This window comes from Pseudomonas sp. GW460-LB5, from assembly GCF_059423245.1.
This window is the reverse complement of sequence record NZ_JBWKXT010000057.1, coordinates 1-41,023: the sequence shown is the minus strand read 5'-3', so window position 1 is coordinate 41,023 and position 41,023 is coordinate 1. Positions and strand designations below refer to the sequence as shown.

General features: G+C 63.7%; 35 protein-coding genes and 2 pseudogenes. 28 read left to right on the top strand and 9 right to left on the bottom strand.

Annotated elements, in window-relative coordinates:
* The first annotated feature begins 65 nt into the window (after nt 1–65).
* A complete protein-coding gene (gene cytX / locus AC07XM_RS25530; protein WP_016489470.1) occupies nt 66–1,349 on the top strand; it encodes a putative hydroxymethylpyrimidine transporter CytX in 1,284 nt (427 codons plus the stop codon).
* Here the strand turns inward: cytX and AC07XM_RS25525 are convergent.
* Entirely contained in the window at nt 1,318–2,064 is a 747-nt protein-coding gene (locus AC07XM_RS25525) for an RsiV family protein (RefSeq protein WP_016489469.1), read from the bottom strand. The genes cytX and AC07XM_RS25525 overlap by 32 nt on opposite strands.
* Before the next feature lie 184 nt (nt 2,065–2,248).
* Here AC07XM_RS25525 and AC07XM_RS25520 point away from each other — a divergent pair, with 184 nt between their 5' ends.
* From AC07XM_RS25520 to AC07XM_RS25480, 9 genes are all read left to right on the top strand, one after another.
* On the top strand, nt 2,249–2,866 hold the full coding sequence (locus AC07XM_RS25520; RefSeq protein ID WP_016489468.1) for an NUDIX domain-containing protein: 618 nt from the start codon (nt 2,249–2,251) through the stop codon (nt 2,864–2,866).
* Entirely contained in the window at nt 2,857–3,309 is a 453-nt protein-coding gene (locus AC07XM_RS25515; RefSeq protein WP_016501905.1) for a DUF1249 domain-containing protein, read from the top strand. Before AC07XM_RS25520 ends, AC07XM_RS25515 begins: the two co-directional genes overlap by 10 nt.
* Nucleotide 3,310: 1 nt before the next feature.
* Entirely contained in the window at nt 3,311–4,108 is a 798-nt protein-coding gene (gene cpdA, locus AC07XM_RS25510) for a 3',5'-cyclic-AMP phosphodiesterase (RefSeq protein WP_023047362.1), read from the top strand.
* Between the two features lie 240 nt (nt 4,109–4,348).
* Nucleotides 4,349–4,957 (top strand): YqiA/YcfP family alpha/beta fold hydrolase, encoded by a 609-nt coding sequence (locus AC07XM_RS25505; RefSeq protein WP_016489466.1) that lies wholly within the window; start codon nt 4,349–4,351, stop codon nt 4,955–4,957.
* A 35-nt stretch (nt 4,958–4,992) separates the two neighbouring features.
* Nucleotides 4,993–6,897: a DNA topoisomerase IV subunit B gene (gene parE / locus AC07XM_RS25500; RefSeq protein WP_016489465.1), complete on the top strand. Its 1,905-nt coding sequence runs from the start codon at nt 4,993–4,995 to the stop codon at nt 6,895–6,897.
* The gene (locus AC07XM_RS25495) at nt 6,894–7,880 is read left to right on the top strand and encodes an esterase-like activity of phytase family protein (RefSeq protein ID WP_016489464.1); all 987 of its coding nucleotides are present in this window, start codon (nt 6,894–6,896) and stop codon (nt 7,878–7,880) included. Before parE ends, AC07XM_RS25495 begins: the two co-directional genes overlap by 4 nt.
* Nucleotides 7,877–8,395 carry a retropepsin-like aspartic protease family protein gene (locus AC07XM_RS25490; protein WP_102689376.1) on the top strand — a complete coding sequence of 173 codons (519 nt, stop codon included), beginning with the start codon at nt 7,877–7,879 and terminating at the stop codon, nt 8,393–8,395. Before AC07XM_RS25495 ends, AC07XM_RS25490 begins: the two co-directional genes overlap by 4 nt.
* Nucleotides 8,396–8,405: 10 nt before the next feature.
* Nucleotides 8,406–10,664 carry a DNA topoisomerase IV subunit A gene (gene parC, locus AC07XM_RS25485; RefSeq protein WP_102689375.1) on the top strand — a complete coding sequence of 753 codons (2,259 nt, stop codon included), beginning with the start codon at nt 8,406–8,408 and terminating at the stop codon, nt 10,662–10,664.
* 171 nt (nt 10,665–10,835) lie between these two features.
* On the top strand, nt 10,836–11,546 hold the full coding sequence (locus tag AC07XM_RS25480) for a PqiC family protein (protein WP_016489461.1): 711 nt from the start codon (nt 10,836–10,838) through the stop codon (nt 11,544–11,546).
* A 110-nt stretch (nt 11,547–11,656) separates the two neighbouring features.
* Here the strand turns inward: AC07XM_RS25480 and AC07XM_RS25475 are convergent, their stop codons facing one another.
* Nucleotides 11,657–13,111 (bottom strand): AhpA/YtjB family protein, encoded by a 1,455-nt coding sequence (locus AC07XM_RS25475; RefSeq protein ID WP_016489460.1) that lies wholly within the window; start codon nt 13,109–13,111, stop codon nt 11,657–11,659.
* Nucleotides 13,112–13,245: 134 nt separating this feature from the next.
* On the opposite strand from AC07XM_RS25475, the gene serB reads away from it, so the two are divergent.
* The gene (serB, locus tag AC07XM_RS25470; protein ID WP_060516846.1) at nt 13,246–14,460 is read left to right on the top strand and encodes a phosphoserine phosphatase SerB; all 1,215 of its coding nucleotides are present in this window, start codon (nt 13,246–13,248) and stop codon (nt 14,458–14,460) included.
* A 108-nt stretch (nt 14,461–14,568) separates the two neighbouring features.
* On the opposite strand, the gene asd is transcribed toward serB, so the two are convergent.
* From asd to AC07XM_RS25455, 3 genes are read right to left on the bottom strand one after another with little or no spacing between them, the layout of a single operon-like run.
* Complete coding sequence (gene asd, locus AC07XM_RS25465; protein WP_102689374.1) at nt 14,569–15,432, bottom strand: archaetidylserine decarboxylase; 864 nt, start codon at nt 15,430–15,432, stop codon at nt 14,569–14,571.
* Between the two features lie 9 nt (nt 15,433–15,441).
* On the bottom strand, nt 15,442–16,251 hold the full coding sequence (locus AC07XM_RS25460; protein ID WP_016489457.1) for a rhodanese-like domain-containing protein: 810 nt from the start codon (nt 16,249–16,251) through the stop codon (nt 15,442–15,444).
* Nucleotides 16,252–16,295: 44 nt separating this feature from the next.
* A complete protein-coding gene (locus AC07XM_RS25455; protein WP_023048988.1) occupies nt 16,296–17,831 on the bottom strand; it encodes an HDOD domain-containing protein in 1,536 nt (511 codons plus the stop codon).
* A 130-nt stretch (nt 17,832–17,961) separates the two neighbouring features.
* Here AC07XM_RS25455 and motA point away from each other — a divergent pair, with 130 nt between their 5' ends.
* Together motA and motB are read left to right on the top strand one after the other, a co-directional pair.
* A complete protein-coding gene (gene motA / locus AC07XM_RS25450) occupies nt 17,962–18,813 on the top strand; it encodes a flagellar motor stator protein MotA (protein WP_016489455.1) in 852 nt (283 codons plus the stop codon).
* Between the two features lie 3 nt (nt 18,814–18,816).
* Nucleotides 18,817–19,851 (top strand): flagellar motor protein MotB, encoded by a 1,035-nt coding sequence (gene motB, locus AC07XM_RS25445; protein ID WP_016489454.1) that lies wholly within the window; start codon nt 18,817–18,819, stop codon nt 19,849–19,851.
* 175 nt (nt 19,852–20,026) lie between these two features.
* Here the strand turns inward: motB and rsgA are convergent, their stop codons facing one another.
* Entirely contained in the window at nt 20,027–21,058 is a 1,032-nt protein-coding gene (rsgA, locus tag AC07XM_RS25440; protein ID WP_016489453.1) for a small ribosomal subunit biogenesis GTPase RsgA, read from the bottom strand.
* 152 nt (nt 21,059–21,210) lie between these two features.
* On the opposite strand from rsgA, the gene orn reads away from it, so the two are divergent.
* Both orn and AC07XM_RS25430 read left to right on the top strand, forming a co-directional pair.
* On the top strand, nt 21,211–21,753 hold the full coding sequence (orn, locus tag AC07XM_RS25435; protein ID WP_016489452.1) for an oligoribonuclease: 543 nt from the start codon (nt 21,211–21,213) through the stop codon (nt 21,751–21,753).
* 91 nt (nt 21,754–21,844) lie between these two features.
* Complete coding sequence (locus AC07XM_RS25430; RefSeq protein ID WP_003249516.1) at nt 21,845–22,456, top strand: trimeric intracellular cation channel family protein; 612 nt, start codon at nt 21,845–21,847, stop codon at nt 22,454–22,456.
* A 40-nt stretch (nt 22,457–22,496) separates the two neighbouring features.
* Here AC07XM_RS25430 and queG read toward each other — a convergent pair whose 3' ends face one another.
* Complete coding sequence (gene queG, locus AC07XM_RS25425; protein ID WP_016489451.1) at nt 22,497–23,561, bottom strand: tRNA epoxyqueuosine(34) reductase QueG; 1,065 nt, start codon at nt 23,559–23,561, stop codon at nt 22,497–22,499.
* Nucleotides 23,562–23,626: 65 nt separating this feature from the next.
* On the opposite strand from queG, the gene AC07XM_RS25420 reads away from it, so the two are divergent.
* From AC07XM_RS25420 to AC07XM_RS25360, 13 genes and pseudogenes are all read left to right on the top strand, one after another.
* The gene (locus AC07XM_RS25420) at nt 23,627–24,487 is read left to right on the top strand and encodes an NAD(P)H-hydrate dehydratase (protein ID WP_024717362.1); all 861 of its coding nucleotides are present in this window, start codon (nt 23,627–23,629) and stop codon (nt 24,485–24,487) included.
* A complete protein-coding gene (gene tsaE / locus AC07XM_RS25415) occupies nt 24,475–24,948 on the top strand; it encodes a tRNA (adenosine(37)-N6)-threonylcarbamoyltransferase complex ATPase subunit type 1 TsaE (protein ID WP_102689373.1) in 474 nt (157 codons plus the stop codon). The genes AC07XM_RS25420 and tsaE overlap by 13 nt, the downstream gene beginning before the upstream one ends.
* Before the next feature lie 11 nt (nt 24,949–24,959).
* On the top strand, nt 24,960–26,390 hold the full coding sequence (locus tag AC07XM_RS25410; protein ID WP_016489448.1) for an N-acetylmuramoyl-L-alanine amidase: 1,431 nt from the start codon (nt 24,960–24,962) through the stop codon (nt 26,388–26,390).
* Nucleotides 26,387–28,285: a DNA mismatch repair endonuclease MutL gene (mutL, locus tag AC07XM_RS25405; protein ID WP_060516842.1), complete on the top strand. Its 1,899-nt coding sequence runs from the start codon at nt 26,387–26,389 to the stop codon at nt 28,283–28,285. Before AC07XM_RS25410 ends, mutL begins: the two co-directional genes overlap by 4 nt.
* 1 nt (nt 28,286) lies before the next feature.
* A complete protein-coding gene (gene miaA, locus AC07XM_RS25400; protein WP_102689372.1) occupies nt 28,287–29,258 on the top strand; it encodes a tRNA (adenosine(37)-N6)-dimethylallyltransferase MiaA in 972 nt (323 codons plus the stop codon).
* Nucleotides 29,259–29,352: 94 nt separating this feature from the next.
* The gene (hfq, locus tag AC07XM_RS25395) at nt 29,353–29,613 is read left to right on the top strand and encodes an RNA chaperone Hfq (RefSeq protein WP_016489445.1); all 261 of its coding nucleotides are present in this window, start codon (nt 29,353–29,355) and stop codon (nt 29,611–29,613) included.
* Between the two features lie 12 nt (nt 29,614–29,625).
* On the top strand, nt 29,626–30,927 hold the full coding sequence (gene hflX / locus AC07XM_RS25390) for a ribosome rescue GTPase HflX (RefSeq protein ID WP_016489444.1): 1,302 nt from the start codon (nt 29,626–29,628) through the stop codon (nt 30,925–30,927).
* 96 nt (nt 30,928–31,023) lie between these two features.
* Nucleotides 31,024–32,205, top strand: a complete 1,182-nt coding sequence (hflK, locus tag AC07XM_RS25385) for an FtsH protease activity modulator HflK (protein ID WP_016489443.1) — start codon at nt 31,024–31,026, stop codon at nt 32,203–32,205.
* Nucleotides 32,205–33,074 carry a protease modulator HflC gene (hflC, locus tag AC07XM_RS25380; RefSeq protein ID WP_012274454.1) on the top strand — a complete coding sequence of 290 codons (870 nt, stop codon included), beginning with the start codon at nt 32,205–32,207 and terminating at the stop codon, nt 33,072–33,074. The genes hflK and hflC overlap by 1 nt, the downstream gene beginning before the upstream one ends.
* Nucleotides 33,075–33,375: 301 nt before the next feature.
* Nucleotides 33,376–34,563: an ATP phosphoribosyltransferase regulatory subunit gene (locus tag AC07XM_RS25375; RefSeq protein WP_016489442.1), complete on the top strand. Its 1,188-nt coding sequence runs from the start codon at nt 33,376–33,378 to the stop codon at nt 34,561–34,563.
* Between the two features lie 56 nt (nt 34,564–34,619).
* Nucleotides 34,620–35,912: an adenylosuccinate synthase gene (locus AC07XM_RS25370; protein ID WP_016489441.1), complete on the top strand. Its 1,293-nt coding sequence runs from the start codon at nt 34,620–34,622 to the stop codon at nt 35,910–35,912.
* Nucleotides 35,913–36,507: 595 nt separating this feature from the next.
* Nucleotides 36,508–37,248 (top strand): annotated as a pseudogene (locus AC07XM_RS25365) (HAMP domain-containing protein); the annotation flags it as partial.
* 342 nt (nt 37,249–37,590) lie between these two features.
* Nucleotides 37,591–38,106: pseudogene (locus AC07XM_RS25360) on the top strand (methyl-accepting chemotaxis protein); the annotation flags it as partial.
* Nucleotides 38,107–38,203: 97 nt separating this feature from the next.
* Here the strand turns inward: AC07XM_RS25360 and AC07XM_RS25355 are convergent.
* Both AC07XM_RS25355 and AC07XM_RS25350 read right to left on the bottom strand, forming a co-directional pair.
* On the bottom strand, nt 38,204–39,769 hold the full coding sequence (locus AC07XM_RS25355) for an ABC transporter permease (protein WP_016489439.1): 1,566 nt from the start codon (nt 39,767–39,769) through the stop codon (nt 38,204–38,206).
* The gene (locus tag AC07XM_RS25350) at nt 39,769–40,782 is read right to left on the bottom strand and encodes an extracellular solute-binding protein (RefSeq protein WP_016489438.1); all 1,014 of its coding nucleotides are present in this window, start codon (nt 40,780–40,782) and stop codon (nt 39,769–39,771) included. The genes AC07XM_RS25355 and AC07XM_RS25350 overlap by 1 nt, the downstream gene beginning before the upstream one ends.
* Nucleotides 40,783–41,023: the final 241 nt, after the last annotated feature.

Below are 41,023 nucleotides of genomic sequence, written 5' to 3'. Positions count from 1 at the left end.
CCCCCCCCCCCCCGCTCCCACAATGGCTCGGCGAAGCCCCATCCATTCCTCTGGCGAACATGACAATGACCACCCCCAGCCAATTCTCCCCCGACCACCCGGTCCCCACCCACCAGCGCATCTTCGGCGCCCGCGACCTGTTCTCGCTGTGGTTCTCCCTCGGCATCGGCCTGATGGTGCTGCAAGTCGGCGCCATGCTCGCCCCAGGCCTTGGCCTTGCCAGCGCGGTGCTGGCCATCGCCCTGGGCACCGGCGTGGGTGTGCTGTTGCTGGGCGCCGCCGGTGTCATCGGCAGCGACACCGGCCTTTCTGCCATGGGCACCCTGAAACTCAGCCTGGGCAGCCATGGCGCGCGCTTGCCGGCTGTGCTCAACCTGCTGCAACTGGTAGGTTGGGGCGCATTTGAGATCATTGTCATGCGCGATGCCGCCAGCCTGCTGGGCGCGCGGGCGTTCGGCGAAGGCAGTGCCTGGAACAGCCCGATGCTCTGGACCCTGTGTTTCGGCGCTCTGGCCACCCTGCTGGCCGTCAGCGGGCCGCTGGCCTTCGTGCGCAAGGTGCTGCGCGCCTGGGGTATCTGGGTGTTGCTGGGCGCCTGTCTGTGGCTGACCTGGAACCTGTTCGCCAAGGCCGACCTGGCTGAACTGTGGGGCCGCGCCGGTGACGGTTCGATGTCGCTGGCCGTGGGCTTTGACATCGTCATCGCCATGCCGCTGTCCTGGTTGCCGCTGATCGCCGACTACTCGCGCTTCGCCCGCAACGGCAAGCACGTGTTCGGCGGCACGGTACTTGGCTATTTCATCGGCAACACCTGGCTGATGAGCCTGGGCGTGGCCTACACCCTGGCCTTTGCCGCCAGTGGCGAAGTCAATGCCTTGCTGCTGGCCCTGGCGGGCGCAGGCATGGGTATTCCGCTGCTGCTCATTCTGCTGGACGAGTCGGAAAAGGCCTTTGCCGACATCCACTCGGCGGCTGTTTCCACCGGCGTGCTCGTACCTGTGAAGGTTGAGCACCTGGCGCTGGGCATTGGCGTACTGTGCACCCTGATCGCCCTGCTGGCCCCGCTGGCCCAGTACGAAAACTTCCTGCTGCTGATTGGTTCGGTGTTCGCGCCGCTGTTTGGCGTGGTGCTGATGGACCACTACGTGATCCGTCGTCGTCGCCTGCCGGCGCAGGTGGGTGGCTTGCACTGGCAGGCACTGGTGGCCTGGTTTGCGGGGGTGGCGGCCTATCACCTGATTGCCGCCAACGCTCCAGAGCTGGGGGCTACCCTGCCAGCACTGTTACTGGCAGGTGTGCTGCACGGGCTGCTGAGCTTCAGCCGCGGCCGGGAAACAGTTCAGGCTTGAGTACGCCATTCAGGCGCGGGTAGGGGATCTTCAGTTCCACGTGGCCCATGGAATAGGGCGCGATGGCGTAGACCTCGTACTTGACCACTACCGCGCCGTACGTCAGGGCGATGTGCGGCGACTTCTTGAACGGCCAGGTCTTGACGAACTCGGCGTCCTTGTCCATGCCCACGCTCATCAGCCAGGCCCGGTGCGACTCCTCGACGGTTTTCCAGAAGGTCTCCTCCTGGCCTGGCACAAGCATGTCCTGCAGGGTCAGCACCTTGTCCAGCTTGCGCGAGTAGTTGATGAAGCCGCGCCCGGGCATGCCATGCGCGCCACCACTGTCCAGGTAGCTGGACAATTCGATGATCACCAGCCCGTCATGCTGCTCGCGTACCTTGGCTTGCAAATAACTGCTGTTACGTTTGTCGGCACTGGCCAGGTATTGCTGTTCGTAGGCCTGCAAGGTGCTGGGCGCGGTGCCATGCTGATTGTCTTCGGTCAGTTGCAGCAGGCGCTTTTCGACGATGCCGTCGAGCGCGGGCAGGGCCGGGAAGTGGACCGTGTCGATGTTCACCAGCGGGCAGTCGCTTTCGCTGCAGCCGGGTTTGACATGCTCCCAGGCGTCGCGCTTGACCTCGAGCGGGGCCCGGTAGTTGGGCGTGAACAGGCTCTGGCAGGCGCCTAGAGCCAGTGCCAGCACAGCCACGGAAGTCAGTTTGACAAGTGTCATGGTGATCCTTGCAGAACAGGGAAAGTCGGCCTTTGACCGTCTGCGCGGCCTTCAGTTCGCCACTAAGCTAACAGAGTGAAGACGCGCTGTCCCGAGTGTGCGAACGGTTGCCGGAAAGGGGTGAAACGGGCAAGCGTGCAGAGTAGGATGGCGCGATGCGGTAATTGAGGTAACGAGGATTTCCATGTCAGACACGTTGAATTCGGTGCCCAAGGCGGTCGAGATCGTCAAGCGGGACAATTGCTTCCAGGGCTTCTACAAGCTCGACAAGGTGCACCTGCGCCACGAGCTGTTTGCCGGTGGCATGGGCCGCGAGATCAGCCGCGAACTGTTTGTGCGCCACGATGCAGTGTGTGTGCTGCCTTACGACCCGTTGCGTGATGAAGTGGTGCTGATCGAGCAGTTCCGCGTCGGCGCACTGGACAAGGTCGGTAACCCCTGGCTGATCGAGATGGTTGCCGGGCTGATCGACAAGGATGAAGAACCCGAGGAAGTCGCCCATCGCGAAGCCGAGGAAGAGGCTGGCCTGACGTTCAGTGCCTTGTGGCCGATGACCCGCTACTTCCCGTCGCCCGGCGGCAGTGACGAATACGTTCACCTGTTCCTTGGCCGTTGCAGCAGCGAAGGCGCGGGAGGGCTGCATGGTCTGGAAGAAGAGGGCGAAGACATCCGCGTGCGCGTGTGGTCGTTCGAGGATGCCTTGCAGGCGGTACGCGATGGGCGCATCTGCAACGCGGCGACTATTATCGGCTTGCAATGGCTGGCGCTGAACCGTGACGAAGTACGAGGTATGTGGAAGTGAACCTGCTGCGCGAGCGCTATCGAGTCGACCTGGTCGGGCTGCAGGCCGCCTGCGAGGCCAACTACGCCCGGCTGATGCGCCTGTTGCCCGACATGCGCACCACCCAGAGCTCGCGCCGCATCGGCATGACCCAGGGCGACCAGATGCTCGGCGTGCTGGTGCTGGACGTGGTGCTGGCCTGCCCGTACACCACCACCTTGCATGTGCGTCAGGAGCACAGCCTGCCGTGGCTGCCGGTGCCGCACCTGGAAGTGCAGGTGTACCACGATGCACGCATGGCCGAAGTGGTCAGCGCCGAACACACCCGGCGCCTGCGCAGTATCTACCCGTATCCGAACGAGGCCATGCACCAGCCGGACGAAAAGGCCCAGCTCAACCTGTTCCTGGGTGAATGGCTGAGCCACTGCCTGGCCTGCGGCCACGAACTGGCAAGCGTTCGCTGACATGCATCCAGACCAGACGCGCCCTGTACATGTGCTGCAACTGACCGACGCCCATCTTTTCGCCGATCCGGCCGGCAGCATGCTGGGGCTCAATACCCGTGACAGCCTGCGCCATGTGGTGGCCCAGGTGCGGCGCGAGCAACCGCTTATCGACCTGCTGTTGTGTACAGGTGATCTGTCCCAGGACGCTAGCGTTGCCTCTTATGAGGCGTTCCGGGAGCTGACGGCGCCGTTAGCCGTGCCCACCCGCTGGTTGCCGGGTAACCACGACGAGGCCCGGATAATGGCTGAAGTGGCCCCGGAACTGGTGCAAGCGGTAACTGATGTTGGGGCCTGGCGTATTGTCATGCTCAACACTGCGGTGCAGGGGGCGACACACGGTCTGCTGGAGAGCGACCAGCTGGCGGTGCTGGAGGCCGCCTTGAACGAGGCGGGCGAGCGGCATTGCCTGGTGTGCTTCCACCATCAGCCGGTAGACATCGGCTGCGCCTGGATCGCGCCGATCGGCTTGCGCAATGCCCAGGCTCTGTTCGATATCGTCGAGGCTTATCCACAGGTGCGGGCGTTGCTGTGGGGGCATGTGCATCAGGAATGGGATGAGGTGCGCGACGGGCGGCGCCTGCTGGCCACGCCTTCAACCTGTATTCAGTTCGCGGCGCGCAGCGAAGACTTCAAGGTGAGCGAGGAGCAGCCCGGGTACCGCTGGTTGCGCCTGCACGCCGACGGGCGGCTGGAAACCGGGGTGGAGCGGGCCACGGATTTTGCGGTGAAACTCGACTTTGATAGCCCGGGGTATTGAGGATCTTGGGGCTGCTGCGCAGCCCATTCGCGGCACAAGGCCGCTCCCACAGGAGACCGGGAATCCCTGTGGGAGCGGCCTTGTGCCGCGAATGGGCGCAGAGCGCCCCCGGTACTTTCAAGTCTGTTGAAGAATTTGTTGCTAAAACCACGGTGCGGCGCCAAAACCCGGCGAACGCGCTACACTGCGCGTCCCTGCGCCCACATCATCAGGCGCGAAGCCACAGATTTCGGGGGCAGCATGTCGGGTTCCATCCTCTATATCCATGGCTTCAACAGCTCGCCGCTGTCGACCAAGGCGCGCCAGCTCGACGCCGTGATGCAGCAACTGGGCCTGTCGGCCCAGCTACGTGTGCCCGCCTTGCATCACCACCCGCGGCAGGCCATCGCCCAGCTTGAAGCGGCCATCGCCGAACTGGGTGCGCCACTGCTGGTGGGCAGTTCGCTCGGCGGCTACTATGCCACCCATCTGGCCGAGCGCCATGGCCTCAAGGCCCTGCTGGTCAACCCTGCGGTAACGCCGCACAAGCATTTCGACGGGTACCTGGGCACTCAGCGCAATCACTACAGCGGTGAAACCTGGGAGCTGACCCACGATCACGTACAGGCCCTGGCCGAGCTGGAAGTGCCGGCCCCGGTGGATGCCGGCCGCTATCAAGTGTGGCTGCAGACCGCCGATGAGACCCTGGACTATCGCCATGCCGAGCGTTATTACCGTGCATGCGCCCTGCGTATCCAGGCCGGTGGCGATCACAGCTTCCAGGGCTTTGCCGAGCGCCTGCCGGCTCTGCTGGCGTTTGCCGGCATTGCTCGCGGGCACTACGCGGCGCTCGATTTTTCTGTATTTTGACCTTTTTGCATTCACCAGACTGACGACGAGACCCTATGGCCAATCCCAGCGCTAGCGCCTATAACGCAGACGCCATCGAAGTCCTCTCGGGCCTTGACCCGGTCCGCAAGCGGCCGGGCATGTACACCGATACCAGCCGCCCCAACCACCTGGCCCAGGAAGTCATCGACAACAGTGTTGACGAAGCCCTGGCTGGCCACGCCCGTTCTGTGCAGGTCATCCTGCATGCCGACCATTCGCTGGAGGTCAGCGACGATGGCCGCGGCATGCCGGTGGACATCCACCCGGAAGAGGGCGTGTCCGGTGTCGAGCTGATCCTTACCAAGCTGCATGCCGGCGGCAAGTTCTCCAACAAGAACTACCAGTTCTCCGGGGGGTTGCACGGTGTGGGTATCTCGGTGGTCAACGCCCTGTCGACCCAGGTACGTGTGCGCGTCAAGCGCGACGGCAACGAATACCAGATGACCTTCGCCGATGGCTTCAAGGCCAGCGAGCTGGAAGTGGTCGGCTCGGTCGGCAAGCGCAACACCGGTACCAGCGTCTACTTCAGTCCAGACCCGAAGTACTTCGACTCACCCAAGTTCTCCATCAGCCGCCTCAAGCATGTGCTCAAGGCCAAGGCCGTGCTGTGCCCGGGGCTGCTGGTAAGCTTTGAAGACAAAGCCAGCGGCGAGAAGGTCGAGTGGCACTATGAAGACGGCCTGCGTTCTTACCTGGTCGATGCGGTCAGCGAGTTCCAGCGCCTGCCTGACGAGCCGTTCTGCGGCAGCCTGGCGGGCAACAAGGAAGCCGCAGACTGGGCGTTGCTGTGGTTGCCAGAAGGCGGCGACAGCGTCCAGGAAAGCTACGTCAACCTGATCCCCACTGCGCAGGGCGGCACCCATGTCAACGGCCTGCGTCAGGGCCTGCTGGATGCCATGCGCGAGTTCTGCGAGTTCCGCAATCTGCTGCCGCGTGGGGTGAAGCTGGCGCCGGAGGACGTGTGGGAGCGCATCTCTTTCGTGCTCTCGATGAAAATGCAGGAGCCGCAGTTCTCCGGGCAGACCAAAGAGCGCCTGTCGTCGCGCGAGGCGGCTGCCTTTGTCTCCGGCGTGGTCAAGGACGCCTTCAGCCTGTGGCTCAACGCCCACCCCGAGCTGGGCATGCAACTGGCAGAACTGGCCATCAGCAACGCCGGGCGCCGCCTGAAGGCCAGCAAGAAGGTCGAGCGCAAGCGCATCACCCAGGGCCCGGCTTTGCCGGGCAAGCTGGCCGATTGCGCCGGCCAGGACCCGATGCGTGCCGAACTGTTCCTGGTCGAGGGTGACTCGGCGGGTGGCTCGGCCAAGCAGGCACGGGACAAGGAATACCAGGCGATCCTGCCGCTGCGCGGCAAGATCCTCAACACCTGGGAAGTGGACGGTGGCGAAGTTCTGGCCAGCCAGGAAGTGCACAACATCGCCGTGGCCATCGGTGTTGACCCGGGTGCCACAGACCTGGCGCAACTGCGTTACGGCAAAGTCTGCATCCTCGCCGACGCCGACTCTGACGGCCTGCACATCGCCACGCTGCTGTGTGCGCTGTTCGTCCAGCACTTCCGTGCGCTGGTGGAGGCGGGGCATGTGTACGTGGCCATGCCACCGCTGTATCGCATCGACCTGGGCAAGGAAATCTACTACGCCCTCGACGAAGCCGAGCGTGACGGCATCCTCGACCGCCTGGTGGCCGAGAAGAAGCGCGGTAAACCGCAGGTTACCCGCTTCAAGGGCCTGGGTGAGATGAACCCGCCGCAACTGCGTGAAACCACCATGGACCCGAACACCCGGCGCCTGGTGCAGCTGACCCTGGATGACGTCGAGGCCACCTGCGAGCTGATGGACAAGCTGCTAGCCAAGAAGCGCGCAGGTGACCGCAAGAGCTGGCTGGAAACCAAAGGCAACCTGGCCGAGGTCATGGTTTGATTCGGCACGTTCTTGCCGTTTGCGTTGCGTTGGTTGCCTTGCCTGCCCTGGCGGGTAACTGGCCCGAGCTGAAGCTCACTGCCGAGTACCCGATTGACGGCATGCGCGGTGGCAACTTGTCCGGCCTGGCGCAATGCCGGGGCGGGCTGTGGGGCGTGTCCGACCGCGACGACGACCGCATCTACCGCTTCGACCAGCAGAACCCGACGTGGCGCGCGCAACCGCTAACCTTTACCCCGCCATCGCCTCCGGAAAGCGGCCTGCCATGGGGCCTGAAATCGCGTAATTGGGCGGCCTCGTACATTCGCGGGGGCGAGCTGGATTTCGAAGGTATCACCTGTGACCAGGCGGGTAACCTGTACCTGGCCAGTGAAGCCCATGCCGCCGTATTGCAGTTACCGGTACAAGGCGAGCCGGACTGGTTGAAGATCGACCCGGCCATGGTGCGCCAGGCCCGCGCCAGCGGCATGCTGCTGAACTTCAATGCCTTGTTCGAAGGCCTGGCGATCAACCCGGCGGGCGACCGCCTGTGGCTGGCCGCCGAACGCGAGCGCCGTGGCCTGGTGGCCATCGAGCGCCAGCAATCGGTGTGGACCTGCGGACGCAGCTGTGTGCTGCTGAGCGAGGCCGGAGTCGAGATGCAGCCTGCACAAATGCCCAATGCCAGGGCGCTGTCGCGCGATTTTGCCGACCTGGCCTGGTTCGAGGGCAAGCTCTTCACCCTCGAACGCAATGCTTACCGGGTCTGCCGGCGTGATACCGACAGCGGTCAGGTCGAGCGCTGCTGGTCGTTTGCGGCCGACGCCCTGGCCGAGGCGCGCCGATACCCGCAACCATTCGGCCTGGCCGAAGCCCTTGTGATTGATGCCAAGGGCGCATGGATCGGCCTGGACAACAACAACGGCGCCCGGGCCGATGGCGAGACGCGTCCGATTGTCTGGCGCTTCGCTGCACCGGAAGGTGGCTGGAGCGCCAAACCATGAGCCAGGCGCCGGGCAAGCGGGCGGGCAGGGTACTGATGATCGTCGCCTGGGCGGCGGCACTGTTCCTCGCCACGCGCTTTTTCGGCCAGTGGGAAGACAGCCAGCGCAACCCTAATGCCCAGGTGCAGTCCGAGCACGGCGAAGGCTTTGTCGAAGTGCGCCTGCTGGGCAACGGCCAGGGCCACTTCATGGTGGATGGCGCGATCAACGGCCAGGCGGTGCATTTCCTGCTCGACACCGGTGCCACCGATGTGGCGATCCCCGAGGCGCTGGCCCGTGACCTGAACCTTGAGCGCGGCAGCCCGGTGTTGCTCAGCACCGCCAATGGCCGCACCGAAGGCTACCGCACACGCCTGGTCAGCCTGCAACTGGGCGATATCCGCCTGCAGGATGTGCGCGCCATCGTGGTGCCGGGGCTGGACGGGCAAACCGTACTGCTGGGCATGAGTGCCCTGAAACAACTTGAATTTACCCAGCGCGGCGGCACCATGCTGCTACGCCAGAACCTGAAATGACGAGGCCCGCATGAGCGACTCACTGGAACTCAGCCTGGACGGTGTCGAACGCCGCTCGCTGGCTGACTTCACCGAACAGGCCTACCTCAACTATTCCATGTACGTGATCATGGACCGCGCCTTGCCGCACATCGGCGATGGCCTGAAGCCGGTGCAGCGACGCATCGTCTATGCCATGAGCGAGTTGGGGCTCGATGCCGATGCCAAGCACAAGAAGTCGGCGCGCACCGTCGGTGACGTGCTCGGCAAGTTCCACCCCCACGGCGACTCGGCCTGCTACGAGGCCATGGTGCTGATGGCGCAACCGTTCAGCTACCGCTACACCCTGGTCGACGGCCAGGGTAACTGGGGTGCGCCGGACGATCCGAAGTCGTTCGCCGCCATGCGTTATACCGAGGCGCGGTTGTCACGCTACGCCGAAGTGCTGCTCAGCGAAGTTGGCCAAGGCACCGTGGATTGGGTACCGAACTTTGACGGCACCCTGCAGGAGCCGGCCGTGCTGCCGGCGCGCCTGCCCAACATCCTGCTCAACGGTACCACCGGTATCGCCGTGGGCATGGCCACCGACGTGCCGCCGCACAACCTGCGTGAGGTGGCCAGCGCCTGCGTGCGCCTGCTCGACGAGCCCAAGGCCACCATCGAGCAGCTGTGCGAGCACATTCAGGGGCCGGACTACCCCACCGAGGCGGAAATCATCACGCCGCGGGCAGAAATCCTCAAGATGTACGAAAGCGGCCGCGGCTCGATCCGCATGCGTGCCGTTTACCGCGTCGAGGATGGCGATATCGTTGTGACTGCACTGCCACACCAGGTCTCCGGGGCCAAGGTGCTGGAGCAGATCGCCGCACAGATGCAGGCCAAGAAACTGCCGATGGTGGCGGACCTGCGTGACGAATCCGACCACGAGAACCCGTGCCGCATCGTCATCATCCCGCGCTCCAACCGTGTGGATGCCGACGAACTGATGCAGCACCTGTTCGCCACCACCGACCTGGAGAGCAGCTACCGGGTCAACGTCAATATCATTGGCCTGGACGGCCGCCCGCAGTTGAAGAACCTGCGTGCAATATTGGTGGAATGGCTGGAGTTCCGCACCAACACTGTTCGCCGGCGGCTGCAGCATCGCCTGGACAAGGTGGAAAGGCGCCTGCACCTGTTGGACGGTTTGCTCACCGCATTCCTCAACCTGGATGAAGTGATTCACATCATTCGTACCGAGGAGCACCCCAAGCAGGCGCTGATTGCCCGATTCGAGCTGAGCGAAATCCAGGCTGAGTACATCCTCGAGACCCGCCTGCGTCAGCTGGCGCGCCTGGAAGAGATGAAAATCCGCGGCGAGCAGGACGAACTGCTCAAGGAACAGGCCAAGCTGCAGGCGCTGCTGGGCAGCGAGGCCAAGCTGCGCAAGCTGGTGCGCAGCGAACTGATCAAGGATGCCGAAACCTACGGCGATGCGCGCCGTTCGCCCATCGTCGAGCGCGTCGAAGCCAAGGCCCTTTCGGAAAACGAACTGATGCCGACCGAGCCGGTCACCGTGGTGCTCTCGGAGAAGGGCTGGGTGCGTTGCGCCAAAGGCCACGACATCGACGCCACCGGCTTGTCGTACAAGGCCGGCGATGGCTTCAAGGCCGCTGCGGCCGGGCGTTCCAACCAGTTTGCCGTGCTCATCGACTCTACGGGCCGCAGCTACTCGGTGGCTGCTCACAGCTTGCCGTCGGCACGTGGTCAGGGCGAGCCGCTGACCGGCCGCCTGACGCCACCGCCGGGGGCCACCTTCGAGTGCGTGCTGTTGCCGGACGACGACGCGCTGTACGTGGTGGCCTCGGATGCGGGCTACGGCTTTGTGGTCAAGGGTGAAGACTTGCAGGCCAAGAACAAGGCCGGCAAGGGTTTGCTCAGCTTGCCCAACGGTGCCAAGGTCATGACCCCGCGCCTGGTGGCCAATCGCGAGCAGGACTGGCTGGCAGCCGTGACCACCGAAGGTCGCTTGCTGGTGTTCAAGGTCAGCGACTTGCCGCAGCTGGGCAAGGGCAAGGGCAACAAGATCATTGGCGTGCCGGGCGACCGGGTGGCCAGTCGTGAAGAATATGTCACCGATCTGGCCGTTATTGCCGAAGGTGCGACCCTTGTATTGCAAGCCGGCAAGCGTACCCTTTCTCTGAAAGCGGACGACCTGGAGCATTACAAGGGTGAGCGCGGACGGCGAGGCAGCAAGCTGCCACGCGGCTTCCAGCGCGTCGATGGGTTGCAGGTGGAAGTGCCGGCGTAACGTGCAGAAATGTCTGGAACGGCAATTTCAGCGCCGTTCCGGGCAGAAATGCTGGAGTCGGACGGTTATTTCGCGGATGATATGGCCCTTGCGGTGCCGACGTAGTCGTGTGCCCGTTTGAATCTATATGTATCACTGCGGTGGCCTATAGGCGACCGCCTGGATGGGATGATGAAACTTCTGCGCCTTCCATTTGCGCTGTTGATGACTGGCCTGCTGGGCCTTGGCGGGTGCACCATGCATCAGCCGGTTGCCTTGTACCAGCTCGACAGTGGTGATCCTGGCCAGCCTTCGCAGAGTGCAGGCATGGCCGTGGTGCTCGGCCCGGTATCGGTAGCCGATTACCTGCAGCGTGAGACGTTCCTGCAGCGTCAAGCCGATGGCAGCTTGAGCGCGGCGACTGACGGCCGTTGGGCGGGTAGCCTTTCGTCGGATATCGACCAGTTGCTGGTGCGTCAACTGGCCTGGCGCCTGGACAGCCAGCGCGTTGTGCTGGCGCCGGCGACCGCTGGCTTCAGCCCGGACGTGCAGGTACTGTTGTCGATCACGCGCCTGGACTCGGGCAAAAACCAGCCGGCCATCCTGGATGCCCAGTGGCGTCTGCTGGACCGCCGGGGCCATGTGCGTGACAACCGTATCGTTCACCTCGAGCAGCAGCATGAGGGTAGCGAGTCGTCGCAGGTACAGGCTCAGGGCCAACTGCTGCAGAAGCTGGCTGAACAGCTGAGCACCGCAGTCAAGCCACTGGCCAACCAGCCGGCGATTGCCGAAGAAGCCCCGAAAAAGCCCGCTGCACCGGTGCAGGTGAAGAAGGGGCCGGAGAAGTCCAAGATTCCGATGGCCTCGCCGATTCGCACCGACATGGAAGTTTATCGGTTCTGATTCAACAGCCATCCACAAAAAAGCCCGCATAGGTTGCGGGCTTTTTTGTATCTAAAGGATAGATGCGGACTTTGTGGGAGCGGGCGTGCCCGCTCCCACAGGGGAAACTGTCAGGCGCGGCGTTCGTGCATGCGGGCCAGCTGGCGCTCCAGCATCGACGGGTAAGGCTCCATCAAGCGCTCCACACAGCAGGCGCCTTCTGGGCTGGCAATCGGGCGAATGCGGGCGCGCTGGCGAATCAGCGCGTCATCGCTGATCTGCCGCTCCACCAGCAACAGGTTGCGGCTGTGCTGTGACAGCGCCAGGGCATCCTGGGCCTTTTCGGTCATCAGCAGGTCCACCAGCTCCAGCCCTTGCAGGTCGTTGCCCAGGACCAGGCCCAGCTGCAGCTGAAGGGTGATGCCGCTGTCAGCCACTTCGATCTGCAGGGCATGACCCAAGGCGCGCAACAGCTCACCGCAGCAGATGGCGTTGGTCAGGTAGTCCTCGCCACAGTCGCGGCTGTGGAACAGCACCAGGGTGCTGCCGTCGTTGAGCGTGTGGGTTTCACCGTCATAGAGCGAGGCTGCATGCTCCAGGCAATCGCGGTAGCGTTCGGTCAGCTCGGTCAGGCGTGTGCGGGGCAAGCGGCGCAGTTGTTCCTGCGAGCCCAGTTGCACGGCAAGTACGGCGCTGTACTGCGGCTCGTCAGACTCGACCGGGGCGGCTTTGGGCGCACTGTCGTCGTCCAGCAGGCCGGCAAAGGCGTCGTCATCTTCCTCAGCCAATGCGGCAACCCTGGGACGCGACGCAGCCGTGGAGGCCGGTGCTGTGTCGTGGAAGTCGTCGAAATGCTCGTCGTCCTCCTCCTCAAGCTCTGGCTCCGGCGGTGGCGGCGGGGCCAGGCGCGCATGCAGCTGGCGCGCGATGTCGCCGATCTCGTCCTGGCGGTCTGTGGCCGGGGTATAGGGTTGCGGGTCACGCAGCCACACCCGCAACTGCAGCAGCGGCAGGGTGATGAAACGGCCCTGTCGCAGGCTCAGGCTGAGGGCCAGGGCCAACAGGATGGCCGCCATGATCCCCATGCTCTGCAGGCTGATCAGCATCGGTTGCTGGAACTGGCTCATGTCCAGGCTGATGCGCAGTTGCCCGGCTGTCACGTCCTGGAAGGTGATCTTGGTCTGGTACAGGCCCTCCGCCTCGCCCAGCAGGCTATTGCGCGGGCGCTGGCCGGCTTCGGCGAGGATACGGTTGTCCACGCTATAGATAGCCGCGTGGGCCACCAGCGGGTTTTTCACCAGGTTGCCCAGCAGCACATTGAGACTGAGGATGTCGTTGGACACCAGCAGCTCGGTCGCCGAGGTGGCGGTCTGGGTGGTCAGGCTCTGGCCAAGGGCATCGGCCTGCTCGTGCATGGCCTGCTTGAACTGCAGGCCCATCACGCAGGCATAGATCACCAACGCCAGCGCGACCAGGAAGATGTTGGTGCAGGCGATGCGCAATGCCAGCGGCACGCGGCGTTGACTCAGGGCACGATAGATCATCAGGAAGAAATTGTCTGGTTTGACGGGCGTGGGCCGGTTCACTGAGCTCGGCTCTTAATGGCAGAAAGTGTGGGGCAGTATAGCGACCCCGGTTTTGTCGGCAAAGTATCGTTGGCGCCCGATGGTCACGGAAAATCGGTAGAATGCGCATTTTTCATCGAAGTCGGAGCCAGGTTGTGCGCGAAATCGTCCTGATCAACATCACCGGTGAGGACCGTCCCGGTCTCACTGCGGCAATCACCGGCGTCCTGCTGCAGGGCGGTGTGAGCATCCTCGACATAGGCCTGGCAGTCATGCACGGCACTTTGTCGTTCGGTATCCTGGTCGACATCCCCGACAACGAAGTGGCTACCGCCCTGCTGCAAAGCGTACAGGCCAAGGCCCACGAACTGAACCTGCAGGCCCGCTACACGCCTATTTCCGAGGCCGACTACCAGCACTGGGCTGACGGCCAAGGTGAAGCGCGCCACATCGTCACCCTGCTCAGCCGCAAGATCACCCCCGAGCAACTGCAGCGGGTGAGTGCGGTGATCAGCCAGTACGGGCTCACCATCGAGCGCATCGAGCGTTTGTCTGCGCGCGTGGCGCTGGATGCCGAAACCGAAAAAGGCAAGGCGGCCATCGAGATCTCCGTGCGTGGCGCACCGAGCGATGCCCAGGCCCTGCGTGCCGACTTCTTTGCCCTGGCCGAAGCGCTGAGCGTCGATATCGCCTTCCAGAAGGACGACCTGTTCCGCCGTAACCGCCGCCTGGCGGTGTTCGACATGGACTCGACGCTGATCGAAGCCGAAGTCATCGACGAACTGGCCAAGGCGGCCGGCGTGGGTGAGCAGGTGGCGGCCATCACTGAGCGGGCCATGCGCGGTGAGCTGGACTTCCGCGCCAGCTTCAAGGAGCGCATGGCGCTGCTCAAGGGCCTGGATGTGGGTGTGCTGGACGAAATCGGTGCCTCGCTGCGCCTGACCGAGGGTGCCGAAAACCTGTTCGCCGAGCTCAAGCGCCTGGGTTATAAGACCGCGATCCTGTCCGGTGGCTTTACCTACTTCGCTCGCCAGGTGCAGGCGCGCCTGGGCATCGACTATGTGTTTGCCAACGAGCTGGAAGTGGTCGACGGTAAAGTGACCGGCGTAGCTGTCGAGCCGATCGTCGATGCCCAGCGCAAGGCCGAGCTGCTGCAAAAGCTGGCCCACGAAGAAGGCTTGCAGCTGGAGCAGACCATTGCCGTGGGCGATGGCGCCAATGACCTGCCGATGCTGTCGCTGGCCGGCCTGGGCGTAGCGTTCCGCGCCAAGCCGCTGGTGCGCCAGTCTGCCAAGCAGGCGATTTCCACCCTGGGGCTGGATGGCGTGCTGTACCTGCTGGGCCTGCGCGACCGCGACGCCCGCGGCTAGTTTGCCGTTTAATCTTCAGCGCCTGTGAGATCGAGCGCCGCCCGCGCGGCGCTCGATCTCACAGGCGCTGGAGAACCCGCGCCAATCACCTCGAAGCAGAAACCACGGTCAAGCCTGTGCAGGCGCCGCCAACAGCTGCCCCATGCGCACTGCAGAACCAGCGCCCAGGTTCTCAGCCCACTTCACCTGCTCCGGCCCGAACAGCACAATGGCGGTCGAGCCCAGCTTGAAGCGGCCCACCTCGGCACCTTTCTCCAGGTGGATCGGCGCACGGCTGGCTTCGTCGTAACGGAAGGTCTTCAGCTCACGCTTGGGCGGCGTCACCAATCCAGCCCACACGGTTTCGATCGAGGCGACGATCATCGCACCCACCAGCACCACGGCCATCGGCCCGCGCTCGGTGTCGAACAGGCAGACCACGCGTTCGTTGCGGGCAAACAGCTCGGGAACGTTCTCTGCGGTGGTCTGGTTGACCGAGAACAGACGGCCCGGCACATAGACCATTTCGCGCAGGGTGCCGGCCAGCGGCATGTGCACGCGGTGGTAGTCCTTGGGCGAGAGGTAGATCGTGGCAAACTCGCCGCCCATGAACGGCGCTGCCATGGCCGGATCGCCGCCCAGCAGCTCTTGCGCGCTGAAACCGTGGCCCTTGGCCTGGAAGATGCGACCGTGTTCGATCGGGCCGAGCTGGCTGACGGCACCGTCGGCCGGGCACAGAATGGCGCCTGGGGTTTCGTCCAGCGGGCGGGCGCCCGGCTTCAGGGCGCGGGTGAAGAACGCATTGAAGTGCTCATAAGCGCTCAAGTCCTCGACCAGGGCTTCAGACATGTTGACCTGATAGCGCTTGGCGAACCAGGCGGTAAAGGCATTCTTGAACCAGCGCACGCGGCACTCGGCAATGCAGCCGGCCAGCCGCGACAGCAGGTGGTGCGGCAGCAGGTACTGGCTGATGATGAACAAACGGGATTTCATGCAGGTTCCTTAAACTTCTACAGGCGTGTCCGGGTGGTTGCCCCATTCGCTCCACGAGCCGGCGTAGGCCTTGACGCGTGGGTAGCCGAGGGCCTTGGCCACCAGATAAGTGAAGCCGGAGCGGCGGTGGGTCTGGCAGTGGGTGATCACTTCCTTGTCAGGAGTGATGCCCAGTTGCGCGAGGACTTGTTTGATGTCCTGGCGAATGCGCAGGTTGTCGTTGAGGTCCATGCCGGCTGTCCACTCGAAGTTGATAGCGCCGGGGATGTGACCGCCCTTGGCTGCCAGTACCTTCTCGCCGTTGAATTCCTGCGGGCCGCGAGCGTCCCAGATGACCAGGTCATCGGCGCCCAGGCGGCTTTGCAGGTACTCGCGGGTGGCGGTGGGCGCGTTGTCGATACGCAGGTGCACCGGGCTGTTGCTGCTGGCGGGCACTTCGGTGGACAGCGTGTCTGCCGGCCAGGCCTGGATACCGCCATTGAGGTAGTGATACGCCTTGTGGCCAATCACGTCGAGCAGCCAGATGAAGCGCCCGGCCCAGCCACCGCCTTCATCGTCGTACACCACATAGACGGCGTCGTCGCGGTGGCCGAGTTCACTGAACAGTTTTTCCAGCTCGCCCTGCGGCGGCAGCAGGCCGGGGGCAGGAGGCTGGCCAAGCTGGGTACGCTTGCCTTCGACAAAGCGTGCGCCGGGGATGTGCCCGCTGACATAGCGGTTGGCACTGCTCAGGTCGACCAGGATCAGCTGTGGCGAACCCAGGCGTGGCAGCAGGTCAGCCGCTTCGATCACCAGGGGCAGGCCGGAAAAGTCAGTCATCCACGGTCTCCAGTGTGGAAAGAGGGGCGATTGTAGCGCAAGGCTCAGCCCTTGCGGTTGGCAAACACCGACAGTGCCCGCTCGGTGCATTGCGCGGTCTTGCCGAAGGCCTGCACGCTGATGTCGGCCAAAGGCCGGCAGCCTTGGTCGGCCACCATCAGCATAAGAACCTGGTCATTCACCGCCAGCGAGCGCAGCAGCACGTGCTCGCTGCGGAACAGGGCACGCAGCGGGGCTGGCAGCAAGGCCGAGAACTGGCTGTGGTTTTCCGGAGTGATGCGCAGTTGCCCGGCCTGGGCCATCAGCTTTTGCAGCAGTTTGTTTTGTGACACCGGCAAGGCCAAGGCACCTGCCTCGTTGGGTAGCCCCGCAATCTGCTGCACGCGCAGGCTGTCGCTGGCCTTGTCCAGGCTCAGCAGCATGATGCGTTGCATGCCGCAGGCCAGCAGGGCTTCGCGGGCCTGGGTAGCCAGGTGCACGGTGTTGGTGAACGGGCTGGGCTGTGCCAACAAGTCCTGGCACAGCTTGCGCCAGCGCGCCAGGTCGTCGCTGCTGGGCGGTGGCGGCGCCAGCATGTCCGGGTGCGGGCGGCGCTGGTGCCAGGGCCAGATCAGCGCCTCAGCCGGGTGGAACAGGGCATGCCTGGCGTGGCGGCGGGCGCTGGCGGCAGCCTGCTGGTGTACTTGCTGCTGCACGTCTTCCAGCGAAGTTTGCAGGTACAGCGCAGTCAGCAGCTGCCAGCGCAGCAGGTGCGGGTTGTCCCAGCCCACTTGCGCCGCCAGCGCAAGGTTGTTGGCCAGCAGCACGGTGTTGGCCGGCTGGTTGAACCAGCGGCGCAGGCCAGGCTCGGCGTCCAGGCGGTGTTGCTGGCTGAGCAGATCTTCGTCGCGGGCGATGTTGAGCACCAGGGCCAGTTGATCGCGTTCTTCCAGCAGCAGGCGGTAACCTTGTGTCACCCACTGCGGCAGGCGCCAGTACTCCGCCATGGTCTGGCACAGCGCCATGATGCGCACGCCAAACAGCTCATCCTCTACCAGGGCGGCGTCCTCGCCCTTGTGGATAACCCGAAGCTCCCAGGTGTCAAGCAGCTTGGGGTAGGCCAGTGCCAGCGGCCACAGTGGAGACAGGAAAAGCAGGCTTCCCCAGTGAATTTCCTGCCACAGGCGTGCCAGGCGGCTGGCAAACAGGCCGCTGGCCTGCTGCGAAGCGTGTTGGCTGATCAGCTGGAACTGGCTCAGTACGGGCGGTATTTCTTCGACGGGCAGCGCGGGCAGGCGCTTGAGCAGTTGCTCGCTGCGCTCCAGCCCCAGGCGATTCAGGGCCACCTCCAGGCTTTCGGCGGGCTCGGCCTGGCTGGCGTTGGTGGGATGGTTTGCTTCGCGCATCACCGAAAGCACCAGCGCCGGGCTATCTTGCATCAGTTCGGCAATATCGCGCAGCGAGCGGCGGCTGTCGTGAATGGCAGCCATGACCCGGTCGTAGCTGTGCTTCGGCACGGGGATGCGAACACTCTCTAGCAGCTTTACCCAGGCCTCTAGCGTACGCGGGGCCTGAGCGGGCACCTTGGTTTCGATTGGCATTTTGACATCAGTCCGAACTGGCTTTTCGCATTGAGTGGCTATAGTCTGGCGCAGTTCTGCCGATAAGTAGAAGAAGAGTTTTAAAGCTCCCGTCTCTTCCCCTGACCACGACAGCAAGTGCTTTGAACCTATGGCTAAAATTATCGGCATCATCGTCGTATTCGCGAGCGTGCTCGGCGGCTACGTGCTCTCCCACGGCAAGATCGCGGCGCTGATCCAGCCGTTCGAAGTTCTGATCATCGGCGGTGCCGCCTTTGGTGCATTCCTGCAGGCCAACCCTGGCCACATGACCATGCACGTCATCAAGAAGTCGATGAAGATGTTCGGCTCGCGCTTCACCCACGCCTACTACCTGGAGGTACTGGGCCTGGTGTACGAGATCCTCAACAAGAGCCGTCGCGAAGGCATGATGGCCATCGAGGCCGACATCGAGGACGCCGCCGCCAGCCCGATCTTCGCCAAGTACCCGACAGTACTGGCCGATGAGCGCATGACCGCGTTTGTCTGCGACTACCTGCGCATCATGTCCACCGGCAACATGGCCCCGCACGAACTCGAGGGCCTGTTCGACATGGAGCTGCTGAGCATGAAGGAAGAGCTGGAGCACCCGTCCCATGCGGTGACCGGCATCGCTGACGGCATGCCCGGTTTCGGTATTGTCGCGGCGGTACTGGGTATCGTGGTGACCATGGCCTCGCTGGGCGAGGGCGACCAGGCGGCCATCGGCATGCACGTGGGTGCGGCGCTGGTCGGTACCTTCTTCGGTATCCTGGCTGCCTATGGCTTCTTCGGCCCGTTGGCCAAGTGCCTGGAGCACGATGCCAAGGAGGAGCTGAACCTCTACGAATCGATCAAGGCTTCGCTGGTCGCCTCGGCCTCGGGCATGCCGCCTTCGCTGGCCGTCGAGTTCGGGCGCAAGGTGCTGTACCCCATGCACCGCCCAAGTTTCGCCGAGCTGGAACAAGCGGTTCGCGGTCGCTGAGTCATGGAAAACAACCAGCCCATCATCGTCAAGCGCGTCAAACGCTTTGGCGGCGGCCACCACGGCGGCGCCTGGAAAATCGCCTTTGCCGACTTTGCTACGGCAATGATGGCGTTCTTCCTGGTGCTGTGGTTGATGTCCACAGCCACCCCGGAGCAGAAAATCGCCATTGCCGGCTACTTCAAGGACCCGATCGGCTTCTCGGAAAGCGGCACGCCCTATGTCATCGACCTGGGTGGCTCACCTGAACTGGCACCGGAAAAAACCATCAACCCGGAAGTCAAATCCGAGCCGATGCCCGAGTCCACGACCCAGCTGAGCAAGGACCAGGTCGAGACCATGGCCGAGCAGGTCGAGCGCGAGCGCCTGGAGTTGCTGCTGCAGGAGCTGCAGAACAAGGTGGAAGAGAACCCGCAGCTGCAGAAGTTCAAGGACCAGATCCTGTTCGAGATCACCCAGGACGGCCTGCGCATCCAGATCATGGATGCCGAGAACCGGCCGATGTTCGACATCGGTAGCGCCCGCTTGCAGCCGTACTTTGAAGACATCCTGCTGGCCATGGCCGACACCATCAAGGCGGTGCCGAACAAGATCAGCATCAGCGGCCACACCGATGCCAAGCCGTATGCCGGCAGTGGCGAGTTCGGCAACTGGGAGTTGTCGGCCAACCGTGCCAACGCTGCGCGCCGTGCACTGGTAGCCGGTGGTTACCCGGATGGTCAGGTGGCGCGTGTGGTGGGTTATGCCTCGTCGTCGCTGTTTGACCGCAAGGACCCGTTCAACCCGGTCAACCGCCGTATCGATATCATCGTGCTGACCAAGAAGGCCCAGCGCAATATCGAGGGTGAGCAGGGGGCGCCCGAAGCGCCGGCCGCCGACCCTGCTGCACCGCCAGCCACTGGCGCTGCGCCAGGGGCTGGCGTGCCGGATGCCCCAGGGGCAGCGGAACAAGCGCCGATGCAGCCGCGTGAGCTGCGCCAGAAGCTGAACATCTTTGAAGATGGCACGCTGAAGATGGATGAGGCCAAGGAGCAGTAAACGGCTTTTTTTGTGCGGGCGACTGTTCTACACAAAACCTGAACGGTGGCGCGATCAGTGTGGGAGCGGGTTTTACCCGCGAAGCATCCAGCGCGGTGGATGGCACCGGCGTTGCCGGTGTTCGCGGCTAAAGCCGCTCCCACAGGGGATCGCGGCAACTTTCATTTCAAGCGTTTCAGTAGCTGTCTTCTGTCAGGCTGGCGATGATCGAGCGGTAGCTGTTCATGCGTTGCGGCGTGATGCGCCCCTCGTCCAGTGCCTTGAGCAGCGCGCAGCCCGGTTCGCGGTCGTGCTTGCAGTCGCGGAAGCGGCAGGTGCCGAACAGGTCGCGGAACTCGATGAAGCCATCTTCCACGTCGTCGCGGCTGACATGGCCAAGGCCAAACTCACGGATGCCCGGCGAGTCGATCAGGTCGCCGCCATTAGGGAAGTGGTACAGCCGTGCCGTGGTGGTGGTGTGGGTGCCCTGGCCAGACCATTCCGACAGGTCGCCGACACGGGTGCCCGCGTCCGGCAGCAGGCTGTTGACCAGCGACGACTTGCCCACCCCGGACTGGCCGACGAACACACTGATGTGGCCGTCAAGTAGTTGCTGCAGGCGCTGCATGCCGTCGCCCTGGTGTGCCGATACTTCCAGCAGCGGGTAGCCCAGTTCGCGGTAAACCTCCAGCAGCGCATGCAGGCCGGGGCCGTTCTCGTCGTTGATCAGGTCGGCCTTGTTCAGCAGCAGCAGCGGCCGCAGGCCGGCGTGCTCGGCCGCTACCAGGTAGCGGTCGATCAGGTTCGGGTGCGGCTCCGGTGCCGGGGCGAACACGATCACGATCAGGTCGACGTTGGCTGCCACCGGCTTGAGTTGCCCGTGGTTGTTCGGCCGGCACAGCTCGGTGCTGCGTGGCATCTGCGCCACGATCACGCCAATGCCCTGGTTGCCCGCACGCCACACGACACGGTCGCCGGTGACCAGCGCCGGCAGGTTGGCCCGCAAATGGCAGCGGAACACCTGGCCTGCGGTTTCGCCATCCTGGGCTTCAACTTCTACCTGCACGCCGAAGTGCGCGATCACCAGGCCCAGTTGCTCGGGCCCCAGGTCGCCGCCCTCCAGTTCCTGCAGCGCATGCTGCTCGCGTTTGGCGGCGCGAGCGGCGCGCTCGCCCTGGATTTTTTCGATCCGCCAGTTTTGGCGGCGATTGAGCTGGCGTTTGGCCATGAAGGTACCGTGAGAAAGGCCCGGGTAGGGCATTGAAAACGGCTGGCAGTTTAGCACGCCAGGCGCTGGACCATTCCGCTTACCTTTGATGCAGTGAATGGGTTTGCTTTGACCACTAGGCTAATATGACGGCCTATATGAGGAGCCCCTGCATGCAAAACCCACAGAACCTGATCTGGATCGACCTGGAAATGACCGGCCTGGATCCGGACAGTGATGTCATCATCGAGATGGCCACCATCGTTACCGACAGCGAGCTGAACACCCTGGCTGAAGGGCCGGTGATCGCCATCCATCACAGTGACGAAGTGCTGGCGCGCATGGACGAATGGAACACCCGTACCCACGGTGCTTCGGGCCTGACCCAGCGCGTGCGCGAGAGCAAGCTCAGCATGGCAGAAGCCGAAGCGCAGACCATCGCCTTCCTCGAGCAGTGGGTGCCCAAAGGCAAGTCGCCGATCTGCGGCAACAGCATCTGCCAGGACCGCCGCTTCCTCTATCGCCACATGCGCAACCTGGAAAACTACTTCCACTACCGCAACCTGGATGTCTCCACCCTGAAGGAATTGGCCGCGCGCTGGGCGCCGGGCGTGCGTGACAGCTTCAAGAAGGGCAACACCCATTTGGCGCTGGACGATATCCGCGAATCGATCGCCGAGCTGCGTCACTACCGCGAGCACTTCATCAAACTGTGAGCCCACAAGGCGCAGATATTGTATCTGCGCCCCCTTTTGGTGCCTTGGGCAACTGGTTAGACTGCGCGCCTTTCCTGCACGGACCCGCGCCATGTTGTTGATGCTCTACCTCATCGCTATCACCGCCGAAGCCATGACCGGCGCGCTGTCTGCCGGGCGCCGCGGCATGGACTGGTTCGGCGTGGTGCTGATCGCCTGCGTCACCGCCCTGGGTGGCGGCTCGGTGCGCGACGTGCTGCTCGGGCATTACCCGCTGACCTGGGTGAAGCACCCGGAATACCTGGTGCTGACCAGCTTTGCGGCGTTGCTGACCATCTTCATTGCGCCAATGATGCGCCGCCTGCGCTCGCTGTTTCTGGTGCTCGATGCCCTGGGGTTGGTGGCCTTTACCTTGATTGGCTGCATGACTGCACTCGAGATGGGGCAGGGCATGCTGGTGGCGTCGATCAGCGGGGTGATCACCGGGGTGTTTGGTGGGATCTTGCGCGATATCTTCTGCAACGACATTCCACTGGTGTTCCGCCGTGAGCTGTATGCCAGCGTGTCGTTTGCGGCGGCCTGGTTCTACCTGGGGTGCGTGTATTTCAAGGTGCCGGCAGAGCAGGCGATGCTGCTGACCTTGTTTGGCGGGTTTCTGGTGCGGTTGCTGGCTATCCGCTTCCACTGGGAAATGCCCAAGTTCCACTACAACGACCAGCAGTAGGTCATTTTCAGCCCTGATGCAGTCTTTGTGGGGCGGGTGGTTACTGGATGTTGTGCCGGGCCAAAGCCCACTCCACATGCTCGCGCACCAGTTCTGATTCATCCTCGCGGCGGGCCTTCAGGGCCTCGATCACAGGAATGGTGGAAGGCGCATTGCCCAACCCCACCGCCAGGTTGCGCAAGAACCGCTCATACCCCGCCCGCCGCAACGGCCCGCCCTCGGTCTTGCGCAGGAAGGTACGTTCATCCCACAGGAACATCTGCGCCAACTCGGCATTCTCCAGCCCATGCCGTGGCTGGAAGTCCTGTTCCTGGCTGTGCTTGGCAAAACGGTTCCAGGGGCAGACGATCTGGCAGTCATCGCAACCGAACACCCGGTTGCCCATCATTGCCCGCAACTCGACAGGGATCGCGCCCTTCAGTTCGATGGTGAGGTATGAGATGCAACGCCGGGCGTCCAGCACATAAGGCCCGACAAATGCCTGGGTCGGGCAAATGTCCAGGCAGGCCTGGCAGCGCCCGCAATGCTCGCTGGTGGTCGCTTCGTCCACCGGCAACGGCAGGTCCACAAACAGCTCGGCAAGAAAGAAGTAACTGCCCGCCTTGCGGTTGAGCAGCAAGGTGTTCTTGCCGATCCAGCCCAGCCCGGCCTGTTCGGCCAGGGCCTTCTCCAGCACCGGGGCGCTATCGACGAATGCGCGGTAACCGAACGGGCCGATAGCCTCCTGAATGCGGTCGGCCAGGAACTGTACGCGCTTGCGCACCAGCTTGTGGTAGTCCCGGCCCAGCGCATAGCGCGATATGTAGGCCTTTTCCGGCTGCGCCAGGCGCTGCGCCATCTGTGTGTCGCCGGGCAGGTAGTCCATGCGCAGCGAGACCACCCGCACCGTGCCGGGAATCAGTTGGTCGGGGTGCGAGCGCTTGCTGCCGTGCGCGCCCAGGTACTCCATTTCGCCCTGGTAGCCGGCATCGAGCCAGCGCTGCAGGTGGTGTTCGTGTTCGCCAAGGTCGACCCCGGCGATGCCGACATGGGCAAAACCGAGTTCCTGGCCCCAAATCTTGATCGATTGGGCCAGTTGGGCGAGGTCAGGTGTGCAGCTGGACATGGATGGGTAAGGCAATACGGGCTCAGGTGCGTATAATTCTGCCAGACAATGGAGCCTTTGACCCCATGCCGCAGACCAAACACCCCAGCCATGCCCCGCAACTGCTCAGCAGCGTGACCGTCGCGCACCTGCCGACACGGCATGCGCATGCCCATAAAGGCGACTTCGGTCATGTACTGGTGGTCGGTGGCGACCTTGGCACAGGCGGCGCTGTGCTGTTAAGCGCTGAAGCCGCCCTGCGCTGTGGCGCCGGGCTGGTCAGCGTGGCGACGCGCCCAGAGCATGTCGGCGCGAGCCTGGCCCGTCTGCCCGAAACCATGTGCCTGGGTGTCAGCTCGGCCAACCAGCTGATGGGCGTGCTGGAGCGCGCCTCGGTACTGGTGGTTGGCCCGGGGCTGGGGCAAGCGGCGTGGGGGCGTAGCCTGCTGTCGGCAGTGGCCAACGCCGAGCAGCCGCAGGTATGGGACGCCGATGCCCTGAATTTGCTGGCGCGTACCCCCCTGGCCCTGCCCAGTGGCAGTATCCTCACCCCGCACCCGGGGGAGGCGGCGCGGCTGCTGGGCATTTCCACCGAGGCGGTGCAGGCCGACCGCCAGGGCGCTGCGCGCAAGCTGGCGCGCCGTTACAACAGCGTCTGCGTGCTCAAGGGGGCCGGTACCCTGGTCGCCGACCCCGCCGGGCAACTGATGCTGTGCGAGCGAGGCCACCCGGCGATGGCCGGGGCCGGCTTTGGCGATGTGCTGACCGGTGTGCTGGCGGCCTTGCTGGCCCAAGGGCTGGACGCCTGGCAGGCCGCTGGGCTGGGTGTGTGGTTGCATGCCTGTGCGGGGGAGCGGTTGGGTGTACAAGGTAGAGGCCTGGCGGCCAGTGATCTGGCGCCGGTCATTCGTGAGTTTCTGGAGGAGCATTCTGCGTGTCTGGCATAACCCTGTTTCTGGCCGATGAAGATGCCACGGTCAAGTTTGGCGCAGCCCTGGCTGAGGTGACCGGCGGTCGCGGCGTGATCTTTCTTGAAGGCGACCTGGGTGCGGGCAAGACTACGCTTTCCCGAGGGCTGATCCGTGGCCTGGGCCATACGGGTGCAGTGAAAAGCCCGACCTTCACCGTGGTCGAACCCTACGAAATCGGTGAGGTGCGGGCCTTCCACTTCGACCTGTATCGCCTGGTCGATCCGGAGGAACTGGAGTTCATGGGAATCCGTGACTATTTCGAAGGCGACCCGCTGTGCCTGTTCGAGTGGCCACAAAAGGGTGCGGGCGTTTTGCCAAAGCCTGACCTGACCATTACCATGGCCCCCCAAGCGGGCGGACGCTCGCTGATCCTTTCGCCGCAGGGGGCTCGCGGCGAGGCCTGGTGCGTGGCACTGGCCAAACACTATAAACAGTAAGTGGGGTAGGTATGCGCATACGCGCACTGGTTGCCATCGTTGGGCTGCTGCTGACAACGGTGACCGTTGACGCTCTGGCCGTCACTCAAGTCAAGAGCGTGCGCCTGTGGCGCGCGCCAGACAACACGCGGCTGGTCTTCGACCTGTCTGGCCCCGTGCAGCACAGCGTCTTCACCTTGAGCGCGCCTGATCGTCTGGTTATCGACATCAATGGCGCCACGCTGGCCGCGCCATTGAACGTGGCCACCTCCAACACGCCGATCAGTAGCGTGCGTTCAGCCCAGCGCACCCCCACCGATCTACGGGTGGTGGTAGACCTGAAAAAGTCGGTCACCCCGAAAAGCTTTACGCTGGCGCCGAATGCCCAATACGGCAATCGCCTGGTGGTCGACCTGTACGATCAGGAAGCCGACGCCATTGCGGCCAGCGCGCCACCTCCGGCGCCCGTGCCGGTGCAGACGCCGGCGACCACGCCAGCGGTGCCGGTATCCCCGGCCCAGCCCGCCATCAAGTTGCCGCCGGTGCCTAGCGGCAAGCGTGAAATCGTGGTTGCCATCGACGCCGGCCACGGTGGCGAAGACCCGGGTGCGTCCGGTTCGCGTGGCCAGCATGAAAAAGACATCGTGCTGCAGATTGCCAAAGAGCTCCAGCGCCAGATCAACAGCGAAAGAGGCTTTCGTGCCGAGCTGACCCGTACGGGCGATTACTTCATTCCGCTGCGCAAGCGCACGGAAATCGCCCGCAAGAAGGGGGCCGACCTGTTCATCTCGATTCACGCCGACGCCGCGCCGTCGCGTGCTGCATTTGGTGCCTCGGTGTTCGCCCTGTCTGACCGCGGCGCCACCTCCGAGACCGCGCGCTGGCTGGCCGACACGGAAAACCGTTCTGACCTGATCGGCGGTGCTGGCAACGTCAGCCTCGATGACAAGGACCGGATGCTGGCCGGCGTGCTGCTGGACCTGTCGATGACTGCCACGCTCAGCTCCAGCCTCAATGTGGGGCAGAAGGTGCTGGGCAACATGGGCCGTGTCACCTCGCTGCACAAGCAGCGTGTGGAACAGGCCGGCTTCATGGTGCTGAAGTCGCCAGATATTCCGTCGATCCTCGTTGAAACCGGGTTCATCTCGAACAACAACGAAGCCGCCAAGCTGGCCACCGCCAGCCATCAGCAGGCCTTGGCCCGTTCGATCCATACCGGTGTGCGCCAGTACTTCCAGCAGAACCCGCCGCCGGGTACCTATATTGCCTGGCTGCGTGATACCGGCAAGCTTGCCGCCGGCCCACGTGAGCACACAGTGCGCCCTGGCGAGACCCTGGCGATGCTCGCCGTGCGTTACCAGGTCAGCGTGGCCAGCCTGCGCAACACCAACAGCCTCAAGACGGATGAGCTGAAGGTCGGCCAGCGCCTCGACATCCCTGCTACCACATTGGCCGCGCAATGAGTGGCGGTTCGCGCATCCAGCTGCTCAGCCCGCGGCTGGCCAACCAGATCGCCGCCGGCGAGGTAGTCGAGCGGCCGGCCTCGGTTGCCAAGGAGCTGTTGGAAAACAGCCTGGACTCCGGTGCCCGACGTATCGACGTGGACGTGGAGCAGGGCGGCGTCAAGTTGCTCAAGGTGCGGGACGATGGCAGTGGTATTTCTGCTGACGACCTGCCGCTGGCCCTGGCCCGTCACGCCACCAGCAAGATTCGCGAGCTGGAAGACCTTGAAGGGGTATTGAGCCTGGGTTTCCGTGGCGAGGCCCTGGCGTCGATCAGTTCGGTGGCGCGCCTGACCCTGACTTCGCGTACCGCCAATGCCAGCGAGGCCTGGCAGGTCGAAACCGAAGGCCGTGACATGACCCCGCGCGTGCAGCCGGCGGCGCACCCGGTGGGTACCTCGGTAGAAGTTCGCGATCTGTTCTTCAATACCCCGGCGCGGCGCAAATTCCTCAAGGCTGAAAAAACCGAGTTCGATCACCTGCAGGAAGTGATCCGCCGGCTGGCGCTGGCGCGTTTCGACGTCGGCTTTCATCTGCGCCACAACGGCAAGAGCATCCTCAGCCTGCACGAGGCCCATGACGAAACGGCCCGGGCGCGGCGGGTAGGCGCCATTTGCGGCCCCGGTTTCATGGAGCAGGCGCTGCCGATCGACGTCGAGCGTAACGGCCTGCGCCTGTGGGGCTGGGTTGGCCTGCCGACCTTCTCGCGCAGCCAGGCAGACCTGCAGTACTTCTTCGTCAATGGCCGTGCGGTGCGCGACAAGCTGGTTGCCCACGCTGTGCGCCAGGCCTACCGTGACGTGCTGTTCAATGGTCGGCACCCCACATTCGTGCTGTTCCTGGAGCTGGAACCCAACGGCGTCGACGTCAATGTGCACCCGACCAAGCACGAAGTGCGCTTCCGCGAGGGGCGCTCGGTGCACGACTTCCTGTATGGCACCCTGCACCGCGCATTGGCCGATGTGCGTCCGGAAGACCAGTTGGCCGCGCCTGCCGCCGTACCTGAGCTGATCCGCCCCACCGGTCAGCAGGCCGGTGAGTTCGGCCCACAGGGCGAAATGCGCCTGGCTTCGCCAGTGCTTGAACGGCCTCAGGCGCCGCAGCATGCGATCTCCAACGGCGGCAGTGGCGCCGGTTACCAGTATCAATACACCCCACGCCCTTCGCAGCCGCTGCCGGCCGCCGAGGCACAGGCGGTGTATCGCGAGTTCTACAAACCGCTGGAAGGCGGTGCGGCACCGGTCACGACGTTGCCCGAAAGCCAGGGTGATATTCCCCCGCTGGGCTACGCACTGGCGCAGCTCAAGGGCATCTATATCCTGGCCGAGAACGCGGTTGGCCTGGTGCTGGTGGACATGCACGCTGCTCACGAGCGCATCATGTACGAGCGCCTCAAGGTGGCCATGGCCAGCGAAGGCCTTAGCGGCCAGCCGCTGCTGGTGCCCGAGACCCTGGCCCTGAGCCAGCGTGAAGCTGATTGCGCCGAAGAGCATGCGCAGTGGTTCCAGCGCCTGGGCTTCGAACTGCAGCGCCTGGGCCCCGAGACGTTGGCGATACGCCAGATTCCGGCCTTGCTCAAGCAGGCCGAGGCCAACCGCCTGGTTCAGGATGTGCTCGCCGACCTGATGGAGTACGGCACCAGCGACCGTATTCAGGCGCACCTCAATGAATTGCTTGGCACCATGGCCTGCCACGGCGCCGTGCGCGCCAATCGGCGCCTGGCCATTCCTGAAATGAATGCCCTGCTGCGCGACATGGAAAATACCGAGCGCAGTGGCCAGTGCAATCATGGCCGTCCCACCTGGACCCAGATGGGCCTGGACGATCTGGACAAACTCTTCCTGCGCGGTCGATGAAATGAGCGGCAAGCCCCCTGCAATATTCCTGATGGGCCCGACGGCGGCCGGCAAGACCGACCTGGCTATCGAACTGACCAAAGTGCTGCCGTGCGAGCTGATCAGCGTCGACTCGGCGCTGGTCTATCGCGGCATGGACATCGGTTCGGCCAAGCCGTCCAAAGAAATCCTGGCTGCCCACCCGCACCGGCTGATCGACATCCGCGACCCGGCCGAGAGCTATTCGGCCGCGCAATTTCGCGCCGATGCCCTGGAGGCCATGGCCGACATCACCGCGCGTGGCAAGATCCCGCTGCTGGTAGGCGGCACCATGCTCTATTACAAGGCGTTGATCGACGGCCTGGCCGACATGCCGGCAGCTGACGCTGCGGTGCGGGCCGACCTGGAAGCCCAAGCCGAGGCGCTGGGGCGGGCCGAACTGCACCGCCAATTGGCCGAGGTCGACCCGGAATCGGCGGCGCGCATCCACCCCAACGACCCGCAGCGGCTAATCCGCGCGCTGGAAGTGTATCGGGTGAGCGGTGAGAGCATGACAGCCCATCGCCAGCGTCAATTCGCGGAAAGTCGCGCCGCAGACGCAGGCGCTGGCGGACATTTGCCCTATACTGTCGCGAGTTTGGCGATTGCTCCTACAGATCGTCACATTTTGCATCAGCGAATTGCGTTACGATTTTCGCAGATGTTGGAACAGGGCTTCGTTGACGAGGTCCGATCGCTGCGAGCCAGAAGTGACTTGCACGCCGGGCTGCCGTCTATACGGGCTGTGGGGTATCGGCAGGTCTGGGATTACCTGGACGGCACGCTGACTGAGAATGAGATGCGAGAACGCGGTATCATTGCTACCCGGCAGCTGGCCAAGCGGCAGTTCACCTGGTTGCGTGGCTGGCCTGATGTGCACTGGCTTGACAGCATGGCCTGCGACAATCTGTCCCGCACCTTGAAATACCTTGGGGCCATCTCCATATTGAGCTGAGTCCCTGCTGATTGCCGTCTATTCTTGCGAAGGGGCGGCCTAATTTATCGATTTTCTTGATTTTCTATTATTTATCCTTACAGGAGTGCGGCATATGTCAAAAGGGCATTCGCTACAAGACCCTTACTTGAACACCTTGAGAAAAGAAAAGGTTCCGGTATCCATCTACCTGGTCAACGGTATCAAATTGCAGGGCTCGATCGAATCGTTCGACCAGTTCGTGGTACTGCTGAAGAACACCGTCAGCCAAATGGTCTACAAACACGCCATTTCGACTGTAGTGCCTGCCCGTCCGGTTCGCCTGCCAAGCCCGTCCGATTCCGACCTCGGCGACAGCGAGCCAGGCAACGCCTGATAGGAGTCTGCATTGTTCTTTGAGCGCCACGGTGGTGGTGAGCGGGCGTTGCTCGTTCACTTGGAAGGTCAGAACCCTGAGGCGCGCGAAGATCCGCAGGAGTTTCGGGAGCTGGCATTGTCGGCCGGGGCGGACATCGTCTCGCTGGTGACAGTGACAAGGCATCAGCCCACGGCCAAATACCTGATTGGCAGCGGCAAGGTCGAGGAATTGCACGACCTGGTCCATGCCGAACAGGTAGACCTGGTGATTTTCAATCACACCCTTACGCCCAGTCAGGAGCGCAACCTTGAACGTGTGTTCGAGTGCCGTGTGCTCGATCGTACCGGGCTGATCCTCGATATTTTCGCCCAACGGGCGCGTACCCATGAAGGCAAGCTGCAGGTCGAACTGGCCCAGCTTGATCACATGAGCACGCGGCTGGTGCGTGGCTGGACCCACCTTGAGCGACAAAAAGGTGGTATCGGCCTGCGTGGCCCGGGTGAAACCCAGCTGGAAACCGACCGCCGCCTGTTGCGGGTGCGCATTCGCCAGATCAAGTCACGCCTGGAGAAGGTACGCAGCCAGCGTGAGCAGGCGCGTCGCGGGCGCAAGCGCGCGGATATCCCTTCAGTATCGCTGGTGGGTTACACCAACGCCGGCAAGTCCACGCTGTTCAACGCCCTGACCGAATCCGAGGTGTACGCCGCGGACCAGCTGTTCGCCACCCTCGACCCGACCCTGCGCCGGCTCGAGCTCGACGACCTGGGGCCGATCGTGCTTGCCGACACCGTGGGCTTCATTCGCCACCTGCCGCACAAGCTGGTCGAGGCATTTCGGGCTACGCTCGAAGAGTCGAGCAACTCCGACCTGCTGCTGCACGTGATCGACGCCCATGAGCCAGAGCGCATGGAGCAGATCGAGCAGGTGCTGGCCGTGTTGGGTGAGATTGGCGCTGAAGGCTTGCCGATCCTTGAGGTGTATAACAAACTCGACCTGCTCGAAGATGTCGAGCCACAGATCCAGCGCAATGCCGACGGCAAGCCGGAACGGGTCTGGGTATCGGCACGTGATGGGCGTGGTCTGGAGCTGGTTGGCCAGGCGATTGCCGAGTTGCTGGGGGATGATCTGTTTGTCGGTACCCTGTGCCTGGAGCAGCGTTTTGCCCGCTTGCGCGCGCAATTCTTTGCTCTGGGTGCCGTGCAGAGTGAAGAGCATGATGAAGAAGGGCGCAGCCTGCTGAGCGTGCGACTGCCCAGGGTCGAATTGAATCGCCTGGTCAGCCGCGAAGGCATGGAGCCGCAAGTGTTTGTCGAGCAACACACTTTGCAATAAATGCTCGTCGAGGTCGCCGGGCAGCAGTGACAGGCATTCTGTAGCATTGGACGGCGCGCCGTGGGCGCGTCTTTGCTTTATCAGATGGAGAGCGCTATGGCTTGGAACGAGCCGGGTGGCAACTCGAACAATCAGGATCCCTGGGGCGGCCGCCGTGGTGGCGGTGGCGGTGGTGGTGACAAGAAAGGTCCGCCGGATCTGGACGAGGCCTTCCGCAAACTGCAGGACAGCCTGAATGGCATGTTCGGCGGTAACAAGAAACGTGGCGGCGGTGACCGCAATGTCGGCAAGGGCGGTGGCCTTGGCCTGCTGGGCATAGGCCTGGCGGTGCTGGCTGCCATCTGGCTGTACAGTGCCGTGTACGTGGTCGACGAGCAGGAGCAGGCCGTGGTGCTGCGCTTCGGCAAGTACCACGAGACGGTCGGTCCCGGCCTGAACATCTACTTCCCGCCGATTGATCGCAAGTACATGGAAAACGTCACGCGTGAGCGTGCCTATACCAAGCAGGGCCAGATGCTGACCGAAGACGAGAACATCGTCGAGGTACCGCTGACCGTCCAGTACAAGATCAGCAACCTGCAGGACTTCGTGCTTAACGTCGACCAGCCTGAGGTGAGCCTGCAGCACGCGACCGACAGTGCCCTGCGCCACGTGGTGGGTTCCACCTCGATGGACCAGGTGCTCACCGAAGGCCGTGAACAGATGGCCGTGGATATCCGCGAACGTCTGCAGCGCTTCCTCGACAACTACCGTACCGGTATCACCGTTACCCAGGTCAACGTACAGAGCGCGGCAGCCCCGCGTGAAGTGCAGGAAGCCTTCGACGACGTGATCCGTGCCCGCGAAGATGAGCAGCGTGCCCGCAACCAGGCCGAGTCCTACGCCAATGGCGTGGTGCCGGAAGCCCGTGGTCAGGCCCAGCGCATCATCGAGGACGCCAACGGTTACCGCGACGAAGTCATCGCCCGGGCCAAGGGTGAGGCCGACCGCTTCACCAAGCTGGTTACCGAGTACCACAAGGCACCTGACGTGACCCGTCAGCGTCTGTACCTGGAGACCATGCAAGAGGTCTACAGCAATTCGAGCAAGGTCATGGTGGCGACCAAGGACGGGCAGAACAACCTGCTTTACCTGCCACTGGACAAGATGGTCGAAGGCAGCCGCAACCCGTCCACGCCAACCACCAGCGTGTCGCCATCGGCCAACGATGCGGCCGCCCGTGCGGCGCAGGACCTGCAACAGCAACAGCAGCCGCTGCGTACTAGGGAGAGCCGCTGATGAGCAATAGATCGCTGATCGCCCTGATCGCCGCCGTCGTTCTGGCCATTGTGGCCTGGAACAGCTTCTACATCGTGTCCCAGACAGAACGTGCGGTACTGCTGCGCTTCGGTAAGGTGGTCCAGGCAGATGTTCAGCCCGGCCTGCACGTGAAGATTCCGTACGTGAACCAGGTGCGCAAGTTCGACGCCCGCCTCATGACCCTCGACGCCCCGACCCAGCGGTTCCTGACCCTGGAGAAAAAAGCGGTGATGGTCGACGCCTACGCCAAGTGGCGCGTCAAGGATGCCGAGCGCTTCTACACCGCCACGTCCGGCATGAAGCAGATCGCCGACGAGCGTCTGTCGCGTCGTCTGGAAAGCGGCCTGCGCGACCAGTTCGGTAAACGTACCCTGCACGAGGTGGTTTCCGGTGAGCGTGACGCACTGATGGCCGACATCACTGCATCGCTGAACCGCATGGCCAACAAAGAGCTGGGCATCGAGGTGGTCGACGTGCGCGTCAAGGCCATCGACCTGCCGAAGGAAGTCAACCGCAGCGTGTTCGACCGCATGAGCACCGAGCGTGAGCGTGAAGCTCGCGAGCACCGTGCCAAGGGTAACGAGCTGGCTGAAGGTATTCGTGCCGATGCCGACCGCCAGCGCCGTGTGCTGCTGGCCGAGGCCTACCGCGAAGCAGAAGAAACCCGTGGTGACGGCGACGCCCAAGCGGCTGCCATCTATGCCAAGGCCTACAGCCAGGACGCTGATTTCTATGCGTTCCACCGTAGCCTGCAGGCATACCGCGAGAGCTTCTCGAGCAAGAGCGACGTGCTGGTCCTGGACCCGAAGAACGAGTTCTTCCGTTACCTGGACAAGAGCAAGCCGTGATGCTCAGGCCCTGATTTTCATGCAGCGGCGCCCCGCCTGGCAGCTAAAACACCAGGCGGGGTGCATCCTGAATGAAAAGGGGTGTATGATGAGGCAGCCGGGAAATTTCCCGGCTTTTTTGCGTCTGAAAGGTTGATTGGCACAGCGCCAGTTGACGGTTTGGTCAGCTCGCAAGGCAATTCGAGGGTATCGGGTACGGTGGCTGCGCTGGGATCAGTGCTGCCCGCTGCTGTGCGCGATACCGGCTTTACTGACGGCTCGCCAGCTGGCAAGCCGCCCGGACCAGAGGGGAAAAGGCGTAATGGCAACGGTAGACCGCTGGCTGCTGCCAGATGGCATCGAGGAAGTACTGCCACCTGAAGCCGCGCGCATCGAGATCGCGCGCCGCCAGGTGTTGGACCTGTTCCAGAGTTGGGGCTACGAGCTGGTCGTCACCCCGCATATCGAGTACCTGGAGTCGCTGCTCACCGGCGCCGGCCAGGACCTGGATCAGCGCACCTTCAAGGTAGTGGACCCGCAGTCCGGCCGCCTGATGGGCTTCCGCGCCGACTTCACCCCGCAGGTGGCGCGCATCGACGCGCACACCCTGCGCCGTGAAGGCCCGAGCCGCCTGTGCTACGCCGGCAGCGTGCTGCACGCCCAGCCGCGTGCACTGTCCACCTCGCGCAGCCCGATCCAGCTAGGCGCCGAGCTGTATGGCGATGCCAGCCCGACCAGCGACGTGGAAGTCATCAGCCTGATGCTGGCCACGCTGCAACTGGCCGATGTGCCGGACGTACACATGGACCTGGGCCACGTCGGTATCTACCGCGGCCTGGCCCGTGCTGCCGGCTTGTCCGGTGCGGTCGAGCAGCAGCTGTTCGACGCCCTGCAGCGCAAGGCCGTCGATGAAGTGCAGGCATTGACCGCCGACCTGCCGAAGGACCTGGGCAACATGCTGCGTGCATTGGTCGAGCTGTGCGGTGGCCGTGAAGTGCTGGCCGAAGCCCGCGTGCGCCTGGGCCGTGCCCCGGCCAGCGTGCTGGCGGCGCTGGACGACCTGCTGGCGATCGCCGATCGCCTGACGTCGCGCTATCCGGACCTGCCGTTGTACTTCGACCTCGGCGAGCTGCGCGGCTACAACTATCACACCGGCGTGGTGTTTGCCGTGTTCGTGCCGGGCGAGGGTCAATCGATCGCCCAAGGCGGGCGCTACGACGACATCGGCGCCGACTTTGGCCGGGCCCGCCCGGCCACCGGTTTTTCCACGGATTTGAAGACCCTGGTCACACTGGGGCGAGCGGAGGTCGTATTGCCAACTGGCGGCATCTGGATGCCGGACAGTGGCGACGCGGCCCTCTGGCAGCAAGTCTGCCAGTTGCGCAACGAGGGCCAGCGTGTGGTCCAGGCCCTGCCTGGCCAGCCGTTGAGTGCTGCTCTCGAGGCGGATTGTGATCGGCAATTGATTCAGCAAGACGGGCGCTGGCAGGTTCTGCCGCTGGCCCAGTGAGTTTCTGCGTCGGCAACAGGCCGGCAACCAAGTTTGCGTGAATGAGGACCAATGTAATGGGTAAGAATGTCGTCGTCCTGGGCACCCAGTGGGGTGATGAGGGCAAAGGCAAGATCGTCGATCTGCTGACCGAACATGCTGCCGCCGTAGTGCGCTACCAGGGGGGCCACAACGCGGGTCACACCTTGGTGATCAACGGTGAAAAGACCGTTCTGCACCTGATTCCGTCCGGCATCCTGCGTGAAGGCGTACAGTGCCTGATCGGCAACGGCGTGGTCGTTGCCCCGGACGCCCTGATGCGCGAAATCACCAAGCTGGAAGAAAAAGGCGTACCGGTGCGCGAGCGCCTGCGCATCTCCCCGGCTGCGCCGCTGATCCTGTCGTACCACGTGGCCCTGGACCAGGCCCGCGAAAAAGCCCGTGGCGAAGCCAAGATCGGCACCACCGGCCGTGGTATCGGCCCAGCCTACGAAGACAAGGTCGCGCGCCGCGGCCTGCGCGTGGGTGACCTGTTCCACCGCGAGCGTTTCGCTGCCAAGCTGGGTGAGTTGCTGGACTACCACAACTTCCAGCTGGTGAACTACTACAAAGAGCCGGCCATCGATTTCCAGCAAACCCTGGACGAGTGCATGGCCTACGCTGAACAGCTCAAGCCGATGATGCTCGACGTCACCGCCGAGCTGCACAACCTGCGTCGCGCCGGCAAGGACATCATGTTCGAAGGTGCCCAAGGCTCGCTGCTGGACATCGACCACGGTACCTACCCGTACGTCACCAGCTCCAACACCACCGCTGGCGGTATTTCCACCGGTTCCGGCGTTGGCCCGATGTACCTGGACTACATCCTGGGTATCACCAAGGCGTACACCACTCGCGTAGGCTCCGGTCCGTTCCCGACCGAACTGTTCGACGAGACCGGCGCTACCCTGGCCAAGCGTGGCCACGAGTTCGGTTCCACCACCGGCCGCGCTCGCCGTTGCGGTTGGTTCGACGCTGTGATCCTGCGTCGCGCCATCGACGTCAACAGCATCTCGGGCATCTGCCTGACCAAGCTGGACGTGCTGGACGGCCTGGAAACCATCAACATCTGCGTTGGCTACAAGAACGAGAACGGTGCTGTCATCGACGCGCCTTCCGATGCCGACAGCTACATCGGCCTGGAGCCGGTGTACGAAGAGATGCCAGGCTGGAGCGAGTCGACCCTGGGTGCAAAAACCCTGGAAGAGCTGCCGCAAGCTGCGCGTGACTACATCAAGCGCATCGAAGAGCTGGTTGGCGCGCCGATCGACATCATTTCGACCGGCCCGGACCGCAACGAGACCATCGTGCTGCGTCACCCGTTCGCCTGATCTGCCCTCCAGGCTGATCTGACGCCGTGGCCCTGAAAGGGGCCGCGGCGTTTTCATTTGTGGGGTATGCCTGCACTGGCCCTATCGCCGGCAAGCCAGCTCCCACAGCATCTCCACAGATCTCGGGATAGGCCGGTACAGGCAACCCTCTTCCTGAAACTTGGCGTTTATCCCTGCTGCCTTCGGCACAACCCTTGCTGTAAGAAGTTTCTGTAGATGCCATCAAAATAGTGGCGCCAGTAAACACGAGGGTTACACCGTGTCTGCCATCCTCTCACTGTTACGAAGCCGCCTTTTGCGGCCTGTGTTTGTTGCCCTTGGTATCGCTCTTTTGGTGCAGGTGCTGGTTGCCGTTGCGCTCACCCGAAGCACGGTCACCGCCCTGGAAGCCGACCTTGGCGAACGCCTGGGCAACGACAGCCGCCAGCTGGCCAACGACCTGGAGCAAGCCGGGCAAGACGTGCGCTCGGGCCTGGACAGCCTGTCCAGCAGCACCCGCCAGCGCCTGAGCGCCGGGTTGTCGGAGCGCCTGCAAAGCGAACAGCAGCAACTGCGCAGCACCCTGGAAAAGAACCTGAAGGACTCTGCCAACGACATGGCCGAGCTGCTGGCTTCGGTGGCCCCGCGGGCGATCTGGGACAACGACGTGCCAGTGCTCTCTGACTTTGCCCGGCGTGCCCAGCGTAACCCCAACGTGCTGTTCGTGGTGTACGACGATGCCCAAGGCCAGCACCTGACCCGCTACCTGAACCGGCAAAACCCGATCAACCAGGCGTTGATGGACAAGGGCCAGGGCGAGCGTGCGCTGGACAAGGTGATCGATGCCGCCCGGCGCGACCCGGCGGTGTACTTTGTCGAAGCCTCGATCAACCCTAATGGGGCGGAAATCGGCAAGGTGGTGATGGGTGTTTCTACGGCCGGTATCGACCAGGAGCTCAAGGCCCTGGATCAGCGTTTCACGGCGCTGATTGCCAGCGGTGAGCAACTGGTTGCAGACAGCCTGGTGGGCGCTGCCGCCGACAGCGGCAAGACCCTGCGCGAGCGCCTGGAAAAGGCGCAAGGCAGTGCTGCAGCAATGCAGGCCAATACCGCGCAGACCGTGCGTGATGCCGCCGCCGAGCTGCGCTGGCGCATTGGCCTGGGTCTGGTGCTCGTTGGTCTCGGCGTGCTGCTGGTGGTGGCCGTGGTGCTTGGCCGCCGAGTGCTGAGCAAGCTGCGCCTGTTGATTGCTGCCCTGGACGACCTGGCGGCGGGCGAAGGCGACCTGACCAAGCGCGTGCCGCTCGACAGCCGCGACGAAATTGGCGACATGGCTTCGGCGGTGAACCGCTTTGTCGACAAGTTGCAACCGATCGTGCGTGAGGCGGGCGAGGTGGCCCAGCGTACCGGTGTCGAGATTGGCGCGATGGCCCAGCGCAACGCCGGCGCGGATGCTGCCGCCGCATTGCAACGCGATGAAGTGGCAGCCAGCCTGCGCGACCTTTCGAGCATGGCCGATGAAGCCCAGGCCGAAAGCCATGCGATGCAGGCGGCCTTGAAACAGGTGGTGGATATCCGCCAGGCCACCGACGAAAACAGCCGCACCTCGACCCAGCTCGCGGGATTGATCGAGAACCTGGCAGGCCAGGTAGAGACCGGCTCCCAGGTGATCGAGCGCCTGGCCAAGCAAAGCGAGCAGATCGAAGTGGTGCTGACGGTGATCCACGGCATTGCCGAGCAGACCAACCTGCTGGCGCTGAACGCGGCCATCGAGGCCGCCCGGGCAGGTGAGACCGGGCGCGGGTTTGCCGTGGTGGCCGATGAGGTGCGGGCGCTGGCGAGCAAGACGCAGAGCTCCACAGGGGATATCCAGTCGCACATCGCGGCGCTGCAGAAGGGCGCCAAGGAAGCCGTGGCGACCATCAGCCAGGCCGGGCTCAAGGCCAGCGAAGGGCTGCTGGTACTGCGTGATAACGAGCGCCGGCAGCAGTCGGTGCAGGCGGCGGTGGAGCAGGTGCATGCGGCCATTGGCCTGGCCACCCGCGCAGCTGAGCAGCAGGCGAGCGGGGCGCAGGCCGTGCGGGGGCGGGTGGAGACTATCCATGCCCAGGCTGAGCGCTCGGCCGAAGTGGTGATGCAGACCACGGCCAGCAGCAAGGTGCTGGATGACCTCGCCGCGCAGCTACGGGCAAGCCTGGGGCAGTTCAGAGCTTGAGATGGAGGCGGTCGTGAGGTTTTCGGCGCCTGTGAGATCGAGCGCCGCGCGGGCGGCGCTCGATATACGCAACGGCACAGCAATCGAGGTGGACCATTCAAGCCTTGTTCAGGTACATCCGCGTAGTCAGCAAATACACCGGCAGCCCCGAAACCACGATCAGCAGTGCCGCATAAGGCGCCGCTGCCGCGAACTCGACGTTGGCCGTATGCGCCCACACCTCGGTGGCCAATGTGGTCATGCCCGTGGGGCTGAGCAGCAGCGTGGCCGTCAGCTCCTTCATGGCATCCAGGAATACCAACGCGAAAGCCGCCGCCATGGCCGGGAAGATGATCGGCAGCGTTACCCGGCAGAACGCAGTAAAGCTGCTCGCGCCCAGTGTGCGTGCAGCTTCCTCCAGCGTTGGCGAAGCCTTGTTCAGCGCGGTGCGCACTGGCGACTGCGCCAGTGGCAAAAACAGCAGCGCATAGGCCAGCAGCAGCAGTGCCGTGGTCTGGTACAGCGCCGGCACGTAGTGCAGGGCGAAGAACACCAGGGTCAGGGCAATCACCAGGCCGGGCAGGGCGTGCAGCAGGTAAGGCAGGCGCTCGGCCCAGATCGCCAGGCGACCCTTGTAGCGCACCACCAGGAAGCTGATCGGCAGGGCCAACAACACGCAGAAGCCAGCACCGCCAAGCGACACCGACAGCGAAGTAAACAGAGCCTTGGAGATAGCCGCCACCGGGAACGCTGCCGACGAACCCACGCTGAGCCAGTAGCCGAGCATGGCCAGTGGAATACCGCTGCCCAGCACCGCCAGGCCCACGCAGAACAGCTGCGCCAGCACCGCCCAGCCGCGCAGCCGCACCGGTTGCGCCCGCCGCGCTACGCCCTGGCCGATGCGTACATGGCGGGCTTTGCCGCGTACGCGCAGTTCCAGCCACAGCATCACCAGGCACATCGCCAGCAGCACGGCAGACAGCATGGCCGCGTTGGCATTGCTGAACTCCAGTTCGAACTGTTGGTAGATGGCGGTGGTGAACGTCTGCAGGCCGAGGATCGACAGCGCGCCGAACTCCACCAGCATGTGCAGGGCAATCAGCAGCGCGCCACCGAGCATCGACGGCCACAGCAGTGGCAGGGTGACCTTGCTGAACACGCCCCAGCGGCTGCAACCCAGGGTGCGCGCCGACTCTTCCAGCGAGGTATCGAGGTTACGCAGGGTTGCGGCCACCGGCAGAAACACCAGCGGGTACTTGGACAGGGCCATGACCATGATCGCCCCGCCGAGGCCTTCGAAGTCCGAACTCAGCGACACCCAGGTGAAGCTGCTGACGAACGACGGCACGGCGAACGGCAGGCACAACACCACGCCCCACAGTCGACGACCTGCCAGGTTGCTGCGCTCCAGCAGCCAGGCCAGCGCCAGGCCGACCACCATGCAGGTCAGTGTCACCCCGACCATCAGCAACAGGGTGTTGCGCATCAGCCCCCAGACAAAGGGGCGCCACAGCAGGTGCAAGGCTTCGCGCCAGCCGGCTTCCCAGGCTTTGATGGCGACATAAGCCAGGGGCAGCAGGCTCATCGCGACCAGGAACAGCACAGGCAGCACGACCCAGATGGAGGGGCGCTTGCGGCGCGGTACAAAGCGCACCGGCGCCGGTGCAGACAGGGCGGCAGTCATCAGAGCAGGCCGACCTCGCGCTCAAGCTCGATGGCTTCCTCGGCGTTACCCAGGTCGGCCGGCGAGATCTTCGGCGGGCGCAGCTCGTCGAACGGTTTCAGGCCGCGGTCAGAAACCATGCCCTTGTGCAGCGGGTACTCGGCGGTGGTCTGGGTGATGACGCGCTGGCCTTCTTCGCTGGCCATCCAGTTGAGCAGGGCCTGGGTCTCTTTCGGGTGCTTGCTGGCCTTCACCACGGCTGCGCCGGAGATGGTGACCAGGTTGCCGGCGTCACCGTCGGCCAGGTAGTAGAGTTTGGTGTCCAGTTTGCCGCGTTCGCGTTCAAGCGCGTACCAGTAGTAGTTGTTTACCAGTACCGCAGCCACTTCGCCTTTTTCCACGGCTTTGAGGGCGACCATGTTGTTGGTGTAGGTCTTGCCGAAGGCTTTAAGGCCGGTCAGCCATTCCTCGGTAGCTTCACGACCGTGCATTTTCAGGATGGCCACAGCCTGCTCCTGGAACGCACCACTGGTAGGCACATAGCCGACGCGGCCTTCCCACTCAGGGTTGGCAAAGTCCATCACTGTGGTAGGCAGGTCTTTTTCGTCGACCTTCTTCGGGTTGTACACCACGATGCGCGTACGGGCCGTGATGCCCATCCACGTACCGTTGGCGCCAACGTATTCCTTGGGCACCATGTTTGCGGTGGCGTCGTCGATCTTCGCCAGCAAGCCCAGCTCGCCCAGGTTGTTCAGCGGCGGCGACTCTTCGGTATAGATGATGTCGGCTGGCGAGCGGTCGCCTTCCTCGATTATCTGGCTGGCCAGCTGGTTGCTGCTGCCTTTGCGGATATTGATGTGAATGCCGGTCTTGGCCTCGTAGGCCTTGGCGATGGCTTCGCCGATTTCCTTATGCTGACCGTTGTACATGGTCAGGGTGACCGGTGCGTCTGCCATGGCGGCCGGAGCGCCGATGACCAGGCTCAGCACGGCGGCGGCCAGAGTACGCATCAGCAGTTGCGGGCGGATCGTCATGCGGGTACTTCCTCGCTTACGGCTACATATTTGGAAACAATGGTAAACGAAATTGTTTCTCAAGTGGCCGGGTGACGAGAAATTCATGGGCAGACCATGGTGCAGGACCGGGAGTGCGCGGGGAGGGTGGGGCAAAAAACGCAGGCAAGAAAAAACCCACTAGCAAGCTAGTGGGTTTTTGTATGGTGCCCAGGAGAAGACTCGAACTTCCACGACCTTGCGGTCACTGATACCTGAAACC

What these genes read in the sequence shown, in the direction of transcription:
- cytX (WP_016489470.1), top strand. Translation starts at nt 66, where the DNA reads ATGACCACCCCCAGCCAATTCTCCCCCGACCACCCGGTCCCCACCCAC.
- AC07XM_RS25525 (WP_016489469.1), bottom strand. Translation starts at nt 2,064, where the DNA reads ATGACACTTGTCAAACTGACTTCCGTGGCTGTGCTGGCACTGGCTCTA.
- AC07XM_RS25520 (WP_016489468.1), top strand. Translation starts at nt 2,249, where the DNA reads ATGTCAGACACGTTGAATTCGGTGCCCAAGGCGGTCGAGATCGTCAAG.
- cpdA (WP_023047362.1), top strand. Translation starts at nt 3,311, where the DNA reads ATGCATCCAGACCAGACGCGCCCTGTACATGTGCTGCAACTGACCGAC.
- AC07XM_RS25505 (WP_016489466.1), top strand. Translation starts at nt 4,349, where the DNA reads ATGTCGGGTTCCATCCTCTATATCCATGGCTTCAACAGCTCGCCGCTG.
- parE (WP_016489465.1), top strand. Translation starts at nt 4,993, where the DNA reads ATGGCCAATCCCAGCGCTAGCGCCTATAACGCAGACGCCATCGAAGTC.
- AC07XM_RS25490 (WP_102689376.1), top strand. Translation starts at nt 7,877, where the DNA reads ATGAGCCAGGCGCCGGGCAAGCGGGCGGGCAGGGTACTGATGATCGTC.
- parC (WP_102689375.1), top strand. Translation starts at nt 8,406, where the DNA reads ATGAGCGACTCACTGGAACTCAGCCTGGACGGTGTCGAACGCCGCTCG.
- AC07XM_RS25480 (WP_016489461.1), top strand. Translation starts at nt 10,836, where the DNA reads ATGAAACTTCTGCGCCTTCCATTTGCGCTGTTGATGACTGGCCTGCTG.
- asd (WP_102689374.1), bottom strand. Translation starts at nt 15,432, where the DNA reads ATGAAATCCCGTTTGTTCATCATCAGCCAGTACCTGCTGCCGCACCAC.
- AC07XM_RS25460 (WP_016489457.1), bottom strand. Translation starts at nt 16,251, where the DNA reads ATGACTGACTTTTCCGGCCTGCCCCTGGTGATCGAAGCGGCTGACCTG.
- AC07XM_RS25455 (WP_023048988.1), bottom strand. Translation starts at nt 17,831, where the DNA reads ATGCCAATCGAAACCAAGGTGCCCGCTCAGGCCCCGCGTACGCTAGAG.
- motA (WP_016489455.1), top strand. Translation starts at nt 17,962, where the DNA reads ATGGCTAAAATTATCGGCATCATCGTCGTATTCGCGAGCGTGCTCGGC.
- motB (WP_016489454.1), top strand. Translation starts at nt 18,817, where the DNA reads ATGGAAAACAACCAGCCCATCATCGTCAAGCGCGTCAAACGCTTTGGC.
- rsgA (WP_016489453.1), bottom strand. Translation starts at nt 21,058, where the DNA reads ATGGCCAAACGCCAGCTCAATCGCCGCCAAAACTGGCGGATCGAAAAA.
- orn (WP_016489452.1), top strand. Translation starts at nt 21,211, where the DNA reads ATGCAAAACCCACAGAACCTGATCTGGATCGACCTGGAAATGACCGGC.
- AC07XM_RS25430 (WP_003249516.1), top strand. Translation starts at nt 21,845, where the DNA reads ATGTTGTTGATGCTCTACCTCATCGCTATCACCGCCGAAGCCATGACC.
- queG (WP_016489451.1), bottom strand. Translation starts at nt 23,561, where the DNA reads ATGTCCAGCTGCACACCTGACCTCGCCCAACTGGCCCAATCGATCAAG.
- AC07XM_RS25420 (WP_024717362.1), top strand. Translation starts at nt 23,627, where the DNA reads ATGCCGCAGACCAAACACCCCAGCCATGCCCCGCAACTGCTCAGCAGC.
- AC07XM_RS25410 (WP_016489448.1), top strand. Translation starts at nt 24,960, where the DNA reads ATGCGCATACGCGCACTGGTTGCCATCGTTGGGCTGCTGCTGACAACG.
- mutL (WP_060516842.1), top strand. Translation starts at nt 26,387, where the DNA reads ATGAGTGGCGGTTCGCGCATCCAGCTGCTCAGCCCGCGGCTGGCCAAC.
- miaA (WP_102689372.1), top strand. Translation starts at nt 28,287, where the DNA reads ATGAGCGGCAAGCCCCCTGCAATATTCCTGATGGGCCCGACGGCGGCC.
- hfq (WP_016489445.1), top strand. Translation starts at nt 29,353, where the DNA reads ATGTCAAAAGGGCATTCGCTACAAGACCCTTACTTGAACACCTTGAGA.
- hflK (WP_016489443.1), top strand. Translation starts at nt 31,024, where the DNA reads ATGGCTTGGAACGAGCCGGGTGGCAACTCGAACAATCAGGATCCCTGG.
- hflC (WP_012274454.1), top strand. Translation starts at nt 32,205, where the DNA reads ATGAGCAATAGATCGCTGATCGCCCTGATCGCCGCCGTCGTTCTGGCC.
- AC07XM_RS25375 (WP_016489442.1), top strand. Translation starts at nt 33,376, where the DNA reads ATGGCAACGGTAGACCGCTGGCTGCTGCCAGATGGCATCGAGGAAGTA.
- AC07XM_RS25370 (WP_016489441.1), top strand. Translation starts at nt 34,620, where the DNA reads ATGGGTAAGAATGTCGTCGTCCTGGGCACCCAGTGGGGTGATGAGGGC.
- AC07XM_RS25355 (WP_016489439.1), bottom strand. Translation starts at nt 39,769, where the DNA reads ATGACTGCCGCCCTGTCTGCACCGGCGCCGGTGCGCTTTGTACCGCGC.
- AC07XM_RS25350 (WP_016489438.1), bottom strand. Translation starts at nt 40,782, where the DNA reads ATGACGATCCGCCCGCAACTGCTGATGCGTACTCTGGCCGCCGCCGTG.